The sequence below is a fragment of the Halococcus thailandensis JCM 13552 genome (assembly GCF_000336715.1).
Classification (GTDB): domain Archaea; phylum Halobacteriota; class Halobacteria; order Halobacteriales; family Halococcaceae; genus Halococcus; species Halococcus thailandensis.
Genome location: NZ_AOMF01000163.1, coordinates 1 through 54,918, shown reverse-complemented (window position 1 = coordinate 54,918; position 54,918 = coordinate 1). Strand labels below are relative to the sequence as shown.

Annotated in this window: 57 protein-coding genes, 2 tRNA genes and 1 pseudogene (1 of these 60 only partly in view); 31 read left to right on the top strand and 29 right to left on the bottom strand. The window is 66.3% G+C overall.

The window, feature by feature from the left end:
- The 3 genes from C451_RS13200 to C451_RS13190 form a co-directional block, all read left to right on the top strand.
- Positions 1 to 764 carry the 3' portion of a glycosyltransferase gene (locus tag C451_RS13200; RefSeq protein WP_007741303.1) on the top strand. Its footprint begins 4 nt before the window's first position, so the window shows 764 of its 768 coding nt (coding positions 5-768); its start codon lies off the left edge, out of view; its stop codon occupies positions 762 to 764.
- Positions 761 to 1,282, top strand: a complete 522-nt coding sequence (locus C451_RS13195; protein ID WP_007741302.1) for a GtrA family protein — start codon at positions 761 to 763, stop codon at positions 1,280 to 1,282. Before C451_RS13200 ends, C451_RS13195 begins: the two co-directional genes overlap by 4 nt.
- A gap of 39 nt (positions 1,283 to 1,321) precedes the next feature.
- Positions 1,322 to 1,396: transfer RNA gene (locus C451_RS13190), tRNA-Met, on the top strand.
- A gap of 496 nt (positions 1,397 to 1,892) precedes the next feature.
- Here the strand turns inward: C451_RS13190 and C451_RS13185 are convergent.
- From C451_RS13185 to C451_RS13175, 3 genes are all read right to left on the bottom strand, one after another.
- Positions 1,893 to 2,576 carry a DJ-1/PfpI family protein gene (locus C451_RS13185; protein ID WP_007741301.1) on the bottom strand — a complete coding sequence of 228 codons (684 nt, stop codon included), beginning with the start codon at positions 2,574 to 2,576 and terminating at the stop codon, positions 1,893 to 1,895.
- Between the two features lie 40 nt (positions 2,577 to 2,616).
- Complete coding sequence (gene hpt / locus C451_RS13180; protein ID WP_007741298.1) at positions 2,617 to 3,183, bottom strand: hypoxanthine/guanine phosphoribosyltransferase; 567 nt, start codon at positions 3,181 to 3,183, stop codon at positions 2,617 to 2,619.
- A 499-nt stretch (positions 3,184 to 3,682) separates the two neighbouring features.
- Positions 3,683 to 4,219 carry a type IV pilin gene (locus tag C451_RS13175; protein ID WP_241431237.1) on the bottom strand — a complete coding sequence of 179 codons (537 nt, stop codon included), beginning with the start codon at positions 4,217 to 4,219 and terminating at the stop codon, positions 3,683 to 3,685.
- Between the two features lie 89 nt (positions 4,220 to 4,308).
- Here C451_RS13175 and mbhE point away from each other — a divergent pair, with 89 nt between their 5' ends.
- The 8 genes and pseudogenes from mbhE to C451_RS13135 all read left to right on the top strand — a co-directional run bounded on the left by mbhE (position 4,309) and on the right by C451_RS13135 (position 12,116).
- Positions 4,309 to 6,780: a hydrogen gas-evolving membrane-bound hydrogenase subunit E gene (gene mbhE / locus C451_RS13170; RefSeq protein ID WP_007741296.1), complete on the top strand. Its 2,472-nt coding sequence runs from the start codon at positions 4,309 to 4,311 to the stop codon at positions 6,778 to 6,780.
- Positions 6,781 to 6,791: 11 nt separating this feature from the next.
- Positions 6,792 to 7,247: an MnhB domain-containing protein gene (locus C451_RS13165; RefSeq protein WP_007741295.1), complete on the top strand. Its 456-nt coding sequence runs from the start codon at positions 6,792 to 6,794 to the stop codon at positions 7,245 to 7,247.
- Positions 7,244 to 7,597, top strand: a complete 354-nt coding sequence (locus tag C451_RS13160) for a sodium:proton antiporter (protein WP_007741293.1) — start codon at positions 7,244 to 7,246, stop codon at positions 7,595 to 7,597. Before C451_RS13165 ends, C451_RS13160 begins: the two co-directional genes overlap by 4 nt.
- A pseudogene (locus C451_RS13155) lies at positions 7,598 to 9,109 on the top strand (complex I subunit 5 family protein).
- On the top strand, positions 9,106 to 9,666 hold the full coding sequence (locus tag C451_RS13150; RefSeq protein ID WP_007741290.1) for a Na+/H+ antiporter subunit E: 561 nt from the start codon (positions 9,106 to 9,108) through the stop codon (positions 9,664 to 9,666). Before C451_RS13155 ends, C451_RS13150 begins: the two are co-directional and overlap by 4 nt.
- Positions 9,650 to 9,946, top strand: a complete 297-nt coding sequence (locus tag C451_RS13145) for a monovalent cation/H+ antiporter complex subunit F (RefSeq protein WP_007741286.1) — start codon at positions 9,650 to 9,652, stop codon at positions 9,944 to 9,946. The genes C451_RS13150 and C451_RS13145 overlap by 17 nt, the downstream gene beginning before the upstream one ends.
- Complete coding sequence (mnhG, locus tag C451_RS13140) at positions 9,943 to 10,308, top strand: monovalent cation/H(+) antiporter subunit G (RefSeq protein ID WP_007741285.1); 366 nt, start codon at positions 9,943 to 9,945, stop codon at positions 10,306 to 10,308. The genes C451_RS13145 and mnhG overlap by 4 nt, the downstream gene beginning before the upstream one ends.
- Positions 10,308 to 12,116: a flippase activity-associated protein Agl23 gene (locus C451_RS13135; protein ID WP_007741284.1), complete on the top strand. Its 1,809-nt coding sequence runs from the start codon at positions 10,308 to 10,310 to the stop codon at positions 12,114 to 12,116. The genes mnhG and C451_RS13135 overlap by 1 nt, the downstream gene beginning before the upstream one ends.
- Here C451_RS13135 and coaBC read toward each other — a convergent pair.
- The gene (gene coaBC / locus C451_RS13130; RefSeq protein WP_007741283.1) at positions 12,035 to 13,204 is read right to left on the bottom strand and encodes a bifunctional phosphopantothenoylcysteine decarboxylase/phosphopantothenate--cysteine ligase CoaBC; all 1,170 of its coding nucleotides are present in this window, start codon (positions 13,202 to 13,204) and stop codon (positions 12,035 to 12,037) included. The two genes, C451_RS13135 and coaBC, sit on opposite strands and share 82 nt — an antisense overlap.
- Positions 13,205 to 13,222: 18 nt before the next feature.
- Positions 13,223 to 14,518, bottom strand: a complete 1,296-nt coding sequence (locus tag C451_RS13125) for a right-handed parallel beta-helix repeat-containing protein (RefSeq protein ID WP_241431236.1) — start codon at positions 14,516 to 14,518, stop codon at positions 13,223 to 13,225.
- 227 nt (positions 14,519 to 14,745) lie between these two features.
- Between C451_RS13125 and C451_RS13120 the strand changes: the two genes are divergently transcribed.
- Positions 14,746 to 15,270 (top strand): type II toxin-antitoxin system RatA family toxin, encoded by a 525-nt coding sequence (locus tag C451_RS13120; protein ID WP_007741281.1) that lies wholly within the window; start codon positions 14,746 to 14,748, stop codon positions 15,268 to 15,270.
- Positions 15,271 to 15,306: 36 nt separating this feature from the next.
- On the opposite strand, the gene C451_RS13115 is transcribed toward C451_RS13120, so the two are convergent.
- The gene (locus C451_RS13115) at positions 15,307 to 16,062 is read right to left on the bottom strand and encodes a GNAT family N-acetyltransferase (RefSeq protein WP_007741280.1); all 756 of its coding nucleotides are present in this window, start codon (positions 16,060 to 16,062) and stop codon (positions 15,307 to 15,309) included.
- Positions 16,063 to 16,220: 158 nt separating this feature from the next.
- On the opposite strand from C451_RS13115, the gene C451_RS13110 reads away from it, so the two are divergent.
- A complete protein-coding gene (locus tag C451_RS13110; RefSeq protein ID WP_007741279.1) occupies positions 16,221 to 16,907 on the top strand; it encodes an HD domain-containing protein in 687 nt (228 codons plus the stop codon).
- Here the strand turns inward: C451_RS13110 and C451_RS13105 are convergent.
- Together C451_RS13105 and C451_RS13100 are read right to left on the bottom strand one after the other, a co-directional pair.
- Entirely contained in the window at positions 16,896 to 17,573 is a 678-nt protein-coding gene (locus C451_RS13105; protein ID WP_007741278.1) for a LysE family translocator, read from the bottom strand. The two genes, C451_RS13110 and C451_RS13105, sit on opposite strands and share 12 nt — an antisense overlap.
- A 369-nt stretch (positions 17,574 to 17,942) precedes the next feature.
- Positions 17,943 to 19,133, bottom strand: coding sequence for a threonine synthase (locus C451_RS13100; protein WP_007741276.1), 1,191 nt, complete (start codon positions 19,131 to 19,133; stop codon positions 17,943 to 17,945).
- Positions 19,134 to 19,219: 86 nt separating this feature from the next.
- Between C451_RS13100 and C451_RS13095 the strand changes: the two genes are divergently transcribed.
- Positions 19,220 to 19,501: a DUF7545 family protein gene (locus C451_RS13095; RefSeq protein ID WP_007741275.1), complete on the top strand. Its 282-nt coding sequence runs from the start codon at positions 19,220 to 19,222 to the stop codon at positions 19,499 to 19,501.
- Positions 19,502 to 19,553: 52 nt separating this feature from the next.
- Entirely contained in the window at positions 19,554 to 20,813 is a 1,260-nt protein-coding gene (locus C451_RS13090) for an NAD(P)/FAD-dependent oxidoreductase (protein WP_007741274.1), read from the top strand.
- A 9-nt stretch (positions 20,814 to 20,822) separates the two neighbouring features.
- Here C451_RS13090 and C451_RS13085 read toward each other — a convergent pair whose 3' ends face one another.
- Positions 20,823 to 21,482 carry a helix-turn-helix domain-containing protein gene (locus tag C451_RS13085; protein WP_007741272.1) on the bottom strand — a complete coding sequence of 220 codons (660 nt, stop codon included), beginning with the start codon at positions 21,480 to 21,482 and terminating at the stop codon, positions 20,823 to 20,825.
- 103 nt (positions 21,483 to 21,585) lie between these two features.
- On the opposite strand from C451_RS13085, the gene C451_RS13080 reads away from it, so the two are divergent.
- Together C451_RS13080 and C451_RS13075 are read left to right on the top strand one after the other, a co-directional pair.
- Positions 21,586 to 22,002 carry a hypothetical protein gene (locus tag C451_RS13080; protein WP_049913115.1) on the top strand — a complete coding sequence of 139 codons (417 nt, stop codon included), beginning with the start codon at positions 21,586 to 21,588 and terminating at the stop codon, positions 22,000 to 22,002.
- Between the two features lie 36 nt (positions 22,003 to 22,038).
- Positions 22,039 to 22,809: a DUF7839 domain-containing protein gene (locus C451_RS13075; protein ID WP_007741270.1), complete on the top strand. Its 771-nt coding sequence runs from the start codon at positions 22,039 to 22,041 to the stop codon at positions 22,807 to 22,809.
- On the opposite strand, the gene C451_RS13070 is transcribed toward C451_RS13075, so the two are convergent.
- Positions 22,806 to 23,405 (bottom strand): J domain-containing protein, encoded by a 600-nt coding sequence (locus tag C451_RS13070; protein WP_007741269.1) that lies wholly within the window; start codon positions 23,403 to 23,405, stop codon positions 22,806 to 22,808. The genes C451_RS13075 and C451_RS13070 overlap by 4 nt on opposite strands.
- Before the next feature lie 100 nt (positions 23,406 to 23,505).
- On the opposite strand from C451_RS13070, the gene C451_RS13065 reads away from it, so the two are divergent.
- Positions 23,506 to 24,339 carry a phosphatase PAP2 family protein gene (locus tag C451_RS13065; protein WP_007741268.1) on the top strand — a complete coding sequence of 278 codons (834 nt, stop codon included), beginning with the start codon at positions 23,506 to 23,508 and terminating at the stop codon, positions 24,337 to 24,339.
- Between the two features lie 109 nt (positions 24,340 to 24,448).
- On the opposite strand, the gene gatE is transcribed toward C451_RS13065, so the two are convergent.
- The gene (gene gatE / locus C451_RS13060; RefSeq protein ID WP_007741266.1) at positions 24,449 to 26,335 is read right to left on the bottom strand and encodes a Glu-tRNA(Gln) amidotransferase subunit GatE; all 1,887 of its coding nucleotides are present in this window, start codon (positions 26,333 to 26,335) and stop codon (positions 24,449 to 24,451) included.
- A 232-nt stretch (positions 26,336 to 26,567) separates the two neighbouring features.
- On the opposite strand from gatE, the gene C451_RS13055 reads away from it, so the two are divergent.
- Positions 26,568 to 27,215 (top strand): glycerophosphoryl diester phosphodiesterase membrane domain-containing protein, encoded by a 648-nt coding sequence (locus C451_RS13055; protein ID WP_007741265.1) that lies wholly within the window; start codon positions 26,568 to 26,570, stop codon positions 27,213 to 27,215.
- A 117-nt stretch (positions 27,216 to 27,332) separates the two neighbouring features.
- On the opposite strand, the gene C451_RS13050 is transcribed toward C451_RS13055, so the two are convergent.
- From C451_RS13050 to C451_RS13025, 6 genes are all read right to left on the bottom strand, one after another.
- The gene (locus tag C451_RS13050; RefSeq protein ID WP_007741264.1) at positions 27,333 to 27,968 is read right to left on the bottom strand and encodes a hypothetical protein; all 636 of its coding nucleotides are present in this window, start codon (positions 27,966 to 27,968) and stop codon (positions 27,333 to 27,335) included.
- A 206-nt stretch (positions 27,969 to 28,174) separates the two neighbouring features.
- Positions 28,175 to 28,996: an SDR family oxidoreductase gene (locus C451_RS13045; RefSeq protein WP_007741263.1), complete on the bottom strand. Its 822-nt coding sequence runs from the start codon at positions 28,994 to 28,996 to the stop codon at positions 28,175 to 28,177.
- A gap of 28 nt (positions 28,997 to 29,024) precedes the next feature.
- Positions 29,025 to 29,816 (bottom strand): endonuclease V, encoded by a 792-nt coding sequence (locus C451_RS13040; RefSeq protein ID WP_007741262.1) that lies wholly within the window; start codon positions 29,814 to 29,816, stop codon positions 29,025 to 29,027.
- Positions 29,816 to 30,736 carry a rhomboid family intramembrane serine protease gene (locus C451_RS13035; RefSeq protein ID WP_007741259.1) on the bottom strand — a complete coding sequence of 307 codons (921 nt, stop codon included), beginning with the start codon at positions 30,734 to 30,736 and terminating at the stop codon, positions 29,816 to 29,818. Before C451_RS13035 ends, C451_RS13040 begins: the two co-directional genes overlap by 1 nt.
- Positions 30,737 to 30,994: 258 nt before the next feature.
- Complete coding sequence (locus tag C451_RS13030) at positions 30,995 to 31,561, bottom strand: NUDIX hydrolase (protein WP_007741258.1); 567 nt, start codon at positions 31,559 to 31,561, stop codon at positions 30,995 to 30,997.
- Positions 31,562 to 31,605: 44 nt separating this feature from the next.
- Positions 31,606 to 32,547 carry a diacylglycerol/lipid kinase family protein gene (locus tag C451_RS13025; protein WP_007741257.1) on the bottom strand — a complete coding sequence of 314 codons (942 nt, stop codon included), beginning with the start codon at positions 32,545 to 32,547 and terminating at the stop codon, positions 31,606 to 31,608.
- Between the two features lie 51 nt (positions 32,548 to 32,598).
- Between C451_RS13025 and C451_RS13020 the strand changes: the two genes are divergently transcribed.
- Together C451_RS13020 and C451_RS13015 are read left to right on the top strand one after the other, a co-directional pair.
- The gene (locus C451_RS13020) at positions 32,599 to 33,306 is read left to right on the top strand and encodes a CehA/McbA family metallohydrolase (RefSeq protein WP_007741256.1); all 708 of its coding nucleotides are present in this window, start codon (positions 32,599 to 32,601) and stop codon (positions 33,304 to 33,306) included.
- A 40-nt stretch (positions 33,307 to 33,346) separates the two neighbouring features.
- Entirely contained in the window at positions 33,347 to 34,318 is a 972-nt protein-coding gene (locus C451_RS13015) for a CPBP family intramembrane glutamic endopeptidase (protein ID WP_007741255.1), read from the top strand.
- A gap of 11 nt (positions 34,319 to 34,329) precedes the next feature.
- Here the strand turns inward: C451_RS13015 and C451_RS13010 are convergent, their stop codons facing one another.
- Entirely contained in the window at positions 34,330 to 34,743 is a 414-nt protein-coding gene (locus tag C451_RS13010; RefSeq protein WP_007741254.1) for an Lrp/AsnC family transcriptional regulator, read from the bottom strand.
- Positions 34,744 to 34,840: 97 nt separating this feature from the next.
- On the opposite strand from C451_RS13010, the gene carA reads away from it, so the two are divergent.
- Positions 34,841 to 35,902: a glutamine-hydrolyzing carbamoyl-phosphate synthase small subunit gene (carA, locus tag C451_RS13005; RefSeq protein ID WP_007741252.1), complete on the top strand. Its 1,062-nt coding sequence runs from the start codon at positions 34,841 to 34,843 to the stop codon at positions 35,900 to 35,902.
- Here carA and C451_RS13000 read toward each other — a convergent pair.
- The 8 genes from C451_RS13000 to C451_RS12965 form a co-directional block, all read right to left on the bottom strand.
- Positions 35,899 to 37,287 carry an RDD family protein gene (locus C451_RS13000; protein WP_007741251.1) on the bottom strand — a complete coding sequence of 463 codons (1,389 nt, stop codon included), beginning with the start codon at positions 37,285 to 37,287 and terminating at the stop codon, positions 35,899 to 35,901. The two genes, carA and C451_RS13000, sit on opposite strands and share 4 nt — an antisense overlap.
- Before the next feature lie 76 nt (positions 37,288 to 37,363).
- Positions 37,364 to 40,600, bottom strand: a complete 3,237-nt coding sequence (carB, locus tag C451_RS12995) for a carbamoyl-phosphate synthase large subunit (protein WP_007741250.1) — start codon at positions 40,598 to 40,600, stop codon at positions 37,364 to 37,366.
- A 435-nt stretch (positions 40,601 to 41,035) separates the two neighbouring features.
- The gene (locus C451_RS12990; protein WP_007741249.1) at positions 41,036 to 41,263 is read right to left on the bottom strand and encodes a hypothetical protein; all 228 of its coding nucleotides are present in this window, start codon (positions 41,261 to 41,263) and stop codon (positions 41,036 to 41,038) included.
- A gap of 87 nt (positions 41,264 to 41,350) precedes the next feature.
- Positions 41,351 to 41,881: a DUF5815 family protein gene (locus C451_RS12985; RefSeq protein ID WP_007741246.1), complete on the bottom strand. Its 531-nt coding sequence runs from the start codon at positions 41,879 to 41,881 to the stop codon at positions 41,351 to 41,353.
- A 52-nt stretch (positions 41,882 to 41,933) separates the two neighbouring features.
- Positions 41,934 to 42,797 (bottom strand): hypothetical protein, encoded by an 864-nt coding sequence (locus tag C451_RS12980; RefSeq protein WP_007741244.1) that lies wholly within the window; start codon positions 42,795 to 42,797, stop codon positions 41,934 to 41,936.
- A gap of 46 nt (positions 42,798 to 42,843) precedes the next feature.
- Entirely contained in the window at positions 42,844 to 43,257 is a 414-nt protein-coding gene (locus C451_RS12975) for a DUF7124 domain-containing protein (RefSeq protein ID WP_007741243.1), read from the bottom strand.
- Between the two features lie 42 nt (positions 43,258 to 43,299).
- Positions 43,300 to 44,541, bottom strand: coding sequence for an NAD(P)/FAD-dependent oxidoreductase (locus C451_RS12970; RefSeq protein ID WP_007741242.1), 1,242 nt, complete (start codon positions 44,539 to 44,541; stop codon positions 43,300 to 43,302).
- 97 nt (positions 44,542 to 44,638) lie between these two features.
- Positions 44,639 to 45,391, bottom strand: coding sequence for an SDR family NAD(P)-dependent oxidoreductase (locus tag C451_RS12965; RefSeq protein WP_007741240.1), 753 nt, complete (start codon positions 45,389 to 45,391; stop codon positions 44,639 to 44,641).
- Positions 45,392 to 45,527: 136 nt separating this feature from the next.
- Between C451_RS12965 and C451_RS12960 the strand changes: the two genes are divergently transcribed.
- A complete protein-coding gene (locus C451_RS12960) occupies positions 45,528 to 46,115 on the top strand; it encodes a DUF6149 family protein (protein ID WP_007741239.1) in 588 nt (195 codons plus the stop codon).
- Here C451_RS12960 and C451_RS12955 read toward each other — a convergent pair.
- Positions 46,112 to 46,495, bottom strand: coding sequence for a hypothetical protein (locus C451_RS12955; RefSeq protein ID WP_007741238.1), 384 nt, complete (start codon positions 46,493 to 46,495; stop codon positions 46,112 to 46,114). The genes C451_RS12960 and C451_RS12955 overlap by 4 nt on opposite strands.
- Positions 46,496 to 46,597: 102 nt before the next feature.
- On the opposite strand from C451_RS12955, the gene C451_RS12950 reads away from it, so the two are divergent.
- The 5 genes from C451_RS12950 to C451_RS12930 all read left to right on the top strand — a co-directional run bounded on the left by C451_RS12950 (position 46,598) and on the right by C451_RS12930 (position 50,095).
- Positions 46,598 to 47,236, top strand: a complete 639-nt coding sequence (locus C451_RS12950; RefSeq protein WP_007741236.1) for an adenylate kinase — start codon at positions 46,598 to 46,600, stop codon at positions 47,234 to 47,236.
- Between the two features lie 75 nt (positions 47,237 to 47,311).
- Entirely contained in the window at positions 47,312 to 48,244 is a 933-nt protein-coding gene (locus C451_RS12945; protein WP_007741235.1) for a DUF106 domain-containing protein, read from the top strand.
- A gap of 45 nt (positions 48,245 to 48,289) precedes the next feature.
- Positions 48,290 to 48,865 carry a (d)CMP kinase gene (cmk, locus tag C451_RS12940; protein ID WP_007741234.1) on the top strand — a complete coding sequence of 192 codons (576 nt, stop codon included), beginning with the start codon at positions 48,290 to 48,292 and terminating at the stop codon, positions 48,863 to 48,865.
- On the top strand, positions 48,865 to 49,737 hold the full coding sequence (locus tag C451_RS12935) for an RNA-guided pseudouridylation complex pseudouridine synthase subunit Cbf5 (protein ID WP_007741233.1): 873 nt from the start codon (positions 48,865 to 48,867) through the stop codon (positions 49,735 to 49,737). The genes cmk and C451_RS12935 overlap by 1 nt, the downstream gene beginning before the upstream one ends.
- Before the next feature lie 76 nt (positions 49,738 to 49,813).
- Positions 49,814 to 50,095 carry a hypothetical protein gene (locus C451_RS12930; RefSeq protein ID WP_007741223.1) on the top strand — a complete coding sequence of 94 codons (282 nt, stop codon included), beginning with the start codon at positions 49,814 to 49,816 and terminating at the stop codon, positions 50,093 to 50,095.
- 4 nt (positions 50,096 to 50,099) lie between these two features.
- Here the strand turns inward: C451_RS12930 and C451_RS12925 are convergent, their stop codons facing one another.
- Positions 50,100 to 51,017, bottom strand: coding sequence for a mechanosensitive ion channel family protein (locus C451_RS12925; protein ID WP_080503543.1), 918 nt, complete (start codon positions 51,015 to 51,017; stop codon positions 50,100 to 50,102).
- 108 nt (positions 51,018 to 51,125) lie between these two features.
- Here C451_RS12925 and C451_RS12920 point away from each other — a divergent pair.
- Both C451_RS12920 and C451_RS12915 read left to right on the top strand, forming a co-directional pair.
- Positions 51,126 to 51,198 (top strand) — tRNA-Pro (locus tag C451_RS12920).
- Between the two features lie 446 nt (positions 51,199 to 51,644).
- Positions 51,645 to 52,070, top strand: a complete 426-nt coding sequence (locus tag C451_RS12915) for a hypothetical protein (protein WP_049913113.1) — start codon at positions 51,645 to 51,647, stop codon at positions 52,068 to 52,070.
- A gap of 95 nt (positions 52,071 to 52,165) precedes the next feature.
- Here C451_RS12915 and ilvD read toward each other — a convergent pair whose 3' ends face one another.
- Positions 52,166 to 53,899, bottom strand: a complete 1,734-nt coding sequence (ilvD, locus tag C451_RS12910; protein ID WP_007741219.1) for a dihydroxy-acid dehydratase — start codon at positions 53,897 to 53,899, stop codon at positions 52,166 to 52,168.
- 94 nt (positions 53,900 to 53,993) lie between these two features.
- Between ilvD and C451_RS12905 the strand changes: the two genes are divergently transcribed.
- The coding region (locus C451_RS12905) for a glycosyltransferase (protein WP_007741218.1) at positions 53,994 to 54,918 on the top strand (925 nt) is incomplete at its 3' end.

The window sequence follows — 54,918 nt, the reverse complement described above, 5'->3', positions numbered from 1 at the left end:
AGCGCTCCGTCGGGGTCGTCGTGCCGGCCTACCGGCCCGACGTCGAGCGACTCGCCGAGTACGTCACCGCCATCGACGAGCGGCTCGACCCGGCAGTCGTCCGTATCGAACTCGACGCACCTCGACCGGACGCGGTCGAACGGCTCTCCTCGCTGCCGGCGACCGTCGCCACGGCACCCTACCGCCGCGGCAAGGGGCGAGCGATCACGATGGGATTCGAAGCGCTCGATACCGACGTCCTGGTCTTCGCCGACGCCGACGGCAGCACGCCCGCCGATTCGCTCGCCGCGGTCACGCGACCCGTTCTCGACGACGATGCCGAGCTCGCGGTCGGTTCGCGCCGCCATCCAGACGCACGGATCGCTCGCCATCGGACGTTCGCGCGCCGACGGCTCGGCGACACCTTCGCGTGGCTCGCCCGCCGGCTGCTCGATCCACAGCTGTTCGACTACCAGTGTGGTGCGAAGGCGATCTCGCGCGAAGCCTGGACGACGGTGCGCGAACACCTCTACGAGCCGGGCTTCGCGTGGGATATCGAGCTGGTGGCGATCGCGGGCGCGCTCGGCCAGCGAATCGCTGAGATCCCGATCGAGTGGCACGACCAGCCCGACTCGACCGTCTCGCCAGTGGGGACCTCGATCGCGCTCGCGCGCGGGCTGCTCGCGGCGCGCCACCGTGCGGCACTCATCAACGAGAACCGGCTGCACGGCATGATCGCCGCACAGCGCGAGGAGCATCCGCTCGTCGACGCGGACGAGCAATGACCGACGACCGCACCGGCGACTCGATCGCATCCGCTGGCAACCGATCGTCGCGCTCCGATATCGGCCAGCGACTCTCCGCGCTCGCCTCCGGTTCCCGCTTTGGGCGGTTCGTCTCGGTCGGCGTCATCGGCGCGCTGTTCGACGTGACGACGGCGACCGTGCTGCGCGAACTCGGCGTGTTCCCGGAACTGGCGGTCTTCGTCGGCATCGAAATCTCGATTCTCGTTATGTTCGTGCTGAACGACACCTGGACGTTCTCGGGTGAGGGGGCTACCGGTCGGTTCCCGATGGTCCGCCGGCTGGTCCGCTCGAACGTCGTCCGCATCGGCGGCATCCTCGTCCAGCTCGCGGTCTTCCGCGCACTCTATCGCGTGATCGCCGTCGATCTCACCCTCGTGGGTATCGACGGCTGGTTCGTCGTCGCGAAGGTCGCCGGCATCGCCGCCGGCATGATCGTCAACTACATCGCCGAGAGCCTGTTCACGTGGCGCGTTCACACGACGACAGGCAACGACTGAATCACAACCGTTAATGGTGCGACTGCGGTATGAACGGGTAGCGGGATGGGATAGCCAGGAGATTCCGGCGGGCTCATAACCCGCAGACCGGTAGTTCAAATCTACCTCCCGCTATTTTTCACGAATGCAACTCACGAGCGAGAAGCGAGTGCTGCGTTCGTGAAAACCCGACGAGTAGATTTGAAGTAGGGAACGAGCGACCGCAGGGAGCGAAGTTCACGTAGTTCAAATCTACCTCCCGCTACTGCACCTTTCGCTACGGCCGCTCACTTCGTTCGCTCCCTCGTAAAATCTGCATCAAAGGCCTCCTCTTTCCTGCTTGTCAGTCGTCGGCCCGCTCGCTCCATTCGCTCGCGGTAGAGCAGCCTATCGTCTCCGCAACCGCTCGGCACCGCTAGCACCGCCGAAGCCCTCGGCCCCTGTGGTCGTCTGCTCGCGGGCCAGAGGCCCGCTCGCACGGTACGAGGGATCTTCGGTCCCTCGCTACTCGCCCTTCATTCACCAGGAGAGTAAACTCTCCTGAGCCTCGGCTCGTGTCGCTCGCCGAGACACCAGGAACCGCGCCGCACCGCGGTCGCGCGGCCGCACCACAGCGTCACCCTCAAGTGAACTACTCGATATCCAGTTCTTCGAGCAGTTTCTCGCCACCGGCAGCGGAGGAACCGGGACCACGGGCGGTGACGAGATCGCCGTCGACGGTCACGCTCGTGTCGGCATCGAGTTCGGCGTCCCAGTTGCCGCCGACGGCTTTGACCTCGTCCTCGACCCAGTAGGGGAGTTTCCGGCCGTCGGGCATTCGGTCGTGATCGTCGACGATCCCTTCCTCCCACGCGTTGGGGAACCCAGTCACGTCGCGGCCCTCGACGAACGCCGAGCCGTCCTCCTCGCGGGCGAAGGCGAGGATGCCCGCCGCGTGGCAGACGACGTAACCCTTGCCCTCGTCGCCGGAGACCGCATCGACGAGCAGCGCGCGGGCGTGGCGATCCTGATTGACGTCCCATTCGGTGCCGTGGCCGCCGGGGAAGGCCACGAGATCGTAGTCGTCGGCGTCGGCAGTCGCGATCGGGATCGGATCGTTCAGGCGCTCGTCGGACTCGTGGATCTCCGTGACTTCTTCGGCGGTCTCCTCGCCCACCTCGTCGGGATCGATCGAGCGCTCGTCGATCACCGGCGGCGAGCCGCTCGGCGTCGCCACGGTGATCTCGACGCCCGCATCCGAGAGCATCGTGAGCGGTGTCGTACATTCCTCTCCCCAGTAGCCTTCCTCGCTGACGACGAACAGTGCGCTTGGCATCACTCACGATGGGGGCGCCGTACGCAAAAGCCTCGTGCCCTCAATCGTCGCCGTGTGAATCGGTGATGACGACTGCGCCGTCCTCGACGTCGACGTTGATCAGCGTCCGCACGTCGTAGTCGGTGTCTTCGAGTTCGTTGCCGCCGCCTTCCTTTTTGATCACCGCGACCACGTCGGCGATCTCCGCGCCGATCTCTTCGAGCGCGCCGGTGATCCCGCGGAGCGTGCCGCCCGTCGAGAGCACGTCGTCGAGCAGGAGCACGCGATCGCCGGCGTCGACGTCGTTGATGTACATCTCGTTTTCCGAGTAGCCCGTCACCTGCGAGAGCGCGACTTCGCCATCTAGGCCGTACTGGCGCTTGCGAACGACCACGAGGGGGATGTCGGTCATCAGCGAGACCGCCGTCGAGATGTGGATCCCCATCGCGGCGGGCGTGACGATCTTGTCGACGTCGACGTCGGCCTTGCGGATGATCTTGACGACGATCTCGCGCAGGAGCTCGGGTTCGAGCATCGGCACGCCGTCGCTGATCGGATGGACGAAGTACTGATAGCCCTCTTTTTCGATGATGGGGGCGTCGAGCAGCGACTCCTCCAGCTGATTCATGCTGCGGGTACAGCCAGTCGTGGGTAAAGCTTGACGGTCGTCGAATCGAACGCTACGCAATCGCATCCCGACCCACACCGTCGCTGCGCACGAACCGACGATCCAAACGCGATCGCCACGACGAAATCGAAAATCGTCGCGTCGCACGCCGATGGATGCCACGCATGTGCCAGGATTGCCCTCATCCGTGCTCGTCTGCAACGTACATCCATGTCAAGCACGACCGCCACACCCGGCGAGAACGGCCAGATCGAAATCGTCTGTCACCGAAACGGTGAGGACGAGCCTGACGAACATCGAGGGCGCAGTCTCGCTACTCATCGACGATCTGGAACCGAACGAGTCCGTCGAAATCGAGATCATCGAGAGTAACGGCGCGGAACAATAATTTCTATTTCGCTTCCGAACTACCGATTCTCGTTGTCGTGCTATCGAAAAGTATTGAATTATACCGCACTGAACCTCCAATTCATCCGAGAATGGTGGGCGAGTGGCCGGTTTAGGCCGTAGTTTTCCAGAGCGTTGCCGTATCGCCACCATCCGGGTCGGTCCAGACGACGCGGACCGTCTCACCTGAATTCACAGTGACTCCAGCCGACTGACCAGCAGTGAGATCGCCACTAGGGAAGTTCGATCCGTTACCACCATTTACGGTCGCTTTGAGATTATCTCCGTCAATGGTGTCACCGCCCTCATAGATCACGTCACCGTTATCGAGGCTGAAACTTGCCTGTGGAGTCGCTTGCTGATTCCCGCCAAGACCGAGCACGAACGCGCCGATCACGGCTGCGAGAATCACGACCACGGCGACCATCAGTACGACACCGATCACGGGACTGACGCCCCGTTTGTCCGCAACGAACTGTTTGAGTTTTTCCTTCATGGTTTCCTGGAATCTGCACACCGATCCGGGCTGGAGATGGACCCGACCGCTCGGTCGCGTTCCCCGGCGGGCCGGTGCGTTGGGGCGGTCTGGCCGCGGTATCGCATATAAATCTACGTGCCGGGCTGACGGGTCGGTGTAAGGGTTGTCCATCGGGTCGAACCACCGACGAGACGTTGTGAGACCGACCCGCCGGCGACGGATTTGAGAACCGTTAAGAGCCATCGCTTGCAGATTCGGACATGTCTCTCGTGGCGCTCCCGACAGCGATCGCCGAGGCTTCGACAACGGGGCAACTCGGGACGGGAGCCGCCACGCTCGCGCAAGCGACCGCCGATCCCGCGGGGATGGCGCTGTTCGCCGCGCTCGCGCTGCCGTTCCTCGGTGCGCTCGTTACACCGCTGATCTACCGCGCGCTCGGCGAGCGCACGGCCTGGTTCGCGGCGCTCGTCGCGCTCGCTTCGTTCGGGCTGGTCGCGAGCCAGTTCGGCACCACCGGTTCGGTCTCGGTCGACTGGATCCCGACGCTCGGCGTCTCGCTGACCCTCTATCTCGACGGACTCTCGCTGCTCATCTCGCTGCTCGCGAGCGGCGTCGGCGTGCTGGTGTTCACCTACTCGGCGGGCTACATGCACGGCGAACCCGGCCAGGCGCGCTACTACGGAACACTGCTCGCGTTCATGGGTTCGATGCTCGGCGTCGCGCTCGCGGCCGATCTCATCGCGCTGTTCGTCTTCTGGGAACTCACGAGCATCACCTCGTTCGGGCTCATCGGTCACTACCGCGAGAGCGAGAGTTCGCTCTACGCCGCCCGGAAGTCGATGCTGATCACCGTCTCGGGTGGGCTGTTCATGCTCGTCGGCTTCGTCCTGCTCGCGTTCGTCTCCGGCGACGCGCTCGGCAGTACGACGTTCACCCTCATCGGTACGCCGGACTCGATGATCGCCAACGCCGACGCGATGCGTACCGCCCTGGAGAGCGCAGGCCTGTTCGTCCCGGTGCTCGTCCTCGTCGCGATCGGCGCGGCCGCCAAATCCGCACAGGTCCCGCTCCACGTCTGGCTGCCGAACGCGATGGAGGCCCCGACCCCCGTCTCGGCCTTCCTCCACTCGGCGACGATGGTCAAGGCGGGCGTCTACCTCATCGGACGGATGCGCCCCCTGCTCGTCGGCGACGAGTGGATGCTGCTGCTCGGCACGCTCGGGCTCGTCACGATGACCGTCACGGCGCTGCTCGCCGTGGGTGCGAGCGACATCAAGGAACTGCTGGCCTACTCGACGGCCTCCCATCTCGGACTCATCACCGCCGGCTTCGGCTTCGCCAACCAGCTGGGTGCCGAGACGGGCGCGTTCCACATCCTGAACCACGCACTGTTCAAGGCGACGCTGTTCCTCGTCGCCGGCATCATCGCCCACGAGGCGGGCACTCGCGTGATTTCCGAGCTTGGCGGATTGCGCCACGACCTCCCGATCACGGGAATCATCACGGCGATCGCCGCGCTCGGGATGGCGGGCGTCCCGCCGTTCAACGGGTTCTTCTCGAAGGAACTGCTCTTCGAGTCGGCCTACGAAGTGGCCCACGAGCTCGGCGGGCTGGCGTGGCTCTTTCCCGCCGTCGCCGTCTTCGGCAGCGTCTTCACCTTCCTCTACTCAATTCGCTTCCTCTGGCTGTTCATGGGCGAGAAACCCGCCGCGCTCGGCGAGGTCCATCGCCCTTCGCTGGCGCTGCTCGCACCACCCGTCGTCCTCGCCGGGCTCGCCATGATCGTCGGCATCGACCCGCAGCTCGCCGTCGACACGATCGTCCAGTCGGCGTTCGGCAGCGCGGTCGCCGGCGAGGCCCACACGATGAGCATCCATCTCCCGACCGAGCTCACGCCGGCGGTGGCGATGAGCGCCATCACGATCCTCTCGGGGATCGTCCTCTCGCCGTTCTACGATCGCCTGCGCGACGGCGTCCGGCGGCTCACTCACGGGCCGCTCTCGGCCGACTGGTACTACGACAACGCGGTCTACGGGCTCGAACGCGCGAGCGGGCTGGCGCTGCCCCGCATCCAGACCGGTCAGTTCCGCACCTACGCCGCCTGGATGCTCGGCGTGACGAGCCTGCTCGCGCTCGCGGGCTATCTCGCGGCCGGGGTCTCGATCCCGGCGTTTGCCGACCTCTCGATCACCGCGCCGGTCGTCATCGTGTTGCTCGTGGCGATCGTCGGGGCTGCGGCGGTGACACGGGCCCCCTCGCATATCGCGGGCGTGCTCACGCTGTCCGTTCTCGGCTTCATGGTCGCGCTCTTCTACGTGCTCTCCAGCGCGCCCGACCTCGCGCTCACGCAGCTGGTCGTCGAGACGCTCGTGCTCGTCATCTTCCTGCTCGTTCTCAACCGACTGCCGGCGTTCTACGGCGACGCCGATCGGGGGACGGTCGCCCGCGACGCGCTGCTCGCCGGCGGCGTCGGGCTGACGGTGACGATCAGCGTGCTCGTGGCGACCACGGGTAGCCCGGACGCGATCGCCCGTTTCTTCGTCGAGCGCGCGCCCGTGCCGGCCGAGCACGGTTCGATCCTCGCCGACTTCGGCGGCGGGAGCAACATCGTCAACGTCATTCTGGTCGACTTCCGTGCGTTCGATACGATGGGCGAGATATCGGTGGTGGCGATGGCCGCCCTCGGCGTCCTCACGCTCGTCGCCATGCGGGGCCGGGGTGAGTCCTCGTGAGCGCCCGCGACATGTCGGTCATCACCCGCACCGTCACCCGTGTCGTCTTCCCGCTCATCCTGCTGACGGCGCTCGCACTGCTCTTCCAGGGTCACAACCTCCCCGGTGGTGGGTTCATCGCGGGCGTGCTCACCGTGGCGGCGTTCGCACTCGTCTACATCGTCAACGGGCTCGACTACCTCCAGGAGGACCTGCTCGGGCGCTCTGGTGAGGACGTCGAGGGCGGTCCGGCGATCGTCGCCGACTTCCTCACCGTGTTCGCCGGCGGGCTCGCGATCGCCGCCGGCGGTGGCGTCGCCGCCATCCTGCTGGGCCGGCCGTTCCTCTCGCAGGCCGTCGTCTTCCTCCACGACCTCCCGATCTTCGGCGAACTCGAACTCGCGAGCGCGTTCGTCTTCGACCTCGGGGTGTATCTCGTCGTCGTCGGTGGGCTCCTGACGATCCTCACGGTGGTGGGCGACGAATGACGCAGTTCGTCCTCGCCGGCGTGCTCGGTCTGCTGTTCGCGTTCGGGGCCTTCCTGGTGCTCCGCCGAGATATCGTCCGCGTCGTCTGGGGGGTGACGATCATCTCGCAGGCCGCGAACGTCTATCTCGTCACGATGGGTGGGCTCGCGGGCAGTGTACCGATCCTGGGTCACGGCCCGCCCGACGACCCCGCGACGATCACCGATCCGCTGGTGCAGGCGCTCGTCCTGACGGCGATCGTCATCAGCTTCGGGACGACCGCCTTCGCGCTCGTGCTCACCTACCGCATCCACGAGGAGCACGGCACGATCGATCTGCGCGAGCTCGGCGAGACGGGAGGCGAGAGCTAGATGGCCGCCCAGATCGTCATCGCGCCGCTGCTGATCGCCCTGTTCACGGCGATCGCCACGCTCCCGCTGCGACGATTCCCCCGTGCCCAGCGGGCGGCGAGTTTCCTGGGTGCGCTCGCCTATCTCGGCGCGGTGGCACTGCTCGCCGGGCGGGTCGTCGACGAGTCGATCCTGGTCTACCAGCTCTCGGCGTGGCCCTCGCCGTTCGGCATCACGCTCGTCGCCGACGCGCTCTCGCTGTTCATGCTCGGGCTGACGGCTGTGATCTCGCTCGCGTCGGTCGCCTTCTCGGCGCGGTTCATGAGANNNCATCAGAGATGTGTATAAGAGACAGGGTTCGAGGTGATGCTCCTGTCGAGCTACGTGCTCGTCGCCTTCTACTCGGGGCCCGAACACACGCGCGCGGCGCTGACCTACACCGTGCTCAACCTGCTCGGGAGCGCGCTCATGCTGCTGGCCATCGGAGGGCTCTACGCCACCGTCGGCACGCTCAACATGGCCGACATGGCCCGCCGACTCGCCACCCCCGCGCAGTTCGGCGTCGATCCGGTGCCGGTGCTGGGGCTCACAGTCCTGTTGTTCTGTGTGTTCGCGCTCAAGGCGGGGATCGTCCCCTTCCAGTTCTGGGTGCCGGCGGCCTACCGTGCCGCGCCCGCACCCGTCACGGCGATGCTCGCCGGCGTCGTCAAGAAGGTCGGCATCTACGCGATCATCCGTCTCTACTTCACCGTCTTCGCCGCCGCGACGCTTCCCGCCGGACTCGGACTGCCGGGATTCGTCGGCGACGACTTCCTCTCCTTCTTCGGCCCGATCCTGTTCGCCATGGCCGCCGGCAGCATCCTCCTCGGGGGGATCGGCGCGGTGAGCCGCGACGACCTCGACGGCGTGCTCGCCTACTCGTCGATCGGCCAGATCGGCTTCGTGATCCTCCCGCTCGCGGTCGCGGCCACGGTTCCCCAGGTACGACCGCTCGCCATCGCGGCCGCGCTCGTCTACGCGCTCAACCACGGGCTCACGAAATCGATGCTGTTCCTCGCAAGCGGCACGGTCAAGGAAGCCGTCGGCTCGGTCCGTTTCGAGCGCATCGGCGGGCTCGCCAAGCGGACGCCGGTGCTCTCGATCGGCTTCTTCCTGGGCGCGATCTCGCTGATCGGCATCCCGCCGCTGTCGGGCTTCTTCGGCAAGTTACTCGTCTTCAGAACGACCGCTCACGCCGGCGCGCTCGGCGGACGGGGCGGGGCGGTCGCGGTCGGGCTCTCGCTGATCGGCGCGATCCTCACGATCGCGTACTTCTCGCGGGCCTGGAACCGCGGGTTCTGGGGCACCGAGTCCGAGGGCGTGCGGACGGCGACCTACGCACCGTCGCTCGTGGTGATCGTCGTCGCGCTCGCGGGACTCCTCCTCCTGGTCGGCGTCGGCTTCGATCCCGTCTTGCGCGCGGCCGAGGCTGCCGCCGATATCGCGCTCGATAGGCAAGCATACGTCGACGCCGTTCTGGAGGGTCTCCAATGAGACGCTGGCCGGCGATCGGCGTGGTGTTCGCGGCGGTCTGGCTGTTCGTCCGCGGTGTCGCGCTCACGCCCGAGCGTATCGCCGAGGAGTTGCTCATCGGCCTGGCCGTCGGCATCCCGCTCGCGTACGCCTTCCGTCGGTTCTACGCCGACGAGATCGCGCTCGGGCGCGTCGCCCGGGTGCTGCCGGCAACGGTCGCCTATCTGGCGGTCTTCCTCAAGGAGCTCGTCGTGGCGAACCTGGACGTCGTCTATCGCGTGCTCTCGCCGTCGCTGCCGATCGAGCCCGACGTCGTCGCGGTGCCGCTGCGCGTCGAGAGCGACCCCGCTATCACGACGATCGCCAACTCGATCACGCTCACGCCGGGGACGCTGACGATGGACTACGACGCCGACTCGAACACGCTCTACGTCCACGGCATCACCGGTCGCGACGAGGCGAGCCTCGTCGAGCCCATCCGGACGTGGGAGGACTACGCACTCGTCATCTTCGACGAGGACGCCAGTCCAGAGGACGCGCCACCGGCGGCCCCGCGAGGTGATGTCGGTGGCGACTGAACTGCCGGGCTTCCTCAGCCTCGCCATCACCGTCGGGCTGGTCGTCGCCAGCGGCGTCACGCTGCTGGCCGGCTATCGCGTGATCTTCGGGCCGACGACGCCCGATCGGGTGGTGGGGCTCGACACGATCGCGACGAACGTCGTCGCCATCGCCATCCTGTTCGCGCTGCGGACCGACGACGGCTTCTTCATCGACGTGAGCCTCGTGCTCGCCATCATCGGCTTCATCAGCACGATCGCCGTCGCACGCTACGTCTCCGAGGGGGACATCATCGAATGAACACGATCCACGCCGCGCTCGTCACGCTGTTCATCGCCATCGGAACGTTCTTCCTGCTCGTCGGGACGATCGGCCTCATCCGGCTGCCCGACGTCTACAACCGGATGCACGCGACGAGCAAGGCCACCACCCTCGGAGCGGCCTCGCTCTTTCTCGCCGGGACGATCTACTTCGCGCCGGGCGCGCCCGGCGGCGCGGGCCTCACCTCTCTGGTCGGCATCGTCTTCCTGTTCATGACCGCACCGACGGGCGCACACGTCATCTCACAGGCCGCCGAACGCATGGGCATCGAGTTCGCCGGCGACGCCGTCTGGCCCGACACGGGCGAGTCGCGACCCGAATCACCCGACGAGAACGAGTGATGAACTGGTCGAGTCGCCGCACCCGTGTCCGAGCGCTCGTCGTCGCCATCGCCGTGCTCGCGCTCGCCGTGCGGCTGGTCGGCCTCGGCGCGCGCGTCGCCCATCAGGACGAGGCACGCGTCGCCTACTGGGCCTACCGCTACATGGAGACGGGCGTCTACTGGTATCGCCCGATCGTCCACGGGCCGTTCCTCACGATCGTGGACAGTCATGTATTCGCGCTGCTCGGAGCCTCCGACTTCTCGATGCGCCTCGTCGTCGCCGTCGTCGGTGGGCTGCTCCCGCTCGCGGCGCTCCTGTTCGGCGACCGCTTGCGCGGTTCCGAGACGCTCGTGCTCGCGCTCGTCCTCGCCGCCAACCCGGTCCTCCTCTACTACTCGCGGTTCTACCGCAACGACCTGCTGCTCGCGGGGTTCATGCTCGTCGCGTTCGGTTTCTTCGTCCGTGCGTACGACCGCGACCGCCCACTCCATCTCTACCTCGGGGTCGCCTTCTTCGCGCTCGCCTTTACAACCAAAGAGAACGCGCTCGTCTACCCCGTCACGTGGCTCGGGGCGCTCGCCCTGCTCGCCGATCGTCGGCTGCTGATGCGTACCCACAGCCCCACACAGGCGCTCCGGAACGCCACTCGACGAATTCGTACCGGCCTGGGGCGCTGGTGGCTCCATCTCGCCCTCGGGGTCGTGCTGTTCGTCGGGATCGTCGTGTTCTTCTACGCACCGCGCGGCCAGGCCGCGGGTGCGGAGCCGACGCTGGGCGCGACGCTCGCCGATCCGACGCTGCTGCCGGCGCTGATCGAGGAGGCACTGGTCGGCTCGTGGCACGCCTTCGTCGGACAGTGGGGCAGCGGCAGCGGCGACGCCTATCTCGACACCGCGAGCGCGCTCTGGTCGGTGCTCGGCGCGGGCGCACCCCTCCTCCTCGGTTTCTCGGTCGTGGGCTTTCTCGCCGATCGCTACACCGGCGAGCGCCCGCGCGACGTCGTCGCGTTCTCGTTCTTCTGGGGTGCGGCGAGCGCGCTCGGCTATCCGGTGATCGTCGACAACCCGTTCCCGTGGGAGGTCATCCACGTCATCGTCCCGCTCGCGGTGCCGGCGGCGGTCGGGCTGGCGCTCGTCGCCCGGATCGGCCTCTCGCGACTTCGGATCTCGCTCGCTCACTCACGGGTCGATCGCGACGCGATCGTCGCCATCGTCGCAGCGCTCGTACTCGTCCTGGCCGCCGGTCAGGTCGCCGTGAGCGCCTACGACACCTCCTACGCGAACCCACAGAGCGCCGACAACGAGCTCGTCCAGTACGCCCAGTCGTCGAGCGAGATGAAGCCACTGCTCGGCGAGCTGCAACGGGTCGTCCGGGCGAACGACGGCACGGACGTCCTGTACTACGGCGACGATCCCGACTTCGACGGCGACGAGCTCTACGCGCCCGATCCCGGCTCACACCTGACCCCGACCGCCGGCAACGGCTGGTTCGAGCGCCTGCCGTTCGCCTGGTATCTCGAAGGTGACGGGGCGCGGACGAACAGCACGAGCGACGCCGCGGCGGTACGGAGAGCGGTGCAGGGTGCCGATCGCCCGCCGATCGTCATCGCCTTCGGCCCGTCGGAGGCCTGCTCGGAAGAGTACGACAACGCCGCCGATATCGAGCAGTATCTGGACGGCTACGAGCGCCACGAGGTCCAGCGGTTCCTCTTCGACAGCGGCTGTACGATCAGCAGTATGGTGGTCTACGTCGACGAGGATTCTGCCAGCTCGCCCGCTAACTCCTCGGCGACGCGCGCGCCGAGCCCTGCCTTGTCGCCGTCGTAGCTCTCGACTTCTTCCTCTCGCACCACGAGCGCACGCGTCTCACTCTCGCCCATCACGCTCGCGTCGTTGGCCACCACGAACGCCAGTTCCGCACGCGAGAGCGTCTCGCGAGCGGCTCGGATCATCTCCTCGTCAACGCCGCTCGTCTCGGTTTTGAATCCGACGATCGGGAGCTTCGGTCGAACGTCTCGAACCGCATCGAGGACCTTCGGCGTGGGTTCGAGCGCGAGCGAGAGTTCCTGGCCGGATCTGATCTTCTCGTCGCTCGCCTCGACAGTGTAGTCGCCGATCGCCGCCGCCGAGACGAGCGCGTCGGCGTCCGCGATAGCCCCCTCCACTGCGGCGAGCATTTCGGCAGCGCTCTCGACGCGTTCGACGTCGGCATAGGAAACGTCCGGTCCGTCGTGGACGAGCGTCACGTCCGCACCGCGCGCGTAGCACGCCTGCGCGACCGCTCGCCCGGTCTTGCCCGACGAGCGGTTCGTGAGCACGCGTACCGGGTCGATCGCCTCGCTCGTCGCTCCACTGGTCACGACGATCCGCTCGCCAGCGAGGTCGTGTGCGCCCGTCGCCCGCGCCGTGTCGAGCACGATGGCGTCGATATCGGCGATCTTTGCCTTCCCCTCCTCGATGCGCGGCGGGACGAACTCGACGCCCCACGACTCGACGCGCTCGATGGCGTCGAGCACGCCGGGATGGTCGTACATCGGCTCGTGCATCGCCGGCGAGACCACCACGGGAACGTCGGCTCCGAGGGCGGTCGTCGCGGTCGTCGTCACCGGTGTATCGTCGATGGCCGCCGCGATCTTCCCGACGGTGTTCGCCGTCGCGGGTGCGATCAGGAAGACGTCGGCCCAGCCGTCGCGCCCGCAGAGTTCGACGTGTTCGACCCGACCCGTGAGTTCCGTCACGACCGGATTCTCGGTGGCGAATGCGAGCGCCCACGGATGAATGATCCCCTGCGCGCTGTCGGTCATCACGCCGCGAACGCGCGCGCCGCGCCGCCGAAGTTCGTGGGCGAGTTCGATGGTCTTGACCGCCGCGATCGATCCCGTGACGCCGAGCGCGACGCGTACCCCGTCGAGCATTGCCGCCCGTTGACCGGCTTAGCGGTTAAACCCCGGCCCTCGGTCGTCGCGCCCGCGCAGTGCCACGATACCGAGGACGACCAGTCCGATCACGCCGGCGATCACGAACACTGCTCTGACGATGCCGACAGAGCTCTCGGTCGCCTCGCTCTCTCCCTGTGCGGCCGTTGGCGTCGCGTTCGCCGCCGACGGCGCTTGCTCCGTGGCCGCGGAGCCGGGGATGGTCGTCGGTGTCGGTGCCGGCGTCGCCGTCGGGGTCGCGGTCGCCGTCGGCGTCGACAGGTTTCGCTGGACGGCGGGTCCCTGATCGGCCGAGACCGTCACCGGCCCGCCGGCGTTCGCTCCCGCGTCCGACAGGGCGGCGAACGTGCCGAATTCGCTGATGTTCGCCGAGACCGTACTCGACGCGCCGTTGGTCTGCGAGTCGGCGACGCGCGACCAGTGTTGGCCGTCGTGTCGCCACAGCGCGACCGGGTTGTTGGCGTTGCCGTAGCTCATCGTCAGCGAGATCGCCGCCTGGCCGCCCCGGGTGCCGGTCGCTTCGACGTAGCTGTCGAGGTTGCCCGCCCCGCGTGGGAGCGGCGGCGGCGAGGTCACGGCCCCCAGTGCGACGTTCCGTTCGGAGAAGGAGAACGTCCCCGTCGCGAGATCGAGATTTCTGACGATGTTCTCGTTGTCGTTGCGCTCGGAGTAGTAGTCCCACCGGCTGTTGTTCCGGGCGACGCTGTCGACGACCGTGTTGTTCGCGCTCTCGCGCTCGAAGTGGATCCCCCACCGGTTCTCGACGGCCGTCATCCGGCGCAGTGTGTTGTTCTGGCTCTGCCCGCCGAGCGCGATCGCGATGGCGCTGCCGGTGGCGGTGTTGTTCGCGAGCGTGTAGTTGCTCGACGCGCCGAGAGCGATCCCCTCGGTGCTGTTCTGAGTGACCGTCCGGCGGATCGTCCCGTTGTCGGTTTCGAGCGCGAAGACGCCGATCGACCAGTTGTGCGCCTGGAGGTTCTCGACGGTGACGTTCGTGACTGGCCCTTGACTCCCGTCGATCTCGACACCGTGACCCGTACCGGTGCCGGCGATCGTGTGGCCCTGACCGTCGAGGGTGACGTTGCCCGCGGTGATCTCGATACAAGCCGCATTGGGATCGTCGAGATCGCCGGTGACGGGTCCGGTCAGCGCGTACTCTCCGGAAGAGTCGATCGTCCGACAGGAATCGACCGTCGTGGTGTTGCCGGCCTGCTGTGCGCTCACCGTGCCGGCCGTGGCCGCGACCAGCACGACGACGATTCCAACGAGCACGGCTGCTCTCGCCCCGACCATCCGCGATCCACGTGGCATCATCTCTCGTTCACATCGCTTCCGACCGTGGGGTCATTTATTTCACGGTATCAGTCGGCCAATCGACCACACTCCTCGTCGATATATCCGCGGACGGCAGTCCGTGACGATCGGTGTCGGCGAGCCGACGCCAGCGCGAGGCTGTTTGCTGGGTGAACGCTGCCGATTCCGTCCGACAGTATTAGGCGGTTGCCATACCAGTAGCGGTCGTGGACAGTATCGAAGTCAGCACCGAGGTCTATCTCCCGCCGGCGGACGTCTACGAGTTCCTGATCGACTTCCCCCGTTACGCCGACTACTCCGAATATCTGGAGGACGTCGAGGGTCACGGCGACGGCTCGCCGGGAACGACTTACGATCTCCAGTTCGCCTGGTGGAAACTCACCTACACGGCACGCTCGGAGGTCACGGACGTCGACCCGCCCAACCGGATCGACTGGAGGATCGTCAAGGACATCCACGCGCACGGTCACTGGGCGGTCGAGGGGATCGATCCGCCGGACGGCCGCGAGCACGCCTCGCGAGTACGATTTCACGTCGCGTTCGACGCCGACTCGGTCGATTCGAGCCAGTTCGACCTCCCGAGCCTCGTCTCGCTGTCGTGGGTCGTCGAGAAGGTCAAACCGCTCATCGAGGGCGAGGCCGAGGAGATCGTCGAGCGCATCGTCGAAGACCTCGAAGGCGAGCCCCGGCCCGTCGATCTCACTGTCCACACGAGACCCGATTCTGTCTGAGACGGTTCCCGCTCCCTCACCGGGCGTTACGTCCCACTACCCGCGGGTGGCGTCCCAGCGCGTCGCCTTCCGGAGGTTGCCACACTCGTTGCACTTCACGCGACCCATCGTGTCCATCGCGTTGTCGAGGGTCTCGCAGTTCGCGCAGTAGTAGCCGTACTTGTGCTCTTCGTCGAAATCGGGATCGGTGTAGGCGGTGAGGAAGGGGCCTTTCGAGCCGCGTTCGACCTGCTTCTCGTTGACGTACAGCCCGTCGTCGAGTTCGCGCGTGGGGTCCGTGTCTTCGAGCGTCGGCTGGACCGAGACGTCGTCGGCGTGGAGATAGATGTTCTCGACGAAGTCGCCGTCGTCGATCTCGACGGTGTCGGTGCCGACCTGCTCGAAGTCGAACGCCGCGTAGAACTCGTTGCCCTCGGTGTTGTCCTCCAGCACTTTCGCGCGCAGCTGTGCGGCACCCATCTCGAAGAGCGTCTCGCGGGTGTGCTCGAACAGGTCGCTGGCGATCCCCTGCCCCCGATAGTCGGGATCGACGTGGAGCCAGAGCAGGTCGCCGTTGCCGCCCTCGTTGACGAGATCGCTCTCGGTGAACCCACGTAGTTCGCCCTCGTCCTCGGCAACCATCAGGAGCGTATCGTCCTCGTCGAGTTTCGTCGCGATCGCTTGCTCGTCGTACCACTGGGAAATCGCGCCGTCGATCGTGCGCGGGCTGAGCGAGTACGACTGTTCCAGCGATCGGCGAGCGATCTCCCGTATCGCCCCGCCGTCGTCGGCCGTTGCTTCACGCAGTTCCATACCACTCGTTCGGCACTCGATGGGATAAACCCCTGTGTCACTGGCAACACTCCTCGCCGGTATGGTGATCACAGTCATGGGGTCGTAACGCTAAAGGGTCGAACATACGTCTAGTCGGATAACATGAACGGAACACGAAAGATCAGGAGGGAGTCGGATTGGGCGTCGAGGTGAGGGAATCGCCGGTTTCGACCGCCGAGTTCGCGGAGATGAAGCGGTTCGTCTCCGGCTATCTCGAAGCGAGCATCGAAAACGAGGGGACGGGCGGGCGCATGCGCTGGTATCCCTGGCACTCGGCGAGCTATCGGTTCAACCACATCTTGAACGTCGTCGAGATCGCCGCCGACATCGCCGCGAGCGAGGGTGCGAACGTCGACGTCGTGCGCGTCGCGGCGCTCTTCCACGACGTCTCGAAACTGGAGGCCGAACAGGACCTCCACGCCGAGGCGGGCGCACACGTCGCCCGCGAGTTCCTCGAATCCCACGGCGACTATCCCGAGTCGTTCGTCGACGAGGTCTGTACGGCCGTGAGCGAGCACTCCTATCAGGGGCCGCTCGACGAATTGCCACTGGAGACGCGCTGTCTGATCGAGGCGGATCTCCTCGACAAGATCGGCGCGAACGGTGCGGTGTTGCTCCTCCTCCGGATGGGCTACGAGTCGCGCACGCACATGGACGCCGCCGAGATGGTCGGGCGCGTGCTCGAACGCGGGCGTGACGCCGAAGAGCGCATCCGGAGCGATCGCGCCGAGAGCCTCATCCACCAGCGCCTCAAGCGCGTGAAGTGGCTGCGCGAGTGGCTCGACGACGAGATCGCCGGCGTCGGACTCGACTCAGACGAGTGAGCCGAGCATCGCGAGCGCCTCACCAAGGAAGGCCACGCCGAACCCCGCGAGCACGAGCGCGCTCGCGTAGGCAACCGTCGAACCGACACCGGTAAGGCGGCGCTCGGCGGCGACCAGCGTCGTCGGAAAGCCGACGACCCACGCGGCGATCCCGGCGAAGAAACCGACGAGCAGTGCTGGGCTACCCGTCGCGACGACCAGCGTGCCGGCGAGTTCGCTCGACAGTGGTTCGAGCACGTCGATCCGCCCGGGTTCGAGCATGCCGACGCCGATGGTGAGCCAGAACACCACCTGATAGGGGTTCGTGATCGCGAGGGCGAACGCCTTGGCGAACCCGCGGCGCTCGCCGGTGGCCGCCGCGTGGTCGTCGTTCGCACTGCGAGCCGCGTCGTAGGCGAAATAGAGCATCAACAGGCCGCCGACCGCGAAGGCCGCGCCGCGGATCGCTGGGACGCGCTCGACGATCGCGACCACGCCGACCAGCGCGAGCACGAAGAAGCAGGCGTCGGCGGCCATCGCGCCGAGACCGGCCCAGACGCCCGAGAGCCAGCCCCGCAGGACGCTCTCCTCGGCGATGACCGCGTTCATCGGTCCCGGTGGCGCGGCGATGGCCAGCCCGAAGACCATCCCTGCGAGCACCGTCGTCACCGTCCCGAGAACGGACATTCGAACGATGAGAGGAGTGGAGCCGTGAAAAGTCGGTCGGATGGCGCGGTGGCCGCCGCGCTGGCGGTTGCTGTACGGCGGCGGGTGCGGTGCGGTCCTGGCGTCTCGGCGAGCGACGCGATCCGAGGCTCAGGAGAGCTTCGCTCTCCTGGTGGATGAAGGGCGAGGCGCGCGAGCGGAGCGAGCAGCAAACGAAGTGAGCGCGCGCCGAGGGCTTCGGCGGTGTTGTGCGGAGAGCGGTCGTGTCCGCGCGAACGCAGTGAGCGCGGTTCACCGCGAACGAGGCAAAGCCGAGTGAGCGGGAGTTTTTGGTCCAGATTTTTGCGAGGAGTGGTGCGCGGAGCGCACCCGACGAGTAAAAAGGTGGTTTTAGATCCCCTTGCCCATCAGGTGGCTGCGGAGGATGTCGGCTTCCTTGTTCGCGCTCGCGTCGTTCACGAGCACGATTGTGTCGTCGGCCCCGAACACGTCCTGTTCGGCGAGTTCCCACGCGCCGCTGGCTGCCGCCGCAGGGGTCGCGCCCATTTCGATGCCGGTGTGCTGGGCCACCGTGATCGCGCTGTCGAGGATCGATTCGTCGTCGGTGGCAACAGCGCCGCCGTCGGAGTCGTCGAGGGCGTCTAGAACGAGCGGGCTCCCGTGGGGGTCGGCGATCTCGATACCGCCGCAGATCGTGTCGGGTACCTCCCAGGGTTCGTGGCTGTCGTCACCCGCCTCCCAGGCCTCGACGATCGGCGCACAGCCGCTCGCCTGGGCGGCGTACAGCGCGGGGAGATCGTCGGTGAGGCCGAGTTCCGCGAACTCCGTCGCGCCCTTGTGCAGACCGACGAGTCCGACGCCGCTGCCGGTGGGCTGGACGATGCCGTCGGGCACTTCCCAGTCGAGCTGTTCGACGATCTCGTAGAACATCGTCTTCGCGCCTTCGTGGCGATAGGGTGTCTCGAAGGGGTTCGTCGCGTACCAGTCCTCGTCGACCATTGCGTCCGCGCAGGCCGCTGCGGCGTCGTCGAACCGGCCCTCGACGACGTTCATATCGCCGCCGTGGACGTTGATCATCGCCTTGTTGCCGAAGTTCGCGCGGGTGGGAACGAACGCGTGGGAGTCCAGCCCGGCACGGGCGGCGTAGGCGGCCGCCGACTGCCCGGCGTCGCCCGTTGTGGCGAGCGCGACGTCGCTCGCGCCGTGTTCGCGGGCGGCCGACACCGCAAGCGCGTGGCCACGATCGGTACGGCTCCCCGTCGGGTTGCGGCCCTCGTCCTTGATCAGCAGTCGTTCGACGCCGAGTTCGTCGGCGAGCTCGGGACAGTCGACCAGCGGCGTCGTGCCTTCGTCGATCGTCACCGCCGCCGTGCGGGGAACGGGAAGGAGCTCCTCGTAGCGCCAGAGCCCGTCGAACGGGCGGGTTTCGAGCTCGTCGCGCGCGAGATCGATGTGGTTCAGATCGTAGCGCGAGTCGAGGAACCCGCCACAGTCGGGGCAGTCGTGGGTTGTGGTTTCGGGGTCGAAGCGCTCGCCACAGTCCGTACAGACGAGCCCGTCGAATGCCGCCGTCGTCTCCATGCCCCGACTACCGACGCGAGCGACTAATCGGTTCCCTTCATCACCCGGATCGTCAGCGGTTTGCCGCCGGCGGCGTATCGCCGAGCATGACCGAGCCGAGGGGTGAGACGATCACGTTCGACATCGCGGCGAGCGACGAGCACGCGGAGCTCGAACTGCCGCGGGCGCTGGTCGCGGCGCTCGCCGACGAGACCGATAGCACGCCCGACGTCGTCGCCGATATCGTCCAGTTCGATTGCACGCGCCGTGCTTACGAGATGGATGGAGACGAGATGGCAGAGGCCGAAGCGATCGAACACGACGCACTCGCACTGTTCGAGGACCATTTCGGGGTCGCCTTCGAGTCGCTGATCGACCCGGAGGAGTGACGACGCGCCACCGTCACGCAGTCGTTTTGTGGGCGGCCCGCACAGGGCGAGTATGACACAGGTCACCGTCGTCGGCGGCGGGCTCGCGGGACTGGTCGCGGCGCGCCACCTCGCCGCGGACGGCGCGGACGTCGAACTCCTCGAACGCCGCGAGTCGGTCGGCGGGCGCGTGCGCAGCCGCGAGATCGACGGCTACACCCTCGATCGCGGCTTCCAGGTCCTTTTTACCGGCTATCCGGCCGCACAGCGCGAACTCGACTACCGGGCGCTCGACCTGCAGTATTTCACACCCGGCGCGACGCTCGCCTGGCCCGGCTCCCGAAGCGTGCTCGCGGACCCGCGACGCGATCCCGCCTCGCTGACCGAGACGCTGTTCAACGCGAACGTGACTTTCGGTGACATGATCAGCCTGCTCGGGCTCTGGCGCGAGCTCGCGAACGAAGACGAGAGCGAGGTCTTCGCTGGCGAGGACGAATCAATCGACGAATTCCTCCGGGATCGTGGGTTCTCGAACCGGTTCGTCGAGCGGTTTTTCGCCCCGTTCTACGGCGGGATCACGCTCGATCGGACGCTCGCGACGTCGGCGGCGGTGTTTCGCTACACGTTCCGGATGCTCGCCGGCGGGTCGATCGCCGTGCCCGCGGCGGGCATGGGTGCGATCGCCGACCAACTCGCTGCCGCCGCACGCGAGGAGGGCGTCGATATCACGCTCGACAGTGAGGTCGAGGCGATCGAGGGGAAGAGAAACGGCGCGACGGTCGAACTGGCTGGCGAGAGCCGCGAGGCGGACGCGGTCGTGGTCGCCGCGGATCCGAAACGTGCGAGCGAACTCACCGACGTGGCGTCGATCCCGACCGATGCTCACGGCTGCGTGACACAGTACCTCTCGCTGCCGACCCACCAGCGCCTCGACACGGGAAAGAAACTCCTCCTCAACGCCGGCGGCACCGAACCCAACCACGTCGCACCGCTGTCGGCCGTCGCCCCCGACTACTCCCCTGCTGGACGCGAACTGCTCAGCGCGACCTTCCTCGGCGAGCAGGAACGAAGCGACGAGGAACTCGCCGAGCGCACGCGCGAGGCGCTCGCGGCCTGGTATCCCGAGCGGCGCTTCGACGACCTCGAACTCCTCGCGACCGACCGCATCCCGTTCGCGCAGTTCGCCCAGCCGCCGGGGTTCTACCGCGATCTCCCGTCGACCGACGCATCCGATGGCGAAGTGTATCTCGCCGGCGACTACACGAACTGGTCGTCGATCCAGGGGGCGCTGGAGAGCGGTCGGACGGCTGCCCGTGCGGTGCTCGACGAGTGATCGTCGAAGTCAACGCCCCATCCGACCGACGACGAGCGCGTTCTCGATCAACGTCTTGTGTCCCCGGTGGAGTCGTTCGGAGAGCGCCTGGTGGGTGATGTCGAGATCGGCGGCGAGTTCGTCGAGCGTCGACTCCTGTGGAATGTCGAAGTAGCCCGCTTCGACGGCCGCGACGAGCGTTTCGTGCTGGAGATCGGTCAGCCCGTAGCGGTCGCGGTCCCCGCCGTTGAGATCGTAAATGCGTTCGACGGTCATCGTCAGACCCTCTTCCTGGCTGAAATCGTAGGTCGCCGACAGCGAGTCGCGATCGGGAAAGAGGATCCGCAGGTGCCACTCCCCATCCCGGCCGTCGGCGTTGAGCACCGTCGCCTCCTGGTCGAGCAGCACGTGGAGGACGATGCGAATGTCCTCGACCCACTCCATCCGGTAGAACCACTCCTCGTCGAACGCCCCGAGCTCGGTGAACTCCTCGACGCTCGGATCGTCCGCCAGCGCCTCGTCGAGACGGTCGCGCTCGATGTCGCCGGTGGCCCAGACGAACGGCATGATCCGGTCGGTCTCGTGGGCGACGACGCGCTCGGTCTCGAACTTCGCGTCCGGGAACGCGTCGAGCGTGTCGGCCAGCGCGAACTCGGCGGCGGGGATCGACAGCTCCGCGATGGTGCTCATGGGCGCGGTAGTCGACGTGCCGGGATAAACTCCGGCGATCCCGCCCTCAGCGTCTCCGTGCCCGACGACGGTTTTTTGCGCCGTGCGCGCGATCGACCGATGGATGGAGCCATCGCAGCGCCTCGCCAGCAACCTCGTCGCCGAGTCGAAGGCGTACGGCTACACGCTCACGATCTGGGGTGGCGGTGCGATCCTCGTCGCCCACTACGGCACGCCGGACATCCTGGAGGTCGCGGCCTACGTCGGCGGCGCGCTCGTCGCGATGACGCTCCTCGCGGTCGTCGCGTTCGGTGGACTGCTCGCCGAACAGCGCCGACCCGACGGCGAACCGCCGCCGGTCGTCTCGATGGTTCACATCGTCGCCACCGGCGGGAGCCTGCTCGTGAGCTACCTCGTCTCGGTCACGGGAAAGGGCCGCCTGCCGCCGGTGCTCGTGTTCGCGCTGGTCGGCTTCCTCGTGACGGCGCTGTACAACACGCTGCTCGTCGCCGAGGACAGCATCGGGCGCGCCGTCGAGTGACGGTAGGATTTTCATGACGGCCGCCCGACCCCTCCCATGACCGACGTTCTCGACGACAAGCGCGACGCGACCCGCTTTCGCATTCTGGCAGCCATCGCCGAGCGCCAACCGGCGGTGAGCCAGGGTGAGATCGCCGACAACGTCGGCGTCACCGCACAGGCCGTCAGCGAATACGTCCGCGAACTCGACAGTGACGGATTCGTCACGAAGGAGGGCCGCTCGCGCTATCGCGTCACCGAGGAAGGCGTCGACTGGCTGCTCCGCTCGGCCGCCGACCTCCAGCGGTTCGTCGATCACGTGACCGACGACGTCCTCTCGAGCGTCGGCGAGGACGCCGCCATCGCCACCGACACGATCGAAGAGGGCCAGCAGGTGTCGCTCTCGCTCGACGACGGACTCCTCCGAGCAACCCCCGGCGACACGGGGCCGGCGACGGGCGTGGCGACAGGGGAAGCCGAAGGCGACGAGGTCGTCGGCGTCACGGGGTTCGAGGGCGTCATCGATCTCGAACCCGGGACCGTCGTCGTCCAGCAGGTCCCACCCGTCCGCTCGGGCGCGGCGAGTTCGCCCGACGCGCTCGCGGCGGCCTGTGACGGCGTCGATCTCGTTGCGGCGGCGGGCGTCGAGGCGGTCGTCGCGCTGCGCGGGATCGACGTCGAACCGATCAGGTTCGCGGCGGGTGCTGTCGCGGCCGACGCCGCTAGTCGTGGCCTGGACTGTGCGGTGGTCGTCACGGGCGATCGCGTCGGAGAAGTGACCGATGCGTTGCGGGACGCCGGCGTCGCCTACGAGGTCTCGACCGGCTAGCCGGCGCGTTCCTTCGCGGTCGTGTAGGCCTCGCGCACGCGCTTGAACTCCTCGTGATCGCCGCCGTGGTCGGGATGAACCCGTTTGACTTTCTCCCGATAGGCGGCGGTGACTTCGCGCGCGCTCGCTTCGGTCGAGATGTCGAGAACCGCAAAGGCGGCGCTCGCGGGGTCGATCTCGCCGTCCTCGATCTCGAGGGTCGGCGTCTCGAAGGGGAGTCGTGAACCGAGATGGACGCCGGGCAGTTCGTGTTCGACCAGGACGGCATGGGTCGAGGAGCGCCGGAGACGGTAGTACGTCCGCGGATCGAACGTGATCGCGACGTCACGTTCGGGCAGATAGAAGGCGACTGATCGGCTCTCGATCGGATGGTTCTCGACGAACGACTCGCCGATCGTTTCGAGATAGTCGCGGATCTCCCGGCGACGTTTGGCATCACCACTTGCTCCGCTCTCCGTTTGGTCGGAGCCCGCGTCGATCGGCATCGTCGGGAACAGTCGCGCGCCGAGGGCGAAGACGCCGGCGACCACCAGCAGCGAGCCGGCTCCGAGCGCCATCCCGAGCAGCCAGACGGGCAGCGATACCACGTCGAGCACGTCCGCCGGTAGCCGACGACGAGTAATAAATCGTCCGTCGGCGGCGGGCATGACGGGTGGAATCACAACGGCTTTGTGCGGTCTCCGTCGATTCCCGCCGATGCTCGCGGTTTCGCTGCCGACGGCGTACACGCTCTCGGTCGCGCTCGGCTCGCTGCTCGCGATGGGCGTCGCCGCGGCCGTCTTCCTCCCACGGCTCGACCCCGTGGGTTTCGTCAAGGAGTTCCTCCAAACCGACTGGAAATATCTCGGCGTCGCCTGGATCGTCACCAACCTCGTGAACACGATCGCTCACCGCTTTCACGCCGATCGAACGTTCACGTGGCTCGTCTACGAGTTCGAGGGGCCGGTCGTCGCGGCCTTCCAGTCGGTGACGAGCGAACCGCTCACGCTGCTGTTCACCGCCGCCTATCTCGTCGGCTTTCCGACGATCGTCCTGTTCACCTACTTCAAGCTCAAGGCCCACGACGAGCGCGAGGCACGGCGCTACGCGCTCGCGTACGTCGTCCTCGTCCTGATCGCCGTGCCCTTCTTCGTCTTCGTCCCCGTCGGGATCCCGGCGCTCTACCCGGCGGTGGCCGTCAAGCCGCTCATCTTCGACGTGAGCCCGATCATCAGGGCGGGCATGCTCGCTACCGACACGATGGTCAAGGCGTTCCCGAGCCTCCACACCGGGCTGTCGGTGCTCGCCGCGCTCTACGCTAGGAAGGCCGGACCGCGATACGCCGCCACCGCGCTCGCCCTCGCTGGTCTCATCGTCCTCTCGACGTTCTATCTCGGCATCCACTGGATCACCGACGCCGCCTTCGCGGTCGTCCTCGTGGGCGTCGCCTACTGGGTCTCCCGACGCGTCGATCCCGAGCGCGTGCTCCCGGTGCCCGCACTCGGCGGTCTGCGTCCAGCGTTCCTCGGTCCCGATCGCGATACGGAGTGAGGGTTCTCATACTGTTGAACAGATGTACGTGAAAATTCGATTCCGAGAAGCCACTACAACAGGCCGATTTTCGCGTCACAAGTTCTCGATCAAATCTGTCCGACAGTATTTAAGCCCGTTTCTGGATCTCCTCGCGCAGCAGTTCGCTCACCTCGTCGCCCTCCGCACGGCCGCCGAGCGCGCCCATGCACTCGCCCATCAGCCCGGAGAACGCGCCCATCCCCTGCTGTTCGACTTGTTCCTCGTTTCGTTCGACCACTTCGACGACGGCCTCGCGAACCTCGTCGTCGCCCGCGCTCCCGAGTCCCTCGCGCTCGGCGGCCTCGGCCGGGGAGAGCTCTGGATTTTCGGCGATCGACGCGAGCAGGTCGGGGATTCCCTCGCTCGTCACCTCGTCCTCCTGATAGAGATCGAACAGGGCGAGAAAGCGGTCGTCGTCCACGTTCTCGATCGGAACGCCGTCGCGCCGGAGTTCGGTCGCGGTGCTCTCGACCGTGCCCGCCGCAAGGGTCGGATCGACGCCGCGCTCGACGGCCGCCTCGAACAGGCTCATCCGCCGGCCGTAGGCGACCTGTTCGGCGAGCCCGGCGTCGAGCCCGAGCTCCGATCGATAGCGTTCGACCCGTTCGGTGAGGAGTTCGGGCGTCTCGATCCCCTCGAAGTCGAGTTCTACGGGAGGAACGTCAGTTTCGGGATACATCCGCGCCGCGCCCGGGAGCGGTCTGAGATAGCGTGTCGTGCCGTCGTCGTTCGCCCCACGGGTCTCCTCGGGCACGCCATCGATGGCTGCCCGTGCGCGGTCGGCGACCGCCTCGATGGCCGCCTCCGCGCTCTCGGGGTCGGCAGCGACCATCGCCACCGCGTCGTCCTCGCTCGCATCGACCGCTTCTTCGAGCGCCGCGACTTCGTCCTCGGTGACGCCGTAGGCCGGCAGCTCGTCGGTGTGGAAGATGCCGCCGACGCCGTGGCGCTTGGCGTGATCGGCGAACTCGGTTCCCAGGCGGCGGTCGGGCTGGAGTTCACGACCGACGAGTCCGTCGAACCCCTCCAGCCGAACGGCCATCGCCACCCCATCCCCGGAGAGCGCGCCGCCGATGAGCCCGCTGTCGGTTCCGTCGAACACCCCCGAGACGTCCGTCGGGTCGCCGACGCTCGCGTCACGACTGTCGAGTTCCTCGCGGATGTCGAGGAGTTCGACCTGCCGACCGGCCTCGTTGCGTACGATATCGTCGATGTCGTCGAGGCTCTGGACGCCCTTGAGCTCGACGCGCGCGCCCTCGGCGATCGAGACGTTGACGTCCTGACGGATCGTGCCGAGCCCGCGCTTTACCTTTCCTGTGGAGCGCAGCAGCATACCGATGCGCTCGGCAGCCTCCTTGGCCTGTGCCGGCGAACCGATATCGGGTTTCGTCCCGATCTCGACGAGCGGGATCCCGAGTCTATCGAGCGCGTAGCGCACCCCGGCGTCGGTCTCGGCGACGCGGCCGGCGCTCTCCTCTTCGAGCTCCATGTCCTCGATGCCGACTGCGCCTTCGGAGGTGCTGATCGCACCGTCACCGGCGACGCGCGCCGAGCGCTGGAATCCGGACGTGTTGGAGCCGTCGACGACGATCTTGCGCATCACGTGAGCTTCGTCGACGGGGGTCATGTCGAGCAGGCCGGCGATCTCCAGGACGGTCTCGATCGCCTCGTCGTCGATCCGGTGGGGCGGTTCCTCGTCGGCCTCCACGAGACAGGTCGAATCGAAGGCCAGATACTCGAACTCGCGCTCGACGCTCGCCTCTTCGAGCGCCGCGACGTCGATCTCGCCGAGTTCGCTCCGCGTCGGGTGGAGGTAGCGCCGGAAGCGATGAGTCGACTCCTCGGGCTCGCGCCGATCGGTCGGACAGCCACAGAACAGTTTCGATGCCGTGTCGAGCTGCTGGTGGATCTCCAGCCCGGCGACGAGACCCAGCTCCTCGTAATCGTACTCGTGGTCGGCGTGCTCCGCGCTCATTACCTCGTCGTGTGGCGTCCAGCGACAAAAACCCGTCCAGTCGCCGGCGTCCCGTCTGTGGCCGGACCGACTCTACCGTCGAACGGTCCTCGGAGGAGTTGGCGAACTGAGACGACGATCGATACTATTGAACGATTCGAATGGAGTAGGGACAAAACGATACAGCTATTGTTTGAATACAATTCGGTAGAAATCACAACGTTGTTCATCCCGACCGATGCATGTCGAACCCATGTCGACGGAGTCATCGCCGCTTGCAGGGCCCTCGATGCTCGCCGTTCTTCGCGGAGCGGTCGACGCCATCCGGCAATCGCCAGCCATCGTCGGACTGTTTATCGTTTCAGGGCTATTTGGGATCGTTCTCCCGCCGTTCATCGGCGTTGCGGCACGGCTGTTGCTGATCCTCGTCGGTGTCGTCGTCGCCTACCGAGCGCTCGGTGGACGGACGCGAACGGATTCGCCGTTTCTGCTCCGGCTGTTCATGGCGTTTCTCGCGACGGTCGCGTCGTATCTGTCGGTGTTCGTCGGTGGGATGGCGCTCGCCGTTCCGGATACCCTCGGCTGGGTGGGGTTTTTCGTGTTCGCCCTCCCCGGACTGTATCTCTATTTTCGACTGTTTCTCTCCACGCCGGCGGTGATGATCGACGGATACGGGCCGGCCGAGGCGCTCACCACGAGCTGGCGACTGATGAACGGCTCCGTCCTCGCCACCGCGTTCGCGGTCACGCTCGTGTTCGTCTGTGGGCTCGTCGTTCTCGTCTCGTTGTTCGGGATCGTGCAGTCGTCGTTCGTCGCGGAGATCGGTGGCGTCCTCATCATGGACTCGTTTCTGGCCGGGATGCAGGCGTTTCTCTACCTGCAACTCACCGAAAGCTCCTGACTGTTCGTCGGCGACCATCCAGTAGCTCCGTTCGTGATCGGCGTGCTCCGCGCTCGCTATCTCGGCGAGTGATCCCTGGCAAGGAGTTCGTTCGGTCGTCGGTGGCCCAGTCGACGTTTAGCTCCCACCGGTACCGGCGTTGCCACCGATACCGCCACCCGCACTATCGTTGCCGTCTCCGGAGCCGAACTCGACGCTGTTGTTCGTGACGTTGACCTCGAACTCAGCGGTTTTCGTGTCGCTGTGTTCGCTATCGCCGGCATCGAGATTCCCTTCGATTTGGAGCCCGATCGGGCCCACGGTACGCGTCTCTCCATCATCCTCGGCGTGGAATTCGTCTTTCTCCCAGGGGCCGTCCTCGACGATGCTGAGCTGCTCTTTGAAGGCGTAGATCCCGTCGTTCGTATCCCGTCCCGACGAGGAGAGATCGGCTGTTTCTGAACCGAGTTTCTCGTAATCGTCGTCATCGAGTCCATCCTGGATCGACACCACGAACTCGATCTCCTCCGGATCGGCGTCGATTCCGTCCCACGAATACGTGAGATCCGGCTTGAGGAAGACGTCCTGAATCGTCCCGTCGTCAGAAGCGATGTCGACATCCGCAGCGCTGAGCGATTCGGCGTCGATGGCGAACGCGGGTCGGGTGAAATGCTGAAACCCGGCGATCCCGACGACGCCAGCGGCCGCTGTCGCGCCGATCTTCGAGAGTGCTCGTCGTCGATCGATACCGTCTTTCTCCGTGTCGTCTGCCATTACGGATTCAACAACAAGACGTGGTTGAAAGACGGTGTTCTCTAGGTAATTAGGTTTCGTGTCGGGATTTGTGTAAAATATGAATTCGCTATATTATTCATGAGGTTTCTATATTATCTGCGTCCCACATTGGGACAGGGTAGTGGTAGTTGTTAACAACAATTTCGATTCCGATTACGAACGGTTCGTCATAGTGGTCGCCGGAGCTACACGAAGCGGCGAACGAGATCGTAGAGCGAGTTGCGCACGCCGGCAGGGAGGAAGCGAGCGTACTCGGCGACTCCCGCGAGCGTTCCGACGGGGTAGCGCGCCGGCGGATCGGGGGCGACTGCCGCATCGAGGATGGCGTCGGCGACCTCGGTGGGGCTGACGGTACCGACGCCGCCCTCGACCACGGTTCGGTAGTCCTCGAAGTAGTCGTAGAACAGCTCGTAGGCACCCGATCGTTCGAGCCCGTCGAGCTCGTCGCCGGCACGCTCCTCGAACGCGGTGGCGACCGGACCGGGCGCGACGACCGACACGTCGATGCCGTAGTCGGCGACCTCCGTGCGCAGCGCCTCGGACATCGCTTCGAGCGCGGATTTCGATCCGGCGTAAACGCCACGCCCGGGGGTGGCGAAGCGACCGGCAGTGCTCGAAACGTTGATGATGCGGCCGCGTCCGCGGTCGCGCATGTGCGGGAGGACGGCTCGGATCAGTCGGTGCGGACCGAAGGCGTTGGTCTCGAACTGTTCGCGGACCCGTTCGGTGGGGACGTCCTCGATCGGCCCGAACTGGCCGTAGCCCGCGTTGTTCACCAGACAGTCGATCCTGTCGGTCTCCTCGACGATCCGCTCGACGACGCTCTCGACCTGATCGTCGTCGGTCACGTCGAGCGCGGCAGTCTCGCAGCCCGCCAGTTCGAGATCCGAGACGTCGGCGTCGTCACGGGCGGTCGCGTAGACGGTCCATTCGGCGTCGAGGAAGGCCTCGGCCGTCGCGCGGCCGATGCCCGACGAACAGCCCGTGATGAGTACGGTTTTCGCCATTCTATCCCATTCCTCTCGGGCCGGGTAGTTAACTTCCGTCGTTCCGCGTCCGCTCGCCGAATTCGCCCTTCGCCGTCGCGGCGTGGCTGTCGGCGAGTCGCGTCGGTTCGGGGAGCTTGTAGCCGTCGCAGAGCTGCTCGACGAGATCCGCGGCCGTCTCGGGACCGACGCGATGGCCCGGGCTCACGTAGACCGGGTTGATGTGGCGGTTCCCGGAGTCGTACTGGCGCGTCTGGAGCGCGTAGCCGATCGTTCCGTCGGCCCCTTCGACGTCCTCGTCGGCGTCGATGGCGACGCGCGCACCCTCCGAACGTCCGTCGAGCGAGCCCTGCGGGCTGCCACACAGCAGGCTCTTGGCGACGCCGATGCTCGGGAGATCGAAGACGACGCCGAGGTGGGTGGCGAGACCCGCCTCACGGTAGTGGATGCGCCCGCTGCCGTCGAACACCGCGAGGTCGGGCTGGGTATCGAGATTCCCGAGCGCGGCAACGATCGCCCCGGCCTCGCGAAAGGAGAGCAGGCCGGGGATATACGGAAACTCGCAGTCGACGGCGGCGCTCGCGCGTTCGATCACCTCGCCGTCGCGCAGGGCGACGACCGCACCGACCGCCCGCTCGTCGAGAAAGGCCTGGTCGATACCGACAACGATGGGCGAGTCACCGGTCGTGGCTGTGAGCGTGTTCGCCATCGAAACGGTCGCGGGATCGAACGGGAACTCGTCCGCGAAGATCGCTTCGTCGGCGACCGTGCGCTGGAGGGCCTCCATCTCCTCGCGCGAGCTACTGGCGTCGGGGACGAACTCAGGACGGACGGGCTCCATCAGAACGGTCCCCGTCCACGTCCGGGACCGCCCATGCCGCCACCGCCGCGCCCGCCGCCGAACTGAAGCTGGTTGGGCATGCGCTTTCGACCCTTGACGCGCCGGCCATAGGCGAGTCCGATGAGCAGGCCGACGAGGTGGGCGACGTTGGCGACGCCGGCGATGCCCGGCCCGCCGAGCGCGCCCGAGACCGAGATGACGACGTAACCGATGGTGAGCAGCCAGATCGGGACGGGAATGAAGAAGTAGAGATAGACGCGGAGATCGGGTTTGAGAACGGTGAGGACGCCCATGATCGCGAGCGCGGCACCGCTCGCACCGAGCGCACCCGTGATCCCTCCCTGGAGCATCTCGATACCGATCTGGCCGAGTCCGGCGAGCGCGCCGCTCCCGAGGAAGAGCAGGGTGAAATCGCGCGAACCGATGTAGTTCTCGACGATTCGCCCGAAGAAGTAGATCACGATCCCGTTGACCAGGAGATGGACGAAGCCGCCGTGGGCGAAGATCGAGGTGAACCACGTCCAGACGTACTCGGGATGCTGCGGCGAGATCACGAACACCGCGTTCCAGAGCTGACTGCCGGGTGGCGCGCCGAGGAACGGGAAGACCATGATCTGCAGCGCGAAGGTGACGAACATCAGTCCGAGGAAGACGAACGTCATGTTGCCGCGGAAGTAGCCGAGCGGGCCGCCGGTGCCGGTGTCGAGCAGCCCCGAGAGCCAACTCGACGACTGCCCACCCCGGTTGTTCACGCTGTCGTCGAACCCGCTGTCGAAGACGCCCTCGGGATCGTTCCAGTCGTCGAGGCCCGGACAGTCGTGGCTCTCGGGCAGACGGTGCTCGCCGCAGAAGGTCCCGCCGCAGTGTCGGCAGTGGTACGGCATGTTTTCCGATCTGCCGCAGACGTCACACGTCGCCATTGTCCGCCACTAGCACCGACGAGTCAAGTCCGTTGGGGTACGGCACTCGCGGCAGCCATGCTGCGGCTGTGGCGTGGCCGCCGTGGCGGTCGCGGCTCCTGGCGGATGAAGGGCGAGGGGCGCGAGCGAGGCCGCAGGCCGAGCGAGTAGCGAACGAAGTGAGCGCGCGCCGAGGGCTTCGGCGGTGCTGTGTGGGAGCGGACTAACGGCTCGCGAGCAGACATCGTAGGCGCATGAATTCCGAAGAAAAACGGTCCGCTAGAAGTCGCGGCGCATGGCGATCTCGAACCAGGGACAGAGGTCGAGCTGGCGGTACCAGCGCGGATGCTCGTGGAGGCGTTCGTAGGGCACCCAGAGCACGCCGCCGACCTCGCTATTGTCGGGATCGAGCGTCGTGTCGGTGAGCGTCGCCTTCAGGACGGTGCAGACCTCCCATTCGAGCCCCTCGTCGTAGTAGTAGCGTTTGTACTCGAAGCGGTCGGTCGCCCGGAGATCGTCGTACTGGTCGGGCGTGACGCCGAGCTCCTCTTCGAGTCGTTTACGCGTGGCGTCGAGTTGTTCCTCGCCCTCGCGGGGGTGGGAGGCGACGGTCCCGTCCCAGCCGGTGTCCCAGAGCCGTTTCTCGGGGCTGCGCTGTGCGAGCAGGAGGTTGCCCATCTCGTCGAACAGCATCGCGGTGAACGCGCGGTGGCGGACGCCGTCGCCGGTGTGGGCGTTGAGGCGCTCGACGATCCCCTCGGAGTCGTCGTTTTCGTCGACCGCGACGAGCTGCTGCTCGGCATTCGGGGTTTCGCTGTCTTCGTCGGCGGCGTCTCGTGTGCTCATGGTGGTCTCTCGCGGACTGTGTTCATATTGCCTTCGACTGCGGCCTACTGCTCGTCGATCGCCGGCGGGTCGGGCTCGTAGCCGTCGCCGACGCGGATCGAGAGTGCGCTCGCGTCGACGTCGATGTCGAGTTCGCGCGCCGAGAGCATCTCGCCGTCGAGGCTGAAGGTTCCCGGATCGCCCTCCCGAACCGAGATCGACAGGGACGAACTTTCGAGCCGGGTGATGTTCGCGGTGTCGCTGCCGAGCAGCCGCCGGAGCGTCGCTTCGCCGACGAGCTGTCCCGTCGGCCGGTCCTCGATGACTGTGATCTCGAACCGACCGTCCTCCATGTCGGCCTGGGTGCGCCCCTCGACGGGGAACCGCCGGCCGTTGCCCACGAGGATGAACGCCGCGTCACCGCTCCAGGCGTCGTCGCCGGCAGCGGTCTCGATTTCGAGCGGGAGCCCGTCGAAGTCGGTCGCCGTCTGGACGGTGTTGACGACGTAGGCGAGCACGCCGAGCGAGTCCTTCATCTCCGAGGTGGTCTCGGAGCTCGCGTTGGCGGTCAGGCCCGCGATGGCGGAGTTGACGAACGGCCGTCCGTTGGCGATGCCGAGGTCGATCGTCCGTGTCTCGCCGTCGGCGAGCACCTCGAAACCGTCCGCGATGCTCTCGACGCCGATGTTGCCCGCGAAATTGTTGCCCGTGCCCGTCGGGACGATGCCGAGGACGGTCGAATCGAACGCGTCGGCCTCGTGGAGCCCGCGCACGACCTCGTGAACGGTGCCGTCGCCGCCGGCGGCCCCGAGATAGTCGGCGTCGCTCTCGCGGGCGAGATCGATGGCGTCACCGCTCTCGCTCGTCTCCCGGACCGAAACGCCGTATTCGTCGGCGTAGTCGTAGATCTCGTCCGTGTGATCGGCGCTGCCGCTGAGTGGATTGTAGATGAGTTCGCGCGCGCCCGTCCCACCGTCGGAGCGGAGCGGCGATTCCCGCGTGGTCATATAGCGACCTCACGTCGCAACAGCAAAGGCCTACCGACACCGCGTTCGGCCGTGTACCGCATCGATCTCCACGCGCACACGCGCTTTTTTCACGGTCATCGACGGCTTGGCGACGTCTACGACCCGCTCGGCGGCCGACTGCTCGCGGGGGTCGCGCGGGCGCGCGGTCTCGACGGGGTTGCCACCACCAACCACGACTACTACCGCGCGTTCGACGACGAGATCGCCGGCGTGGCCGTGCTCCCTGGCATCGAGATCTCGACCACACGGGGGCACGTACTCGTGGTCGGGCCGGATCCCCCGAACGAGACCGATCCCGGCGAGCTGACACCGAGTGAAGTCGTCGACATCGCCCACGAGCGCGACTGTGCGGCCATCATCGCCCATCCGTACCGTAACTCCACGGTGAGGGAGGTCGATGCCGCCTTCGACGCCATCGAGGTCAACGGCAAACATCCACGGACCCGCGAGTGGGTCGAACGCCTCGCTGAGCAGTACGAGCTGCCGATGACCGGGGGGAGCGACGCTCACTACCCGGTCGAGGTCGGGCGTGCCTACACCGCGGTCGACGTCGACGAGCCGACACCCGAAAACGTCGTCGCGGCCATTCGCGACGGGCGTGTCGAGCCCCGCGTCGCCGACTGGCTCCCCTATCGCCTCATCGGTCGACTCTATCGGTATATCCACACCGAGAAGGACCAGCTCGACGCGCCCGACTGGGCGACGCCAGGCGTCGGAACGCCGCCGGAGGATGATTGACGTGCCTTGATTATATCGGTCGGGCCATTCACGAACATGCATGACGACATCGAAGACGAAACGTTCGGACCGGGACGCGTTCCCGACGGCGACAGGGTCCGAAGATGGCGACGTGGAGTGGCGGCGCGTGGGGCTGTTCGTACTGTTTGCTTTCGGGATCTCGTGGACGATCGGTGTGATCGTCTCCATGACCGGCGGTATCGGCTCCGAGAGCCCGACGGTGTTCGCCGGTGTTCGGCTCTGGTTCGTGCTCGTCGTCACCGGCTACATGTTTTCACCGGCGATAGCAAACGTTCTCACACGATTCGTTACCGGTGAGGGCTGGGATGGACTGGCTCTGCGCCCGCGACGACGTCACTGGCGATGGTGGGCCGTCGCGTGGGTCGTGCCGCCCGTCCTACTCTATCTCGGGGCGACGATTTTCTTTGCGCTGTTTCCGGAATTTTTCGATCCAACGCTGAGTGCCGTGGGTGAGACACTTGGGGTGACACAGGGGACGGAACTCCCGATCGAACCACGGGAACTCGCGCTCATCGCGGCAATGGCTGCCCTCACGATCAACACGGCAGTCAACTGCGTGGCCACGTTCGGTGAGGAGTTCGGTTGGCGGGCGTATCTGCTACCGAAACTCCTCCCTCTCGGCGGTCGTCGGGCCGTCTTGCTGTCGGGAGTGATCTGGGGCGTCTGGCACTGGCCGCTGATCGTGCTGGGTTATAACTATCCCGAAACGCCGCTGCTCGGTAGTCTTGCGATGGTGTATTTCACTGTCGTCGCCGGCGTGTTCCTTGGATGGGTGACGCTGCGGGGCAACAGTGTCTGGCCCGCCGTCATCGGTCACGCTGCGATCAACGCGAACGCCGGTATCATGCTGCTTTTCACGCAGAACGACCCGAGTCGACTCCTCGGTCCCGCAGTGACCGGTGTGATCGGCTCGCTACCGCTGGCAGTGTTTGCGGTCTGGCTCCTCGTTCGCTCCAACGTGTTTTCCCCACCCAGTTCATCGAGTTCCTGACGCAACCCGACTCATTCGCGCCGTTCGTCCAGAATGAGTCTGGTCTTCGTCGAGATGACGTCGTCGAGTTCGCGCGCCTGCGTGATGAGATCGTTGACGGCGCTCGTGTCGGCCGCGTCGACGATCAGCACGACGTCTTCCTCGCCAGAGACCTGCCAGACGAAATCGACTTCGGGCCACTCGGCCATACGCTCGGAGATCGCCGAGGTGTCGACGTCGACGGCGACGCTCACCTCGATCATCGCCTTGATATTTCCCGTGCGGGTGGTCACGGTGAACCGCTCGATCGTGTCGTCCTCGATGAGCCGCTCGACGCGATTCCTGACCGTCCCCTCGGAAGTGCCGACCTGGGTGGCGATCTCGGTGTAAGGCGTTCGGGAATCCCGTCGGAGCACGTCGAGGATCCGGCGGTCGAGGTCGTCCATCCCTCCCCTACCGACGGCCGACACTTCACGATTACGAATATCGTAACTTTGTTTCGAACACAACGGTTATTAGGGGTGCGTCTGTACGCATATCGTAATGGAAGAGGCCTACGTCGCCATCGAGGGTGGCATCGTACTGACCGGACGTTCGCGCGCGCCGGGCACCGCTCGTGGCGAACTGGTGTTCACGACGGCGTACACGGGCTACGAGGAGAGTCTCACCGATCCATCGTACGCCCAGCAGGTGCTCACGTTCTCGTACCCGCTCATCGGGAACTACGGGGTTCGTGACGAGCGCTTCGAATCCGAGAACGTCCAGCCGTCCGCGGTGCTCGCCCGCGAACTCACCGACGACGTGGCGGAGTGGCTCACCGAAGCGGGCGTGCCCGCGCTCGACCGCCTCGATACGCGCGACGTCGTGACCGAACTCCGCGAGGAGGGCGCGATGAAGTGTGGCATCGCCGCTGGGCCCGACGCCAGCCCCGAGGCCGCACGCGAGCAGCTCGAACAGTGCAAGGGGATGAGCGAGCACGTCGACATCGGTGCCGACGTCAGCGTCACCGAGCCGGTCCGTCACGAGGGTGGTGAGTACGAGATCGCGCTGATCGACTGCGGCGCGAAGGGCTCGATCGTCTCCTCGCTGCTCGATCGTGGCGCGAGCGTCACCGTCCTGCCCTACGATGCGACGCCCGACGACGTGCGGGAGGTCGATCCCGATCTGCTCTTCCTCTCGAACGGCCCGGGCGATCCCGCCAATTTCGAGGCCGCACAGGAGCTCGTCGACACGTTCGTCGGCGATCTCCCGATCGCCGGCATCTGTCTCGGTCAGCAGGTCGTCGCGCGGGCGCTCGGCGGCAGCACCGCGAAGATGGCCTTCGGCCACCGCGGCGTGAACCAGCCCGTCCGCGATCTCGACAGCGACAGGGTCGTGATGACCACCCAGAACCACGGCTACGCCGTCACCGAGCCGGGCGAGCTCGACGTCACACAGATCAACGTCAACGACGACACGCCCGAGGGGCTCGAAAGCGACGAGCTCGGCGTTCTCACCCGCCAGTACCACCCCGAGGCCAACCCCGGCCCGCACGACTCGCTCGACTTCTTCGACGAGGTCCTCGAACTCGCGGGCACCACGCGCGTCGCGGCGACCGCGGACTAACTTCTCACCCTGATCTCCGTTTCGGCGACGAGATCGCCGAGGCGCTGATCGCGATCGGTCACCAGCACGAGAACGAACCCGAACAGATAGAAAACGACGAAATCGACCGGTCGCAGCAGGTTCCGGAGGAGACACGCCCGCATCGAGGCCCGCGATCCGTCGGCAGCGGTGACGACCAGCCCTTCGAGATGTTTGCCGAGCGTCCGCCCGTAGCGCGCTTCGAGCAGTACGTAGTACGTGAGCGGCGTCAGCACGATCCCAGCGATGATGCCCGCGAGAAAGCTATCGAGCAGACTCCGTGTCACGATCCCGAGCGTGAACGCGGGAATCCACACCAGCACGCCGAGCGCGACGAAATCGACGACGCTCGCGGCCGCCCGCGCGCCCGTCGAGCCGAGTTCCGTGGGGACGGTATCGGTCGTCGCCGCACTCTCGTCAGCCTCGGCCGGTGAGATCTCCTCGATCCGTCCCGGCGCACGGAGCCATCGGGGCAGGTACGCCCGCTCGACGGTTAGCCCGGCGTCGCTCGCGTGGTCGGCCACCCCGGAGAGGTGGGCCATGCCGGTCACGAGAACGGCCGCGTCGTAACCCTCTTCGTCGGCGATCGTCGCGATCCGCTCGGCCATGTGTTCGTTGCGCGTGTCGAGCGTCCGAGTGACGAACATCGAGAAGGCGAGGAACATCATCAGCACGAACCAGCCGACGAGCGAGTCGGCGGCGAGCGCCATCGCGATCACGACGACGAGCACGGGGATGCGGGTCGCCACGGCGACGGTCGTGTTCGTGCTCACGACCAGTGCGGCCGCGGTGGCGACGGGCAGCGCAGTGAGTGCGAGCGCGAACCCAGCGAGAAACGGGTCCACAGCGACACTGACACCGATCAGGGCGACGAGTGCGACCGTTCCGACGAGCACGCCGCCTGTCCTGTTCCATCGGGTGACGGCCCGGATCGCAACGCCCGCGACGAGGAGGACGGCACTTGTGATCCCCGCGGCGAGCGGTGCGATCGCGAGCAACGCGAACAGAACGAGCCAGTTGAGGGCGATCACGATCGGCCCCGCAGTGGCCATGAGCGTCCACGGATGCCGGTCGATCCCGTGGACCGGGCAGTCGAGCTGCGCGGCGACGATATGCTCGGTCGAATCGAGACGACGGTTGAACAGCAGGTAGTACGGTGCACGGACGAGATCGAGAACGATCCCGCCGAGAACGAGCAGCGGGACGGCGAGCAGCGCGCGCAGCGCCGCTCGCCGCGAGAGCGGGTGTTCGGGCCACTCGACGAACACCGCCTCTGCATCTTCGCTCGCGACGAACGCCGACAGCTCGTCGGCGACCTTCGCGCGGCGATCGAAATGGATCGCACCGAACAGAGAGAGACGGCTCATTCGCCGATCGTTTCTCGGCAGCCGACAAATAGTTGTGCCGCGACGCGGGCGTTAGCGCACCCGCAGGTCGGTCAGCTCAGTTGCCCCACTCGCGCGCGGTCGTCGGCCGCTCGCTCACCGCCGCGACCGCCGAGTCTTCCGCCCGGGCCGCGAGCGCGTCGAGCGCCGCCTCGGCGCTGGCCGTCGTCGAGAAGTAGGTGACGTCCTCCTCGACACAGACTTCGAGCGCCGCACGGTCGCGCGAGATCACGAGATCGACGTCGCCGTCGCGGATGGCCTGGGGGAGATCGTCGAACTCGCCGAGCTCGAAGCGCTCGGCGAACCCGTCACGGAGTGCGCGCCCCGCGTCGCTGTCGGGATCGGGGAACTCCGCGTCGGCGAGATCGACGACCGCCGTTCCCGCGTTGGGGATCGGCTTGCTCGTCGCGGTCTGGGTCTTGTCGTAGGCCTTCCCGAAGCTGCCGGCGGTGCCCATCACCTCGCCCGTGCTCTTCATCTCCGGACCGAGACGGGGATCGCTGCCCGGCAGGCGGTCGAACGGGAGCACGACTTCCTTGACGCTCGTCTGCTCGGGCACCTGCTCGGCCGTGTCGAGATCCGCGAGCGACGTGCCGGCCATCACCTGCGCGGCGAGTTTCGCGATGGGGACACCGGTCGCCTTCGAGACGAAGGGCACGGTTCTGGAGGAACGTGGGTTCGCCTCCAGAACGAACACTTCGCCGTCCCTGACCGCGAGCTGAACGTTGAGCAGCCCGACGGTTTCGAGCGCCCGCGCGATCTCCTCGACGACCTCGCGCACGCGTCCCAGCACATCGCCATCGAGCGATTCGGGCGGGATCATACAGGCCGAATCGCCGGAGTGGACGCCGGCGGATTCGACGTGTTCCATGATCCCGCCGATGAGAACGTTCTCACCGTCGGCGACGGCGTCGACGTCGAGTTCGACCGCGCCCTCCAGGAACTCGTCGATGAGGATGGGCTGGTCGGGGCTCACATGAATGGCCTCCTCGACGTACTGGCGGAGTCCGTCGTCGTCGTGGACGACGTCCATCGCGCGCCCGCCGAGGACGTAGCTCGGACGCACGAGGACGGGATAGCCGATCTCGTGAGCGAGATCGAGCGCCTCGGCCTCGCTCTCGGCCGCCCCGCCGGCCGGCTGAGAGATTCCCAGCTCGTCCATGAGATGGTTGAACCGATCCCGGTTCTCGGCGAGGTCCATCGCCTCGACGGTCGTCCCAAGCACCTCGCAGTCGAGATCCCGTCTGTCGAGTTCGGCCCGGAGTCCGCGGCCGATGTCGACGGAGGTCTGGCCACCGAACTGGACCATCACGCCGTCGGCCCCGGTCGATTCGATCACGTCGGCGACCTCCTCGGGGGTGATCGGTTCGAAGAACAGGCCATCGGAGGTGTCGTAGTCCGTCGAGACGGTCTCGGGGTTGTTGTTGACGACGTGGGCGTCGATGCCCTGCTCGCGGAGTGCGCGCACGGCGTGCACGGTACAGTAGTCGAACTCGACGCCCTGGCCGATGCGGATGGGGCCGCCGCCGACGATCACGACGCTCTCGACGTCGCGATCGACGCGCACCTCGTCGGTCGCGAGCGCCGTGTCGCCGCCGACCCCCGGCTCGCGCGCGGAGTAGTAGTACGGCGTCGAGGCGGCGAACTCGCCGGCGCAGGTGTCGACCTGTTTGAAGTCACGATCCGGGGCGTTCGCACCCACTTCGTCGACCGTGGCGTCGTCGACCGCGACCGCGCCGCTGCCGTCGGCGCGGGCCATCGCATCGTCGCCCGCGGCCATCGCCGCGACCTCCTGATCGGTGAAACCGACTGCCGCGGCCGGCTCGAACTCGCCGGCGGCCGCTTTCCCTGCCGCTTCGGCGATATGCTCGTAGCGCTCGACGTACCACGACTTGATGCCGGTGAGATCGGCGACCTCCTCGACGGAGTAGCCACGGTCGAACGCCTCGAACATCGCGTATGGTCTGTCCGGCGTCGGCCGTTCGAGGTAGTCCGTTTCGAGCGTCGCGTCGTCCATTCCTGCCCAGTCGACGTCAGGTTCGTACTCGGTCGAGCGCAGCGCCTTCAAGAGTGATTCCTCGAAGGTGCGCCCGATCGCCATCGCCTCGCCCGTGCTCTTCATCGCCGTGCCGAGCTCGAACTCGACGTCGCGGAACTTCTCGTTTGGCCATCTCGGGACTTTGGTCACGACGTAGTCGATCGCCGGCTCGAAGGCGGCGGTCGTCTCGCCGGTGATCTCGTTGTCGATCTCGTGGAGACGCTTGCCGAGCGCGACCTTCGCCGTGATGCGCGCGATGGGATAGCCTGTCGCCTTCGAGGCGAGCGCCGACGAGCGCGAGACGCGGGGGTTGACCTCGACGACGCGGTACTCGCCGCCGGGCGTCCCGTCGTCGCGCCAGGCGAACTGGATGTTACAGCCGCCCTGAATGCCGAGATCGCGGATCACGTCGAGCGCGGCGGTGCGCATCTCCTGGTGGCCGTCGTCCGGAATGACCTGTGAGGGGGTGACGACCGTGGACTCGCCCGTGTGGATGCCCATCGGGTCGAGGTTCTCCATGTTGCAGATGACGATACAGGAGTCGTCGGCGTCGCGCATCACCTCGTATTCGAGTTCGACCCAGCCCGCGATCGATTCGGTGATCAGGACTTCGCTGTTCCGAGAGAGCCGGAGTCCCTTACGGACGCGCTCGTACAACTCCTCGCGCTCCTCGACGACGCCCGACCCGCTCCCGCCGAGGGTGTAGGTGGTCCGGGAGATGACCGGCAGCCCGCCCACCGATGCGACGGCCTCGTCGACGCGCTCGGTGAGGTCGGCCTCCGTGAGACCCTGTACCGACTCGCCCTCGTCGAGGGTGATGGTCGTCGAGGCGGGCACCGGCTGGCCGATCTCCTTCATCCGCTCCTTGAACAGGTCGCGGTCCTCGGTCGCGTAGATCGTGTCGAGCGGCGTCCCCATGATCTCGACGTCGTACTCCTCCAGAACGCCTTCCTCGGCGAGTTCGGCGGTCACGTTGAGTCCGGTTTGGCCGCCGAGCCCCGCGATGACGCCGTCGGGGCGCTCCGTCTCGATGATCTCGCTGATGGCCTCGGTCGTGATGGGTTCGATATAGACCGCGTCGGCCATCTCCGGATCGGTCATGATCGTCGCCGGGTTCGAGTTGACGAGGACGACTCGGGCCCCCTCCTCGGCGAGCGCGCGACAGGCCTGCGCGCCCGAGTAATCGAACTCCGCCGCCTGTCCGATCTGGATTGGACCGCTACCGATCAACAGTATCGTTCTGTCCTCGTCGCTCATTACCCACGCCAGTTCGTACATCGTAATAAGCCCGACGATACACTGCGAGATGCGTAGCTGAGTTTCGATTTTCGAAGCAATTTCTGCCAAGCCACGGCACACCGTTTACAAATCCCATTGGCGCGCGCTCGCGATCGTGTGCGAACGAAGTGAGCACCGAGCGCGAACATTGCGCGAGGTCTGCACGAGCACAGCGAGTGCAGGCTCGTCAGAGCGAAGCTCTGACGGTGGATGAGCACCGTGGTTCGAAAATCCTCGATTTTCGTCATCACGAAAGGCGCTTCGCGCCTTTCGAACGACAGCGAACGGAGCGAGCGAGGAGCGCAATCGGTTGGGGAGGTATGTGGGCTGTGGCGGTGCGGTAACGGGAAGTCGGTAATCGAACTACCAGCGAATCGAATGAATAAATCCAAGAGAAAAGCAGCCGTCGATGCGCTACGGCGAATCGGCGAGTCGATAGCGGTAGGGCTGGCTCTCGATGACCTCGATATCGCCGGCGTCGGCCCGCCGTCCTAACACGGTGGCCACGCGATGAGGGCTGTCGAGTGCCACGTCGCGTGCGGCGAGGCGATCGTGGATCTCGCGTGCCGTCAGCGGCTCGTCGTCGTTCGCCTCCGCGAGCACCGTCCGAATCCGCTCGAACTCGCCACGGCGGAACTGCATACGCGATCTATGTCGGCGGGACGGATAACATATCGTCAGACGACTGTCAGACGCGAACGTCGGCGTTTTCGGACGAGTACAGGAATTTCAGGCCGGGGTGTCGGTCTCGTGTTCGAAGTCGCGCTCGCGGCGATAGCGATCGACGAACTCCTCGACGTCGAAGGCGTGCATCTGCTCTTCGAACTCGCTTGCGGTCGCCGCGTCGTCGGCGTGACTCACCGCGTGTTCCATCAACTCGACGACGAGTTCGACGACGATCTCGTGGAGGCGGCGCGCGTCGAAGTCGGCGATCCACAGCAGCGCGTAGCCGACGCTGCTGTCCTCGGAGACGTCTTCGGAGACGATCTTCTCGGGGAACTCCTCCAGGACGACACCCATCAGATGCATCGTGTCGAACTCCTCGCCGTCGGTGGAGTCGATCGTCTCGCGGAGGATCGCGACGAGCGACTCGGGGACGAACCGGCTCGGCGGGTGGACGTCCATCACGACGGCGTGACGCGCGCCGCAGTCACAGTCGAACTCGCGCACGCCCATATCGAGCTCCGCAACGGCGACCGACTCGCCACACGGCAGCGACACCTCGCCCCCGCGAGCGCCGGGGACGCGTGGCTCGGACATACGAACGGTTGGCGCGGCGTGCGGTTAAACTCCGTGGGTGGCCACCGTCGGACTACGGCATCGGTGTCGACTCGCGGTCGTCGGACGCGTCGCGCTCGGCACGCAGTTGGTCGTACGCACGGGCCGCGACGGCGATGCCGAAGACGGTCGTGACCGAACCCAGCGCGACGCTCACGATCGTGACCGCGATCGTCGCCAGCCCCGGCGACCCAGCGCCGGCGAGGAAGCCGATCGCGGTGCCGGGGATCGAGACGACGAGGCCGATGAGCCAGATGACCACGGCGAGCGCGAACAGGCCGATGCGGTGGCCGCTCGTCAGCCGCCAGCTATCGGTCAGCGCGTCGATGAAGTTCTTGTTCTCGACGGCGATCTCCTGGCGGACGAAGAAAAACGAGGTGGCGAAAAACGCCGCGACGAGCGGGCCGCCGATGAGCAGCCCGATCAGCCCGACGATACCACCGATAATGATGATGAATCCGACGACGATTCCACCGATGAAGCCGTTCAGCGTCGCCCAGACGATGTTCTCGCGTGCGAACGCGCGCGGAATCGAGTCGGTGTGCTGGCTCACGAGCGTCCGGACGGCGACGATGCGCAACGCCTCGCCGACGAAGGGCGTGAGCGCTGCGAGCGGTGCGGCGACGATCAGCGGGATCGGCAGCGCGAGCGGCTGTGCACCGGCGGGATCACCCGCTGTGGGCGGGGGCGTGCCCGCTCCGCCACCCGTGCCAGGGCCCGGTGTGGGTGTCTGTGCCGCGAGATCGTTGAGTCGCTCGACCAGTTGGAGGCTTGCCGTCTGGACGAGGACCGCACTCACGAGGCTGAAGACGAGAAAGGCCCCGATCAGCAGCAGCCCGTTGCGGGTGAACGTCCGCGAGAAGCCGCGCCTGATCGCGACGTCGATATCGAGCGTCATGTTCCGAACCCGTCCGATCGGATATTAAATGGTTCCCTTCGGCCGACTACGGCCAGTCGTCGCGCGATTCGGTGTCGATCGTGGGATCCTCGTCGTCACCGTCGTCGAGCGTCCAGCCGGCCGCCTCGGCCGCGTCCTCGACGGGGAGATACTCCCAGTCGAGTTCGTCGGCGAGTTCCCGGTCATCGTCGTCCATGCCGACGAAGACGTGGCGCTCGGTATCGAACTGCTGTTTGACGTTTTCGAGGCTTTCGCGCCGCCCGCGCGGGCCGGAGAAGAAGTCCTGTCGGATGCGGTTCTTCCGCGTGAAGTTCGTCACGACGTACGTGGGCTGCTCGGAGATCACGCCGACGTACTCCGTCCAGCGGCGCGCGCCCGAGAACACGTCGGTCGGATCCGAGAGTGCCTCCAGCGCACTGAGTTCGAACGCTAATGTCATGTCGCCGCTCCCGCCTTCCATACCGCTGCTGGGACAGCAGCGAGGAAAACGCCTTCGATGCGACTACTGTTCGGCGGTGGGTGCGAGCTCGTCGAGGTCGACCTCCTCCTGCATCAGCACGTCCTTCTGATCGGCGACGACGCGCTCCTCGCGGATGAGCTTCTTGTACTTGCTCTGCGGTGCGAGATCGCCGATGAGCACGCCGCCGACGATCTTGCCGTCCTTGAACGCGACCCGTCGCCACTCCGTGTCCGAGAACTTCGCCTCGGCGTGGTCGTCGCCGAGCGTCGGATGGCCGAAGGAGAGGAACGGGAAGTCGAAGTGCGTGATCGAGTAGGATGATACCCAGCGGAACGTGGCTTCTTCACTATCGGCGACCATGTTCTCGCCGGCGATCGATCCCTGCTCCTTGGCGCTGCCCCACGAGCCGTTCTGGGCGTACTCGTCCAGAATCGTGTCGTAGTAGCGCGTGAGGTCGCCGGCGGCGTAGACGTCATCGACGGAGGTCTGCATGTGTTCGTCGACGACGACGCCGTCGTCGAGTTCGATGTCGGTGTTCTGGAGCAGTTCGAGGTTGAAGTCGAGCCCGATGGCGACGCCGGCGAACTCGCAGTCGTAGCGGTCGCCGTCGGGCGTGACGGCGGCGCTGACGTGGCCCGTGTCGTCGGTCTCGAAGCGGTCGACGCCGCTGTCGAAGACGGGCGTGACGTTGTTGTCCTCGAGCGCACCGTGGATGATCTCGGCACCGTCGTCCGAGAGCGCGTACCGCCACCAGTTCTCGCCGCGCATCAGGTAGTGGGCCTCGACGTCCTGTGCACCGCAGATGGCCGCGAAGTCGATGCCGAGCAGGCCCGCACCGACGACGACGCCGTTGTCGGCCGCCTCGGCGCGCTCGGCGATGGCGCGCGCATCCTCGAACGTCCAGAAGTGGTGGACGCCCTCGGCGTCGGAGTTCGGCACGGGCAGTTGGACGGGCGTGCCACCCGTGGCGAGCAGCAGTTTGTCGTAGTCGAACTGTTCGCCCTCGTGGGTGTCGACGGTGTGGGCGTCGGTGTCGATGTCGGTGACGAACGTGTTCAGCCGGAGGTCGATGTCGCGCTCGTCGTACCAGTCGGGCTGGTGGATCGACATCGGTGCCTCTGGTAGTTTCCCCTTGGCGAACTCCTTGATGAGAATGCGGTTGTAGAGCGCTTCGCCTTCGTCGGTTATTACTGTGACGTCGGCGTCGGGCGCGTCCTCGCGAACGGTTTCGGCCGCCGAACTGCCGGCGATACCGTCGCCGATGATGACGTACGAGGCGGTCATGGAACGAGTTCGGCACCCCGGGGTAATGTGAATTGCTATCCACGAAGCCGTCCGGCGGGAACGACGCTCGGCCGCACGCGACGGCGTTGCTGCCCGTCTACCCCTGCGTTTCGCCGCCGTCGACGGGGAGCGCGTGGGCGGTCACGAACGAGGCGTCGTCCGAGCAGAGCCAGACGATCGCGCTCGCGATCTCCTCGGGCTGTGCCGGCCGATCCATCGGCACGTCGGCGGTGACCTGATCGCGCTCCTCGGGCGAGAGCGATTCGATCGCCTCCGTCTCGACGACGGCCGGACAGACGGCGTTGACCCGAACCCCCTCGGTCGCGTACTCGACGCCGGCCGAGCGGGTCAGCCCAACGACGCCGTGTTTGCTCGCGGCGTAGGGCGTCCGCCCGGGGCTGGCCTCGATGCCGGCGATCGAGGCGACGTTGACGACCGCTCCGTCGTCATCGCCGTCCAGGATGGCGGGGATCTCGTGTTTCATCCCGAGCCACGTCCCCTTCTGGGCGATCGCCACGACGCGATCCCAGTCGTCCTCGTCGATATCGGCGGTGCGCGCCGCCGGGGCACCGGCCGCGACGTTGTTCACCGCGAAGTCGAGCCCGCCGAACTCGTCGACGGTCGCCTCGACCATCGCCGCGACGGCGTCCGAATCGCTGACGTCCGCCTCGACGAACGCCGCGGTGCCGCCTTCGTCCTCGATACGCTCGACCGTCTCCTCGCCCGCGTCGACGTCGATATCCGAAACGACGACCGACGCGCCCTCGCGGGCGAACCGCTCGGCCGTTTCCCTGCCGATTCCTGCTCCCGCACCGGTCACCAGCGCCACGCTGTTGTCGATTCCGTTCATCTCCACTGATACATACTGACCGTTCATTCAAATTAGTTTCGGTTCGTGCACGGCATCGTGGATACGATGAACCGAAAAACGGGCCGTTCCGTCCGCAGGCGGTGCGTTGATGTGGCTCGCGCCCCGACTTGTATCCATGAAACTGCAGCAGTCGGTCCGTCACTTCGCGGCCAAACAGGCGCTCACGATGCCCGTCGTCGGCGAGTTCGCGACCGGGAAGCTCGTCGATCTCCACACGCGCGTGTTCACCGGCAAGGCCGATTCTGCCCGTGCCGACGAGCGCCGCGAGCATCTCGACGCCTTCTTCGAGGCGGCGATGGATAGTTATGTCGCCGCCCTCGAAGCCGACTACACCGAGGCTGCCGCGCGCGAGATCACGCACGTCCAGGCGAACTTCGACTTCTACAACCACGGCTGGACCGAGATGATGGAGATCCCACCCGACGAGCTCGACGCCCACTACGACCGCTATCGGGAGTTCTTCGAGACGTTCGCCATCACCATCGACGACCCGCTCGGCACGTTCGCCCCCGCTGGCGGAGTTCCCGAAGCACCGTCGACGCCCGAGAAGCTCGACGACGACACCCACCGCTACGCCAAGGGTGGCTTCGCCGACGATGTCTACGTCGAGGGGCCGGACGGCGAACTGCTCGTCGGCGGCCAGGACGAACCCGACGAGGTCGACGTAACCGACGCACCGGGCATCAGCGACGACGACGTTTAGACGGCCGCGACCCACGCCCGATAGTCGGCGGGTCGCTCGTAGACCGCGACGAACAGTCGATCGACGAACTCGGCGACGCGTTCGGGATCGGCCCGCGCCGCGATACGGACGTTCGTCCCGTCGGCGTCCTCGGGACTTTCGAGTTCCTCGATGCGGAAGGCAGGATAGTCGTTCAGCAGCTCTTTCACCCGATCGAGTTCGTCGTCCGTACAGTCGACGTTCACGACACCCTCGGCGAACTGGAGCCACGGCGATCGCTCCTCGTCCTGTGTCTCCGTCTCGACGGTGAGAAACGCACTTTCGCGCTCCTCGTGAGCACGGATCGCGTCGGCGAACAGCTCTCTTCGTGATTCGTCGATCGCGGCGTCGAAGCGGGTCATGGATCGGGTTCGCCGCTCGCGGTGAAAAGCAGGCCGCTGTGTGCGCCGCGCAAACGACGACGATATCTACAACCCTTTTACGCCCCGCTTCGATGGGCGAGTATGAGCGAAAATCAACCCAACGTCCTGCTGCTCGGGCCGCCGGGCGCGGGGAAGGGCACCCAGAGCGCGAACGTCGCCGACGAGTACGACATCCCTCACGTCACGACGGGCGACGCGCTCCGGGCGAACAAGGACATGGAGACCGACTACGGCACGCCACGCGAGTTCATGGACGCCGGCGAGCTCGTGCCCGACCCGGTGGTCAACGAGATCGTCGCCGAGGCGCTCTCGGACGGTGCGGGCTACGTGCTCGACGGCTATCCACGCAACACCGAACAGGCCGACTATCTCGCCGATATCACCACCCTCGACGTGGTCTGTCTGCTCTCGGTGAGCGACTCCGAACTCGTCGAGCGCCTGACTGGAAGACGGGTCTGTAACGACTGCGGCGCGAACTACCACGTCGAGTTCAACCCGCCCGAAGAGGAGGGCGTCTGTGACGAGTGCGGCGGCGCGCTGATCCAGCGCGAGGACGACACTGAAGAGACGGTCAAAGAGCGGATCGACGTCTATCACGAGAGCACCGAGCCGGTCGTGGACTACTACCGCGAAGCGGGCGTGCTCGAGGAGATCGACGGGGAGGCCACACCCGAGGAAGTCTGGCAGGAGCTCCGCGAGACGATCGACGCGGCGGTCTGAGCCGTTATCGGAACCCGTTCGACATCGGCTAGCGAAGTAAAAGGTTGATTAGCGCGCACGCTATAGAGGACGGAAATGGGACGAACAGGCGAGAAAGCGCGCTCGCTGGTCGCCGAGGACCCCGCCTTCGCCGAGGCGCTCACGGTGGTGCTCGACCGATCCGGCCACGCCGCCGACGAACCGACACCCGACGGCGGCACCCACACGATCAGATGGGCCGACGTCAGCGACGACCTCACGAGCGGGCAGTGGGGCCGCCTCATCGAGACCGGCATTCTCCACGACGCCGACGGCGACGGCTTCGCGGTCTCGAACCCCGACGAGATCCGCGCGGCGCTCGGCGACGACTCCGTCGAGACCGACACCGAGGACGAGGACTCCGGCTGGTCGACCTACGACAAGCTCGCCGGGCTCGCGGCGCTCTCGCTGTTTCCGGCCTACACGATCATGCCGATCCGCAACGCGGTCGGGCAGGCGGCGGACGTCATCTTCGGCCCGTTCGACGCCGTGTTGCCGTTCTACGCCGTCGTCATCATCCTCTCGGTGCTCACCGGGCTCTACTCGGTGTTGCTCCAGTCGAACCTGATGAACACCGAGAAGATGGGCGCGATCCAGGAACAGATGAACGACATCCAGGAGCGCCGCAAGGAAGCCAAAGAGCGCGGTGACGACGCCGCCCTCGACCGGATCCAGGAAGAGCAGATGGACGCAATGAGCGATCAGCTCGGCATGTTCAAGGAGCAGTTCCGGCCGATGGTCTGGATCCTGCTGCTCACCATCCCGGTGTTCGTCTGGATGTACTGGAAGACGGGCGTCCGCGGCGGCGGTGCCGAGCATATCGTCGCCGCCGAGCGGTCGATCGTCCTGCCGATGCTCGGGCGCATGGAGCTGACCGAGCAGATCGGTGGCTTCGTCTGGGTCTGGCTGCTCTGGTACTTCCTCATCTCCATCTCCTTCCGCCAGATCATCCAGAAATCGCTCAACCTCACGACGACGCCGTCGACCTGAGCGGGAGCCACAACCCCTTTGTACCGCCCCGGACCGAGACACGGCATGTTTGTCACCGTGTCCGGGCCGGCCGGCGTCGGCAAATCCACGACGGCGGCGGCGCTCGCCGACCGACTCTCCTACGAACACATCAGCGGCGGCGATATCTTTCGGACGGTCGCCGACGAGCGCGGACTGACGGCGCTCGAACTCAACCGCCGCGCCGAGGAGGACGACGCCATCGATCGGGCGCTCGACCGTCGCCAGTTGACGATCGCGGAGGAGCGCGACGACGTCGTACTCGAATCGCGGCTGGCAGGCTGGATGGCCGGCGAGTACGCCGATCTCAGAATCTGGCTCGACGCACCGCTGTCCGTTCGCGTCGCGCGCATCGCCGATCGCGAAGAAAAATCGATCGACGTCGCCCGTGAGGAGACCGAAGCCCGTGCCGCGAGCGAGGCCCAGCGCTATCAGGAGTATTACGACATCGACATCGCCGATCGCTCGATCTACGATCTCTCGTTGAGCACCGCGCGCTGGGGGCCGGACGCCATCGTGGACGTGCTCGCGAAGGCGTGTACGGCCTACGATCCGGAAGCCGACGAAGGGCAAGTGAACGTCGCCGTCGACTTCGAGCGCTGATGCGCGGCGCGCCGGCCGACCGAACCGCCGAGGAACGTCTCTCCTTCGGCGTCGTCAACCTCGACAAGCCGCCGGGGCCCTCCGCCCACCAGGTGACCGGCTGGGTGCGCGATCTCGTCGGGACCGACCGCGCGGCACACGCGGGCACGCTCGATCCGAAGGTCACGGGCTGTCTGCCGATCCTGCTCGGCGACGCGACGCGCCTCGCACAGGTGTTTCTGGAAGGCGAAAAGGAGTACATCGCCGTGCTCGAACTGCACGGACGGGCACCCGAGAGTCTCGACGACGTGCTCGCCGAGTTCGAGGGCGAGATCTACCAGAAACCACCGAAGAAGAGCGCCGTCGCCCGTCGGCTGCGCACTCGCCGGGTGTCGGAACTGACGGCGCTCGAAGTCGAGGATCGGCGCGCCCTCCTCCGCATCCGCTGCGAGAGCGGCACCTACGTCAGAAAACTCTGTCACGATCTCGGGCGGGCGCTCGGCACCGGCGCGCATATGGGCGATCTCCGCCGCGTCGGGACGACACCGTTCGACGATGCGGATCTCGTGAGCATGCACGATCTCACCGACGCGCTCGCGTTCGCCGACGACGGCGATCCAGCAACGCTTCTCGACACCGTCCAGCCGGCCGAGCGCGCGCTCACTCATCTCCCGCGCGTGGAGATCGCCCCTAGTGCTGCCCACGAGGTCGCGGAGGGCGCACCGATCTACGCGCCCGGCGTGCTCGGGACCGACGACCTTCCGGACGACGCCGACGAGCCGCTGGTCGCGTGCTACACGCCCGACGGCGCGGCGATCTGTCTCGGGCGACTCGTCGGCGATCCCGGGATGGAGTCGGGGACCGTGGTCGATCTCGAACGGGTGTTGGTGTAGCTCGCCTCTCTCGTCCCGACTGCCGTCGAGCCATGCAGGGACCACCCTTTTGTGAACGGTTTGCGTATCCCCGCCGATGACGGATATCGATATTCCCGATCCGGAGCTCGGGCGCGCGACGATCGTCTACGAAGGGCTCGACGGCGAGCAAGTGAGTATCGACGTCGACAACGAACACATCGTCTACTTCGACGACCACTGGCAGGTGAAAACCGGCGAGGATGACGACGGCAACGACGTCATTCGGCGGATCCCGCGCAATCGCGTCCGCTACGTCGAACGATCGGTCGAGGAGTTTCAGGATCGCGTCGATGCGATGGTCGACGAGGCGAAAGACCGCCTCGATCTCGGGTCGTAGCGAATCAGTCGTCGGCGCGGGCCTGCTCGACCTCGGCGATGTTCTCGACGTCGATACCGCCGGTGAGTTCGGTGTAGGGGTACGGCATGTCGATCCCCTCGGCGTCGAAGCGCTCCTTGACCGCCTGCACCCACGCCGAGAGGGTGTGGACGTACTTCCCGCGCGAGGGCTCCGTGATGTATGCGCGTGCGGTCAGCCCCACGTAGGAGTCGGCGAGTTCGGTGAGGATCACGTCGGGATCGGGCTCACCCTCGAGTCCGTCGACGGCTGCAGCTTCCTCGACGATGATCTCCTTCGCCTGTTCGATGTCGTCCTCGTAGCCGATCCCGAAGGTGAACGGGATGCGGAGTTCGTCGTCGGCGACGGGGTTCGTGACGGCGTTGTCGGCGAGCTCGGAGTTCGGGACGGTGATCAGCTCGTTGTCGAACGTCTTGAGCTTCGTCACGCGCAGGCCGATATCCTGGACGACGCCGGATTTGGTTTCGTTGCTGGAGGGCCACTCGATCCAGTCGCCGATGCCGAAGGGATCGTCCTTGAGGATGAAGATACCCGCGGCGAAGTTCGCCAACAGGTCCTGAGCGGCGAAGCCGACCGCGAGCGAGAGCGCACCCAACAGGGTCGCAAACGCCGCGAGCACGGTGCCGAAGCCGGCGATCGTCGCCGCGAGTGAGAGTGCCGCGAACAGCGCGATCGCGCGAGCAACGGTCCCACCCAGATTCACGACTTTCGGATCGTAGCCACGCGCGTCGAGTGCGCCCCTCACGAGACGGACGAGCACCGATCGTCCGACGAAATAGATGAACACGAACGCGACGAGAAACAGTACGGCCGTGGTGGCGACGCTGATGAGCGTCTCACCGTACTGGCTCACGAACTCGCCGACACTCGTCGGCACGCCCTGCTGGAGCGGTATCAAAGGCATCGTCAGAGTTCACACACGAACGGATCATCAAACCATCGCCTGCCACCGGGCGACCGATCATCCCGGAAGCGAAGGGCTTAATCCACGAGCCAGCATCCATCGATATGCGGGACCGTGGGGTAGCTTGGTATCCTCGGCGCATGGGGTGCGTCGGACTCGTGTTCGAATCACGACGGTCCCATGGACCTTTTTGCACCTCGCTCGCGCGGAGCGCGCTCGCTCGGGCAAAAATCTCCTCCAAAAAGCGCGTCGGACTCCCTCCGGTCGTCCTCGCGCCCGCTCGCTCATGGTTCGAAACGGCAAAGCCGTTTCGTCATCACGAAAGGCGCTTCGCGCCTTTCGAACGACTGCGTTCGCTCGCGGTACAAACTTCCTACGCGACCGCACAGCACCGCCGAAGCCCTCGACCGCTTCGCGGTCTCGCCCTTCATCCGCCAGGCGAGTGAACTCTCCTGAGCCTGCGGTCGCTCTGCGACGGCAACACCAATATCCGCCACCTGCAACTACCACAACAACACACTAACATTCGCTGCCGGATTTTGAGCGATTCTCATTGATCTATCGTATCACGTGGGTATCAAATTGTGCTACTCAGTTATTTGTAATTGGAAAGTGAAGGGTGCTACCATGAGTTCCGTCAGTACTGCTGTCCTCTTCGGTCGCGATCGGCATCACACACGACGGACTCTCATCCTCGCCGCTGCTGTCTTCCTCGCGAGTTTCGTACTCTACACGAGTTTCCCGCTATACGACGGGCTCCCGTTGACGTATCTCCTGATCATTCCCTCGATCCCGGTGCTCGCAGGCGCTGTGGCGCTGATCAGTGCCTACCGCAACGATGGCTTACTCGTGAGTGCATTAGTGCCAGTGATGGCCGTCCTCGGACTGGAGCTCTCGGTGGCTCTCTGGCTCGCTTTCGATCTCGTTCCCAGCTACGATCCAGCTGGATTCGGCTTCGTACCCGTACTTCTCGCGGCTGCCTTCGGGATCGGCGTCGCCGTCGCTGCCGTCGGGGCTGGCACACGGCGCGTCGTAGCCCACATCAGTTCGTGAACGACGAGCGATGTCGAGACACGAACACCGATCCCCTCGATTTTCCCGGCCGAAACAGTTCATCGCCGGCTACGCCGCCAGTCGCCAGCAGCGCCTCACTCCCGTTTCACACCGGGGTTCGTCACCGCACCGTTGGCCGCCGAGCCGAAGGTCGCTCCATATTTCGCGAGCACGCCGGTGGTGTAGTTCGGTTCGGGACGGTCGCGCTCGGCCAAGCGGGATTCGATTTCCTCGTCGCTCAGATCGACGTCGAGGCGGCGCTCGTCAACGTCGATGCTGACGGTGTCGCCGTCCTGAAGGGCGGCGATCGGACCGTCGGCGGCGGCCTCGGGCGCGATGTGGCCGATCGAGAACCCGCGCGTCGCGCCCGAAAACCGCCCGTCGGTCAGCAGCGCCACGTCGTCGGCGTGACCCTGGCCGGCGACCGCAGAGGTCACGCCGAGCATCTCGCGCATGCCGGGCCCGCCGCGCGGCCCCTCGTTGCGGATACACACCACGTCACCCGACTCGACGTGGCCCTTCTGGACGTACTCCATCGCGTTCTCCTCGCCCTCGAAGACCCTGACCGTGCCCTCCTGTCGAAGTTCGTCGTCGCTGGTGACCTTCAGAACCGCACCCTCCGGCGCGAGATTGCCCTTCAGAATGCGGATCGCGCCCTCCTCGTCGAAGGGATCGGCGACGGGTCGCAGGAAGTCGGCGTCGATCTCGTCGTCGGCCGGGAGATCGAGCTCGGCCAACTCCTCGCTGATCGTGCGGCCGGTGACGGTCATCGCGTCGCCGTCCATGTAGCCGCCCTCGACGAGCCGGCGGATGACGACCGGGACACCGCCGATCTCGTGGAGATCCTCCATCACGCGCGTGCCGCCGGGCTGGAGGTTGGCGATCTTCGGCGTGCGCTGGGAGATCTCGTCGAACGTGTCGATGTCGAGCTCGACGCCGGCTTCGGCGGCCATCGCCAGCAGATGGAGCACGCCGTTGGTGGAGCCGCCGAGCGCGACCTGGAGGGCGATGGCGTTCTCGAAGCTCGCGCGCGTGAGGATATCCGAGGGTTTGCGGTCGGCTTCCACGGCGTCCAGGACGACCTCGCCGGCCTCGCGGGCGACCGCTTCGCGCTCGTCGCTCTCGGCGAGCGGGCTGGCGCTGCCGAGCGGCGCGAGACCGATCGCCTCCGAGATCGAGGCCATCGTGTTCGCGGTGAACATCCCGCCACAGGAGCCGGCACCCGGGCAGGCGTTGCGTTCGAGATCGTCGAGTTCGTCGCGGCTCATATCACCCTGTGCGTACGTGCCGACACCCTCGAAGACGTCCTGCACTGTGACGTCCCGGCCCTCGTGCTCGCCGGGAAGGATGGAGCCGCCGTAGCAGAAGACCGTCGGGAGATCCGTCCTGATGGCGGCCATCATCATCCCGGGCAGGTTCTTGTCGCAGCCTGCGACGGTAACGAGCGCGTCCATGCGTTCGCCGAAGGAGACGAGCTCGACCGAATCGGCGATCAGTTCCCGGGAGATCAGCGAGGCCTTCATCCCCTCGGTGCCCATCGAGATCGCGTCGCTGATCGTGATGGTACCGAACTCGATCGGCATGCCGCCGGCGTCGTCGATGCCGTCGGTGGCGGCGTCGGCCACGTCGTCGAGGTGGACGTTACAGGGTGTGATGTCGGCGGCGGGGTTGGCCACGCCGACCATCGGCGAGTCGAGATCGGTGTCGTCGAAGCCCATCGCGCGGAACATCGCCCGGTGGGGCGCACGTTCGGGGCCGTCGGTGACTTCCCGGCTGCGGAGGCGCTCGGGCGTCTCGGCCTCGTCGCGCCGTTCGGACTGCTGACTCATGGTTCGGTTTCAGTTGCCACGGACATAAGTGCCACTGAAGCGCCCGAGGGGCGAGTCGAACCAGTTTTGAGGGCTGCGCTGACAGAAGGGGACGATGAGTTCGACCGTGGCCGTCGCACACTACCCCGAAGGGGCGGGTCACGCGACCCGGATGCTGGCGGTGGCGAGAGCGCTCGAAGCGCGCGGGGCCACGGTCACGCTCGCCGGCGGTGGCCCGGGCGCACGCTTCATCGAACGCAACGGCTACGAGCAGTTCGAACCAGCCTCCGTCGACTTCATCGGCGACTATCAGGGCGGCTCGCTGCTGCACGTGGTCGGTCACAGCCTGCCCAACAGCGCACGCCGGGTGTACGACTACGTGCGCTGGCTGCGCCGCGAACGGCCCGACGCGCTGGTGACCGACGACATGTTCGCCGCGATGGCTGCCGAGTTCGTCGATCTCCCGCTGTTCGTCTGTACGCACAACACGTCATCCTACTACGACGCGGTCATCGAGCAGGGGTTCACCTGGCTGCTCAACCGCCACCAGCTCTATTCGGCCGAGGCGTTTCTCTATCCCTCGATCTGGCCGCCCGACCGCGGCGACCCGGCGGGCGTGACGCCGATCCCGCCGATCGCCCTCGACGTCGCACCGACGGGGACGATCGACGAGCAACGGCGCGTGCTGGCCGACGGGAGCCCGCCCGAAACCGACGCGCCCGCCGACGAGCCGCCTGCGCCCGACGAGACCGACGTGTTGGTCGTGCCGAGCGCGTACTCGATGGGGTTCGAAGCGCTCACCGAGCGACTCCGGGCGGCGGGCCACGAGGTGACGCTCGTCGGCGGCGAGGACTGGGACTGCGTGCCGGCGCTGCTGCCGTATCTCCGGGCCGCCGAGCGCGTCGTCTGTTCTGGCTATTCGACGATCATGGAGGCGGCGGTCGCGGGCACGCCCTGCATCGTCTATCCGTTCACCGACGAACAGCACGGCGTCTCGCGCGTGATCGAGCGCACGGGCTGTCTCTTATACACATCTCTGA

Bases quoted from the DNA above. Each gene is read 5' to 3' on its own strand.
- C451_RS13195 (WP_007741302.1), top strand. From the start codon at position 761: ATGACCGACGACCGCACCGGCGACTCGATCGCATCCGCTGGCAACCGA.
- C451_RS13185 (WP_007741301.1), bottom strand. From the start codon at position 2,576: ATGCCAAGCGCACTGTTCGTCGTCAGCGAGGAAGGCTACTGGGGAGAG.
- hpt (WP_007741298.1), bottom strand. From the start codon at position 3,183: ATGAATCAGCTGGAGGAGTCGCTGCTCGACGCCCCCATCATCGAAAAA.
- C451_RS13175 (WP_241431237.1), bottom strand. From the start codon at position 4,219: ATGGACAACCCTTACACCGACCCGTCAGCCCGGCACGTAGATTTATAT.
- mbhE (WP_007741296.1), top strand. From the start codon at position 4,309: ATGTCTCTCGTGGCGCTCCCGACAGCGATCGCCGAGGCTTCGACAACG.
- C451_RS13165 (WP_007741295.1), top strand. From the start codon at position 6,792: ATGTCGGTCATCACCCGCACCGTCACCCGTGTCGTCTTCCCGCTCATC.
- C451_RS13160 (WP_007741293.1), top strand. From the start codon at position 7,244: ATGACGCAGTTCGTCCTCGCCGGCGTGCTCGGTCTGCTGTTCGCGTTC.
- C451_RS13150 (WP_007741290.1), top strand. From the start codon at position 9,106: ATGAGACGCTGGCCGGCGATCGGCGTGGTGTTCGCGGCGGTCTGGCTG.
- C451_RS13145 (WP_007741286.1), top strand. From the start codon at position 9,650: ATGTCGGTGGCGACTGAACTGCCGGGCTTCCTCAGCCTCGCCATCACC.
- mnhG (WP_007741285.1), top strand. From the start codon at position 9,943: ATGAACACGATCCACGCCGCGCTCGTCACGCTGTTCATCGCCATCGGA.
- C451_RS13135 (WP_007741284.1), top strand. From the start codon at position 10,308: ATGAACTGGTCGAGTCGCCGCACCCGTGTCCGAGCGCTCGTCGTCGCC.
- coaBC (WP_007741283.1), bottom strand. From the start codon at position 13,204: ATGCTCGACGGGGTACGCGTCGCGCTCGGCGTCACGGGATCGATCGCG.
- C451_RS13125 (WP_241431236.1), bottom strand. From the start codon at position 14,518: ATGGTCGGGGCGAGAGCAGCCGTGCTCGTTGGAATCGTCGTCGTGCTG.
- C451_RS13115 (WP_007741280.1), bottom strand. From the start codon at position 16,062: ATGGAACTGCGTGAAGCAACGGCCGACGACGGCGGGGCGATACGGGAG.
- C451_RS13105 (WP_007741278.1), bottom strand. From the start codon at position 17,573: ATGTCCGTTCTCGGGACGGTGACGACGGTGCTCGCAGGGATGGTCTTC.
- C451_RS13100 (WP_007741276.1), bottom strand. From the start codon at position 19,133: ATGGAGACGACGGCGGCATTCGACGGGCTCGTCTGTACGGACTGTGGC.
- C451_RS13095 (WP_007741275.1), top strand. From the start codon at position 19,220: ATGACCGAGCCGAGGGGTGAGACGATCACGTTCGACATCGCGGCGAGC.
- C451_RS13090 (WP_007741274.1), top strand. From the start codon at position 19,554: ATGACACAGGTCACCGTCGTCGGCGGCGGGCTCGCGGGACTGGTCGCG.
- C451_RS13085 (WP_007741272.1), bottom strand. From the start codon at position 21,482: ATGAGCACCATCGCGGAGCTGTCGATCCCCGCCGCCGAGTTCGCGCTG.
- C451_RS13080 (WP_049913115.1), top strand. From the start codon at position 21,586: ATGGAGCCATCGCAGCGCCTCGCCAGCAACCTCGTCGCCGAGTCGAAG.
- C451_RS13075 (WP_007741270.1), top strand. From the start codon at position 22,039: ATGACCGACGTTCTCGACGACAAGCGCGACGCGACCCGCTTTCGCATT.
- C451_RS13065 (WP_007741268.1), top strand. From the start codon at position 23,506: ATGCTCGCGGTTTCGCTGCCGACGGCGTACACGCTCTCGGTCGCGCTC.
- gatE (WP_007741266.1), bottom strand. From the start codon at position 26,335: ATGAGCGCGGAGCACGCCGACCACGAGTACGATTACGAGGAGCTGGGT.
- C451_RS13055 (WP_007741265.1), top strand. From the start codon at position 26,568: ATGTCGACGGAGTCATCGCCGCTTGCAGGGCCCTCGATGCTCGCCGTT.
- C451_RS13050 (WP_007741264.1), bottom strand. From the start codon at position 27,968: ATGGCAGACGACACGGAGAAAGACGGTATCGATCGACGACGAGCACTC.
- C451_RS13045 (WP_007741263.1), bottom strand. From the start codon at position 28,996: ATGGCGAAAACCGTACTCATCACGGGCTGTTCGTCGGGCATCGGCCGC.
- C451_RS13040 (WP_007741262.1), bottom strand. From the start codon at position 29,816: ATGGAGCCCGTCCGTCCTGAGTTCGTCCCCGACGCCAGTAGCTCGCGC.
- C451_RS13035 (WP_007741259.1), bottom strand. From the start codon at position 30,736: ATGGCGACGTGTGACGTCTGCGGCAGATCGGAAAACATGCCGTACCAC.
- C451_RS13030 (WP_007741258.1), bottom strand. From the start codon at position 31,561: ATGAGCACACGAGACGCCGCCGACGAAGACAGCGAAACCCCGAATGCC.
- C451_RS13025 (WP_007741257.1), bottom strand. From the start codon at position 32,547: ATGACCACGCGGGAATCGCCGCTCCGCTCCGACGGTGGGACGGGCGCG.
- C451_RS13015 (WP_007741255.1), top strand. From the start codon at position 33,347: ATGACGACATCGAAGACGAAACGTTCGGACCGGGACGCGTTCCCGACG.
- C451_RS13010 (WP_007741254.1), bottom strand. From the start codon at position 34,743: ATGGACGACCTCGACCGCCGGATCCTCGACGTGCTCCGACGGGATTCC.
- carA (WP_007741252.1), top strand. From the start codon at position 34,841: ATGGAAGAGGCCTACGTCGCCATCGAGGGTGGCATCGTACTGACCGGA.
- C451_RS13000 (WP_007741251.1), bottom strand. From the start codon at position 37,287: ATGAGCCGTCTCTCTCTGTTCGGTGCGATCCATTTCGATCGCCGCGCG.
- carB (WP_007741250.1), bottom strand. From the start codon at position 40,600: ATGAGCGACGAGGACAGAACGATACTGTTGATCGGTAGCGGTCCAATC.
- C451_RS12990 (WP_007741249.1), bottom strand. From the start codon at position 41,263: ATGCAGTTCCGCCGTGGCGAGTTCGAGCGGATTCGGACGGTGCTCGCG.
- C451_RS12985 (WP_007741246.1), bottom strand. From the start codon at position 41,881: ATGTCCGAGCCACGCGTCCCCGGCGCTCGCGGGGGCGAGGTGTCGCTG.
- C451_RS12980 (WP_007741244.1), bottom strand. From the start codon at position 42,797: ATGACGCTCGATATCGACGTCGCGATCAGGCGCGGCTTCTCGCGGACG.
- C451_RS12975 (WP_007741243.1), bottom strand. From the start codon at position 43,257: ATGGAAGGCGGGAGCGGCGACATGACATTAGCGTTCGAACTCAGTGCG.
- C451_RS12970 (WP_007741242.1), bottom strand. From the start codon at position 44,541: ATGACCGCCTCGTACGTCATCATCGGCGACGGTATCGCCGGCAGTTCG.
- C451_RS12965 (WP_007741240.1), bottom strand. From the start codon at position 45,391: ATGAACGGAATCGACAACAGCGTGGCGCTGGTGACCGGTGCGGGAGCA.
- C451_RS12960 (WP_007741239.1), top strand. From the start codon at position 45,528: ATGAAACTGCAGCAGTCGGTCCGTCACTTCGCGGCCAAACAGGCGCTC.
- C451_RS12955 (WP_007741238.1), bottom strand. From the start codon at position 46,495: ATGACCCGCTTCGACGCCGCGATCGACGAATCACGAAGAGAGCTGTTC.
- C451_RS12950 (WP_007741236.1), top strand. From the start codon at position 46,598: ATGAGCGAAAATCAACCCAACGTCCTGCTGCTCGGGCCGCCGGGCGCG.
- C451_RS12945 (WP_007741235.1), top strand. From the start codon at position 47,312: ATGGGACGAACAGGCGAGAAAGCGCGCTCGCTGGTCGCCGAGGACCCC.
- cmk (WP_007741234.1), top strand. From the start codon at position 48,290: ATGTTTGTCACCGTGTCCGGGCCGGCCGGCGTCGGCAAATCCACGACG.
- C451_RS12935 (WP_007741233.1), top strand. From the start codon at position 48,865: ATGCGCGGCGCGCCGGCCGACCGAACCGCCGAGGAACGTCTCTCCTTC.
- C451_RS12930 (WP_007741223.1), top strand. From the start codon at position 49,814: ATGACGGATATCGATATTCCCGATCCGGAGCTCGGGCGCGCGACGATC.
- C451_RS12925 (WP_080503543.1), bottom strand. From the start codon at position 51,017: ATGCCTTTGATACCGCTCCAGCAGGGCGTGCCGACGAGTGTCGGCGAG.
- C451_RS12915 (WP_049913113.1), top strand. From the start codon at position 51,645: ATGAGTTCCGTCAGTACTGCTGTCCTCTTCGGTCGCGATCGGCATCAC.
- ilvD (WP_007741219.1), bottom strand. From the start codon at position 53,899: ATGAGTCAGCAGTCCGAACGGCGCGACGAGGCCGAGACGCCCGAGCGC.